This window comes from Anaerolineales bacterium (assembly GCA_015075625.1).
Taxonomy (GTDB): Bacteria; Chloroflexota; Anaerolineae; order Aggregatilineales; family UBA2796; genus UBA2796.
Genome location: JABTTZ010000003.1, coordinates 1 through 57,671 on the forward strand (window position 1 = coordinate 1; position 57,671 = coordinate 57,671).

A 57,671-nucleotide genomic window follows, 5' to 3' on the forward strand; every position below is an offset into this window, starting at 1 on the left:
ACCTTTGCACGCCAGGGGATCTATGTACGGCCAACCAGTATTCTGTGTGTGATCGATAAAAATGACAACATCCTGTACCAGTATGAAAATCGCTGCCCGCAGGGTTTCCCAACAGATCAGACCTATAACGCCTATGTGAGCGGCACCCCGGCTTTGGATCCGCGTATTGCGTTTATCATTAGCGATATTCTGGCGGATAACAACGCCCGCACCCCGGCAATGGGCGCAAACAGCCCGCTTAATACCGGGTCACTCCTGACCTCTGTTAAAACGGGGACAACCAATGATTTCCGCGATAACTGGACGATTGGATTTACGCATGATGTGGCGATTGGGGTCTGGTCCGGCAACAGTGATAATACACCGATGAACAATATTTCGGGCCTATCCGGTGCGGCGCCCATCTGGAATGACATTGTCAACAAAATATACCAGCGATTCGAGATGCCGCCGAGCGTGTTAAACCCGCCGCCGGGGGTATCGCAGCATCGTATCTGTGATATTCGGGGGCTCAGAGATCCTGCTCCTGCGGGATCATGTGGAGGGCGGAGTGAATGGCTGCTGGACAGCCCGCCGCTCATTCCTGACAGTCAGGGCAATCTTGTCCCCCTTCAGATGGACAGCACCCCATCTGTGCCACCCGAATACGGGCCGCGCCTGATCGAAGTTTCGCCGGATACCTATGAAGTTGATGTGCGCCGCCTTGATGGAAATCAGGCTAATCTTCTGGCAGCGCAAAATCCTGGGTTCGGGATCACACCGACTTACTGTATGGTCCCCGTCGAAGTTCTGGATGTGGTGATTGATGAACAGCGTCAGATTTTCATTGAGCCGCCACCGTTGGAGCAGGATCGCCGCAACGCCTATCAATATGCAGCCAACGCAGGGATTCCGATTTTGCCGCCATTTCCCTGTACAGGAGATACCCTGGCCGGGTTTGCGCCGGTTGCGCCCGGTGTGACCGCACAAATTGTATCTCCTACACCCGGACAAACGGTAAGTGGGAATATCCAGATTTACGGGGTCGTTAACTACCCGGATGGCTATTTCTTCGACTACTACAAAATTGAAGTGCGCGGTGGGCCTTTCCCTGATTGGACAACCATTGAAAATGTGCATCACAACGAAGTGCTGGAACCGGGTCTGTTAGAAACCTTCTATGCTGAATCTCTGCCGCCCGGCCCTTATGATATACGTCTGTATTTGCAGGGTGATCTGTTCGTTGAGCCCTATGTTGTTTCGATTAACCTGATACCACCGCAATGAACGAAAAGAACAACCGAAAAGCCGCCCTTGATCGTCAGATTCAACGGTTGGGACGGCATATTGACCGTCTCCAGCAGCGCAGCAATCGACTTTCGACGCTGCGCTTGCTTGTTTTTCTGATGGGTTTCGCTGCCAGTGTTGCCATTGGTCTGATGGATTTGCTCATTGGCTGGATGGTCGTTGTGACCTGGCTGGTGATTTTTGCCGTTGTGGTGCGTCTTCACAATCGACTCACCAATACCCTGACGCGCTACCAGCTTTTGCAGCAGCTAAAACAAACGCATGTGGCGCGAATTCAGCTAGATTGGGAGAAAATCCCGATGCTGGCGGTGGAAAACCCAGGCAGTAGCCATCCATTCGCTCTGGATTTAGATGTTTTTGGCAAAAATTCGCTGCATCAATTGATCGACACTTCGGTCTCCTATGAAGGCAGTTTGAGATTAATGAATTGGCTTCTGACCGTGGAACCAGATTACGCCCAGATTCAGCGCCGGCAAAACCTGCTTCGAGAATTGATCCCGATGAAACTGTTCCGCGAAAAGCTGATTTTGGCGGCAAGGCAGGTGGGGGAAAAACGCTGGCATGGGCAGCCGCTCATCAACTGGATGACCCAGGATGTCGAGAAGCCCATCTCCATGCATTTTCTGAGGCTGACCACCGGTCTGGCTGTGCTGCATGTAATCCTGTTTATCCTTTACAGTACGGAAATACTACCGCCAGGGGTGTGGCTCGCGGCTTTTGCGGTGTATGCCGCCGTGTATGGTTCTGGCTGGCGCAGCAACATGTTTGGGACAGCGAAATCGCTGCACGATTTGATCCGCCAGTTGAACGCTATATTCCGGCATGTAGAAGCCTATGATTTTCCGCATACACCCTATTTAAAGAGCTTGTGCCAGCCGTTTCGGGATCAGGAAACGCGGCCCTCTACGCTTTTAGAGCGTTTGAATCGTGTCTTAGCAGCGGCCAGCATTCAAGGCAACCCGATTTTCTGGCTGGCGCTGAACGTGATTTTGCCCTGGGATTTGTATGCTGCGTATGCGCTGCAAAAAATCCGTGCTGCGCTCAGGACCTCATTTGCGTGCTGGATGGACGCATTTTTTGAACTGGAAGCATTGTGTTCGCTGGCGAATTTTGCCTACCTCAATCCGGAATATACCTTTCCTTCCGTCGTAGATACTACTGAGGTGACCTTTAAAGGGGAACAACTTGGGCACCCGCTGATTTCATACACGGAGAAAATCTGCAACGATTTCTCGTTTTCCAGGTCAGGGGAAACCGTGATCATTACCGGGTCAAACATGGCGGGCAAGAGTTCATTTTTACGGACGCTTGGCTTGAATCTGTGTCTAGCCTACGCTGGCGGGGTGGTGAACGCTGCACATTTCCGCGTTTCGCTGTTCCGTCTGTTTACCTGCATTCGGGTCAGCGATTCGGTTACGGATGGGATTTCGTATTTTTATGCCGAGGTCAAGCGCCTGAAATCCCTGCTGGAAGCGCTTCGCGCAGATCATCCCTATCCTCTGTTTTTTCTGATTGACGAGATTTTCCGGGGAACTAACAATCGGGAACGGCTTATTGGAAGTCGTGCGTATATTAAAGCCCTGACAGGGCATCGAGGGGTAGGTGCGATCTCAACCCATGATCTTGAGCTGGTCAAGCTGGCAGATGATATCCCGGACGTGGTCAATAAACATTTTCGTGAACAGATCATGGATGGGCAGATGGTATTTGATTATTTGCTGCGCGATGGCCCCTGCCCAACCACAAATGCCTTGAAAATTATGGCGATGGAAGGGCTGCCTATCGGGGAAGAAGCGGTGCTTATTCCAAAATAAGCATTGACATGCCGGGCCGCTTTGCTATCATAGATTCACGCTCGTTGGAGCGATGGCCGAGTGGTTTAAGGCGGTAGTCTTGAAAACTACTGTGGGCGCAAGCTCACCGGGGGTTCGAATCCCTCTCGCTCCGCCTAACCGCGGCAGTTAACAATTGTATATGGGAAGGTGCCAGAGTGGACGATTGGGGCTGCCTGCTAAGCAGTTACACCCGTAAGGGTGTCGCAGGTTCGAATCCTGTCCTTCCCGCAGCTTAGGACGGTAAGCGAACCTTCCGTTCTGACGAAACCAGCAGCAGTCTTGCTGCTGGTTTTTGTTTTGCTATAACCCTGTCTTTCTTCTGCGTCGCCGCTGTCTCGTATCCAATTGCGAATATCCTGAAGATATGAGAACGGCGCACGCAGTTCCAGATTGATGATTCCCTCACAGTCAATCACGACCCGTGAGACGATGTGATGCAACAATTGTACTGACCCCCTGAGATTGGACACGCTGCTAAATGCAGTAGCATAGTCTATGAAAGGGAGGAGGCAGATAGGGAACGCTGCTAACCTCGCCAATTGAATTTCTTGAGCTATTAGCAATACTGAAAAAACGAGGAACAGCTATTGAGGATGTGAAGTATTCAAAATTATCCATCGGCCAAGGATTAAATCTTACAAAAGATTACTTTATCCAAGAAAGTGATGTAAAACAGTTAAATATATCATCGGAATCATTAATTCCATTTATAACCTCATCGGAAGGATCACCTTTTGAGGTTACACAGACCGATTACTCTTTTTGGTAGACCAACGGCAACTGTCAAAAGAGGAATTTAAGCAGTTAAGAGCAGCTAATTTCAAACCGTTTGACCGCAATGCAACTAGAAAAATTGAACCGATCTTGGTTCTTCCTCGTGGAATTGGCAGGCACTTTTGTGCCATAAACACAATATCTGCATTTAGCGCAAGCTATGTTGATATCTACGATGCGTGGGAGACCCCATCAGAAGAAGCGATGCTAAATTTGTGGTTATTCTTGAATTCTTCGGTAGCATGGCTAATTAGGGAAGTCGTTGGGCGAAAAAATCTTGGTGGCGGTATGTTGAAGGCAGAAGCCGTAGACTTAAAATCATTTCCCATCTATCTGAACTTTGGGCAATTATCCGACATTAGATCAATTTGTGATGAGTTACGAAAGCGTGAGGCTTTAGATACGGTTTCCGAAATTGAAACACCTGAACATAGACGGATTGATAAGATGGTTTTTGATTATCTCAATATTGAGTATAACCGTAGAATCGAGCTAATAGACTTGCTCAGAAAAAAGATTTTAGAACGTATCGAAAAATCGAAGACTTAAAATATGAAACACGAAGCCAAATTACTACCTCACCTTACGCACAGACCCTCACCCTCTAGCCCCTCTCCCGCGTAGCGGGAGAGGGGCTATTCGCTTTGGGAGGGGCGCTGCCCCTCCCTTACCCTTTTATGCAGGTACTCTCAGGGAAAATTACATTGCTTGCGTAAGGTGAGTTACTACTTGATAAAGCCATCAACCCCCTATTGCTCAGCGTCGATCACTTCAACAAAGCCTCTGATATGGGACGTGTTGAGGCGGTTTTGATTTTCCTTGACCACTCTTTTGAGATGCTGTTGAAAGCATCGCTTGTTGAGCGTGGGTCAAGAATCCGAGAAAAGCGGGCTAAAAACACGATTGGCTTCGCTCACCGCATCAGAAAGGCTCTCACAGAAAACGGTGTTCAATTTTTGACGGAGGATCAGGCACTCAATCTTCAAATCATCAATAACTATCGTGATGCGGCGCAACATTACCTACTCGATATTTCCGAGCAACTGCTTAGTGAGTAGCTAAAAATGCCAGTATATAATGGAAGCAAATAGTGAGTGAGGATAAAGCATGATGAATGTGCTTGAACGCGAGATTATCGAGAAATTTCACCAGCTAGACAAACCTACTCAGAGGCGGGTATGTGCGCTGATTGAGCAGATAACAGAGGAAATGCGTTCAACCGAAAAACAGAGGTCTTAGGTTGACTTCATCAATGCAACCTACAGCTCACTAGCTGATGACCCGTTGGATGAGATTGATAATACACATTTGCCGCCGCCAGCGCGTGATGAAGTCGAATGAGATACTTGCTTGACACGAATATATGCGTTCGTTATCTGAACGGGCAGACCGTGGCTATGCGGGTTTAGATGGTTGGCTGCTGGCACTCTGCAACTGGGTGTTGCAGGTGATCAAGCGCCCCAAAGCTACCTCAAGGTTCACTTTGCTACCCCGGCGTTGGGTTGTGGAGTGCACCTTCGCTTGGCTTGGTCGCTATCGTCGTTTGAGCAAGGATCATGAAACTCTGCCCACTTCCAGCAAAGCATGGATTTATATCGCTATGTGCTGTCTTATGCTGAAGCGTTTGGCAAATTTATGACTTTCCGTACACCCTCTTAGAGAATTCGATAGTTAAAACCCTACAACGCTGTCGTGATTTTCATACTCTTCATCGACATCCAGCGCCAACTTGTGAGATAATCTACTTTCGCTAAGCATGCTAGACGCGCAATCCCCCCGCCTCCCACAGAACCATGTAAAGACACACGGCACGCCCTGTCCGCATGGGGATATTCGGTGGCACGTCGCCCCTTGCCCCCCTTTCCCCATTCCAATGTACACTCTCCATTACCCTCATGTCTGCGTACCACCGAGGACGGCGTTATGACCTTGCCTGATGATGTTCTGACACGTGTTGCTGCGATGCTGCTGCCTCTGATGGGGGACACCCTACCCGCGAACGGAGACGACCTCCTGCGCAGCTTACCCCGCCTTGCCTATGCGATGCAGCGCCGCCGCACCGTAAAACCCGGCGAGGTGGCAAGCGCCCTCACGGTCATCCCCCGTGCGGAGGTCGTCCCGGCGATTCTCAGCGAACAACACCTCTCCCTGGCAGGCAAGGCAGCGATCTTGGAGACGGGGGAGGACGTCCGATTCACCAATCAACACCTTCAAGACTATTTCCTCGCTGTCTATATGATGGGTGAGATTGCGGCGGGACGGCTGCGGGCGGCGGATATTTGGAAACAAAGCGCTCCTGATGGGAGCATGGTGCGCACGCATTGGGAGGAGGCGACGATCCTCTTGGCGGGCTTGTACAGCGACGACTGCACACCCGTTTTAGAGTGGTTGAAGGACGCCAATCCCGAACTTGCCGCAGATTGTATCGTGAAAAGCGGGGCAGCCGTCCCACCAGCGACGCTGAATGCTCTCCACAGCGCATGGCTGCCGCGCCTGATCGATCCCAAGCGCGAACGCGATCCCCGTGCGCGGACGGCATTGGGGCGTGCGCTCAGTACAGCGGGTTTGGACAACCGTCCCGGCGTGTGTGATTTCGAGTGGGGGGCGGACTATTGGTGTCGTGTTCCGGCGGGCGAATTCACCAGGGGAAGTGGCGAAGATCCCGACAACCCGAACCGAATAGAGACGATATCCTACGACTATTGGATTGCCAAGTACCCTGTGACATGGGGACAGTTCACATTCTTCTTGGATGCTGCCGATGGCTACATGGAAGACCGCTGGTGGCAAGACCTGCACCCCGATGGGTTGAAACTGCGTGGCAAAAATGCCCTTCAACAATGGAAGATCGCCAACCACCCCGCCGAGACGGTGAATTGGTATGAGGCGATGGCATTTTGCTGTTGGCTGAATGCCCGTCCATCCGTCCTCCCCGCGCCATTAGGGGAAGGGGTGAACAGTGAGGACTACCTTCTACGCTTGCCCACCGAACAGGAATGGGAAAAAGCGGCGCGGGGGACGGATGGGCGTATCTATCTTTATGGCAATATCTTTGATAAAGCAAAAGGGAATGTCTATGAGACGGGGATTCGGCAGACCTCGGCAGTGGGTATTTTCCCCCATGGCGCGTCGCCTTATGGCGCCTTGGACATGAGCGGAAACGTCTGGGAGTGGTGTCTGAACGAGTATCAAACGGGCAATCTAGATGTCGGTTCGAGTGACCGAAAAGCCCTGCGCGGCGGGTCTTGGTGCGACGATCAAGACCGGGCGCATACCGCCTATCGGGTCAGCAATCGCCCGCTCAATCGACACAGCTACGTCGGTTTTCGGTTGGTGGTTGGGGTGCGCCGCCCTTCTCTCCGCGCCTGATCATGGGGCGTCCGAACGGGGCGGATGCGTAATCCCCTGCCCCCTCAGCCCACAGAGGGGAAAGGGGGAAAAGACAGGATGTAGGGACACAGCGTGCCGTGTCCGTATTTTGAGTCGCCCCTACGAAAACCGCCCCCCTACTCTGTCGCCACCGATTGATCGACCTGCAAACTGGCGGGGACGATCTTCACAAATTCTTTCTCCCACCGCGCTAACATTTCGTCAATCCGCGCTGCCGCCTCCGGTTGGTTGGCGTTAGCCAGCGCTTCGCGGTAGGCGCATAGCAAATCCATCAGGTTTTGCTCGTCGCCCCGGTCTGTGGGGAGGATTTTCACATTGGCGCCCTTCGCCAGCCGCCGCTTGATCGCCGCCATATCAAAGCCGAACTCTGGACGCAGCCGGAGATAGACCACGCCGCCTGTCATCCCGCTGCAAATCCATGGACCGGGGTCGCCCAAGACGAGTGCCCGCCCGGAGGTCATGTACTCAAAGGCGTACCCTTTCAGGTTGGCGCGGGTGGCGATGAAGCCCTGATCGTCACGGATTTTTTCCGCGATCTCCCCACCGATGATCAGATCAGCCCCCGAAAGGCGCACTCCGGCGCGGCTGTCGGCGTTTCCCTGAATGATGAACTGCCCACGCTGCGCCCCGTAAGCGAAACTCTTGCCAACGCTCCCGCCGACGCGCACGCCCTTGTGATTCATGCCCTTCAAGATGGCAACTTTCCCACCAAAGGCGCATTTCCCCAACCCGTCTTGGGTTGCCCCTTCGACAACGATGGTGACATCGCCGCCATGAAACGCCGCCAACCCGTTCCCCGGCACGGCGGAACTGTTGAAGTTGAGGGTGATTGACTCCGGGCGTTTTTGATCGCGGCGGAAGCTCACCCCATCGCGTGCGCCAAGCGTCAGCCCGTTGGCAAAGCCAAAACGCCGCACTAACGCCCCCACAAGGTGCGTCCCCAACGCCCGATCAATGCTGCTTGCCTCGGCGTCTTCGTAGGTGATCACGTCCTCGCCGGACTCAATTGCCTCGCTGACCATATCGGAGATGATCTCCGTCAGGTGGTTGCGCGGGCGGCGCAAGGCGCGCCCAATCGTCCGGCTAAAGTGCGGACGCTCCACGCTAGCGGCAACCGCCAGCAAGGGGGTCATGTCCAGTTGATCGGTCATTCGCGCTTGCAGCAGCAGATCGGCACGCCCGACAAGGTCTTGCAAGCGAGCAAAGCCCAACCGTGCGGTGATCTCCCGCGCCTCTGCCCCCACCGCCTCGAAAAGGTGGCGAAGCTGCCCAACGGCGTCCTCGTACACCTGCGGCTCAAACGCCTTCAAGCCGTGCGCAATCGCCTGCTCTTTCGTCTCAATCTGGGTGGTAATCCCCACATGACAGGTGTCCGTCTGGCACTTGCGGCAGATCGTACAGCCAATGGCGACCATCGCCATCGTCCCAAACCCGACGCGGTTTGCGCCGAGGAGGATCATCTTGACGACATCCGTCCCCGATTTCATCCCGCCATCGCACCAAATTTCCACCTTGTCCCGCAGACCTGCCTTCAGCAGGGCGGCGTGTGCCTCCACGACGCCGATCTCGGCGGGCAAGCCGACGTACTTTAGGCTGTGTTGGCGTGCCGCACCGGTGCCGCCATCGTAGCCCGTGATATTGATAATATCGGCGTTCGCCTTCGCCACGCCAACGGCAATCACCCCGATCCCCGGCACGACGGGGATTTTTACGGCAACTTTTACACGGGGGTTGCTCGTTTTCAGTTCCTCAATGAACTGGGCGAGATCTTCAATTGAGTAAATGTCGTGGTTGTTCGAGGGGGAGATCAAATCGACCCCGATGTTGGCATTCCGTGCCGCCGCCACCTTTGCGCTGACTTTCTTCCCCGGCAAATGCCCGCCCTCGCCGGGCTTTGCCCCCTGCCCAACCTTGATCTCCAAGAGGTACGACGAATTGATCAGTTCGGCGTTTACCCCAAATCGCCCGGAGGCGATCTGCTGCCCGCGATGGTGGGGGTACTTGCCGAGCATGTCTTTGATCTCGCCTCCCTCCCCATTCAGGCTGTACATGTCCAGTTGGAAAGCGGCTTCGGCATAAGCGCGGAAGGCGATCTCCCCTTGCGAGCCGAACGACATCGAGGAGATAATGAAGGGCAAGCTGTGGTGTCCCACCCCCAGTTCAACCTCATCGGCATCGACGCGGCTGTCGGGATCAAAGGCGAAATCGAGCGTGTGCCGAAGGGCGACGGGTGTCGTCCGTTCGATCTCGTTCAGGCGCTCCATGATCCCCGTGTAATCGACCTCCCCGCTGGCGACCTGCCCCGCCATTTTGTAAATGTGCGGGTAGATACGCGTCTCTTTGGGCAGCCGTGCGCCCTTGCTCTCCAAAATCTGCGTCCGGTTCTCCGATTCCCGTTGGAGCATTGCCCATGTCACGCCGCGTTCCGCCGTCCCCGCATAATTCACACAGCCCATGAGCTTGGCAACGGGCGTCGATAAGCCCATCGAGGCAAAGGTTTTCCCGTAGCCGCGTAGTTCGTGAACGCCCATTGTGGAAGTGATCTTCTGCAAGCCCTTTTCTAGTGCGGTAAAGAGACTCACGACGCGGTTGGCGCGGTCTTCCGGCGTCCCGCTGCGCATGACGGCGGTTTCGATCAGCATGTAAGGATTTACGGCATCTGCGCCAAGACTGACGGCGAGGATCACATCGTGCAGGTTGCGGATCGCGGCGCTGCGCAGGATGATTCCCGCTTTCCGGCGGCAATTCCGTCCGTTGGCATCGACCTTCAAGCGCAGCGCCCGATCCACGACGGCGAGGGCAAGGTGTGGGTCAAGCCAGCCGCACCCGTTCAGGAACATCCCCCCATCGTCAAGGGCGATCAACTGAGCGCCAGCTTCTAGGGCTGCCAGCGCCTCACCGGAAAGGCGCTCCAATGCGCTGTAGATCGTTTCTTCGGGGGCGCGGGCAGCGCTCAGGATCACGGCACGTTCGCCAAAGGCGGCGAGGACATCTTCGTAAAGCCATGTTCCGGCGCATCCGGCGGCTTTGGCATAATCGCCCGTGTCAAGGAGGGGATCACCGGCAATTTGCCCACCCGCCAAAACGGGCAACGCCAGTGGGATGGGCGCGGGTTCGTCCTCACCCTCGGCGCTGTTTAAAGACGGACGCGCCCCCAAAATTGCCTCGGTGCTGAAGTGTTCCGTCTCCCGCTCGCGGTCAATCGCCGGGTTGGTGACGACAGCGACGGCTTCCTTGAAATATTCGCTCAGGTTACGCGGTCCATCGTTGGAGAGCGCGGCAAGCGGTCCATCATAGCCTAGCGAGCCAATCGGATCGGCGGCTTTATCCGCCATCTCCACCGCAATATCCCGATCTGTCCGATACCAACCGACGGCTGCCCGCCATGCCTCGGCGCTGCCGGGGGCATCGGGCGGTATCCATGCCGGAGCGTTTGTCAGCGTGGGCGGCGTCTTGACGGGCTTCAACGCCCGAGCGCGGCGGAGGACTTCCCCGCGCACCTCTACATCGTTGAAAATACGCACTGTCGATCCGCGATGGATGGAGAGGGCGACCTTTTCACCGGGGGCAAGCGGGCGCGGATCGCGGACGTTCTGTTCCAACGGCACCACGCCTTGTTCAGAGCTAAAGAAGTAATCCTTTTCCGTCTCGCCAAACCACAGCGGGCGCAAGCCCATGGCGTCTACGCTGAACAAGCATTCATCGCCAAAGCGGGAGACGATGCCAGCGGGTCCTTGGGCAAAGGGACCCCACCCCATCCGGTAGCGGCGGTAGAGCGCCTGTGTCTCGGTGGGGAGGGCGAGCGCCTCGTGCGGGACGGGCGGAAAGGCGATCTCCATTGCCTCTAACAGGGTAAAGCCATAGGTGTGGATCAGCACTTCGAGCAGGCGGTTAAGGTCTTGGGAGTCCGATCCGTTGCGATCCAACTGTGTCCCAAGCATCCGCGCCTCTTGGCGCAGACGGGCAATTGTATTGATCTCGCCATTGTGACCGAGCAGCGAGAAAGGCTGCACGCGCTCAAAGGCGGTTTCGGTGTTCGTGCTATAACGGGAATGCCCAATAGTGATTGCCGATTGAAATTCGGGGTCGCGCAGGTCGGGATAATACTTGTAGAGCGTGTCCACATGCCCACGCACCTTGTAAACAACGCTGTGCGTGCTACAACTTACCACATGGATCACCAACTCGCGCTCGATGTGCATCTGGAAATCAAAGAGACGGGCATTCGCATCACGGGTATCCCGCCCGGGTGCAAAGCCCGCCATCTGCCAAAAGACAGGTTCTTGGGCGCGGGCGAGCGGACCCAACATTTCGGGGCGGGTTTGCCCCGCTTCGCTGTAGGTGATCTGCAAGATATGCAGTTTCGCCAATTCTTCAATCTTGGCGACGGTCTCTGCGGTGTTCTCCGGTGACAAAAAGAGGTGTAGCACGAAGAAATTTGGGTCGTTGGACAAATCGCCGGAATGCCCCTCCTCAATGAGCATCCGCCGCCAGATGATGCGCGGAATATCGGTCAGAACGCCACAGCCGTCGCCTTCCCCGGCGACCTCTCCCGTGCGGTGTCCCATCCGCGAGAGTGCGGCGAGGGTGCGTTTGACATTGCCGTGTGTCGGTTGTGCCGTCTTGCGGACATTAGCAATCAGGGCGCAGGCGTCACGTTCCATAAGGTATGGACGGTGGTTTTCTTCCGGTGGTGGCATAATCGGCATGGCGTTTACTCCCATCGTGTGGATGGTGGATGTACGAATTCAGGGTATATCTTGGTGAAACAAGGGAAAAAAAACATTAGGTGTCAGCGGACGCCAAAGCCCCATAGTGGGTTAATCTCACATAGGGCAGGTGTGGCTGAACAATAAATGAAGAATATCACAAGCGTAAACGAGGCGTATTCGGCACGATGCACATAAAATTTGGGATGGTTTAGTGCAATGTGCCTAGTGGGGGGTGAGGGGAAATTTAGAGAGAGATCATTCAGCGTCTCCTGTAACACCGATGATCAGCACAGGAACATCGATATCTGCCTCGCCGCGATGTTTCAAATCCCAAACAAATTGTTCAAAATAAGAGACACCACTAGACATTTCCGCTGCAAAATCACTCTGCGCTGCAAACTGGGCTTTATAGGCAGCATTTAGGTCACGTGGATTGTACAGCAAGCGCCCTGTCATCGTTTTTTCGAGGCTGATTTTGGTACGGTATTCGGCGCTACGAATTGCCCTAATGATCATTTTTATCTCATCAAATTCAGCCGAAAACCGCGTTTCGATCACCTCACGCCCACCCTTAAATGAAAACAAACCGCCGATTCTCATCCCTCCTCACCCCACTCTTTTGGCACTTGGGCAACCTTTTCGCGCCCTGTCGGTTCATGAATTGGCGTTCCAATAGCGCGAAGGCGTAGCTCACCACTGTAAAACGCAGCGATCCGCTCTTTTGCTAATCCTACATAGGCGGGTTCTTTTTCTGCCCCGATTGCCCGACGATTATGTTTGAGCGCGGCAATTAAAGATGATCCTACTCCAGCATAAGGATCAAACACGCGATCTCCCTCATTTGTCAACGCTAAGACGCATCGTTCGGCAAGTTCAACCGGAAATTGGCAAGGGTGAGGCGTTTTTTCAGAGTGGTTGGATTTCACATTGGGAATATCCCACATCCCCAATGCCCATTCATCCGCCATAATCTCCCACACATCTGAGGGGTTTTTTCCTTTGGGATTGCCAGAAGGCTTGCCGAGGTTGGGTCCCTTATAATGGCGTTTCCCTGGATATTTGGAGGGAACACGCACAGGATCAAGATTAAAAATGTAGTGATCTGATTTCGTAAACCATAAGAGTGTTTCGTAGCGCCCTGAAAAGCGCTTGGAGGCATGTAAACCATGCCCAAAATGCCACACAATTCGGTTGCGGAGCGCCAACCCTGCCCCTTTGAAGAGAGGGTAATAGAACATATCAAGGGGGAACACCTCTCCATCGTCTACGTAATTCCCTACTTGCCAACATAAGCTCCCATTTGGATGCAAGATGCGCACCAATTCGCGGATTGTCTCGGCTTGGGTCGCCAGATAGGACTCAATGGCGGTGCGCTTTTCATAGACCTTACCCAGATTGTAGGGCGGAGAAGTGATAATCAGGTTGACGCTTTGATCGGGTATGGTCGGCAGAAAACCGTTCACATCCCCTTCATAAAGGATGATCGCTGCCGTACTGTCATCGTGGTTGCTGATGGTATAAGGTGTAGGGAAAAGGGGGAGAGTATCCATATCCGATAATATATCATGAAAGAGGGACGGCTAAACCTTAGTCCGCCCATGTTGTCGTCATCGAGGGGTTGATGGCGCTGCCTTGTAGATAGGGGTAGGGTGGGGACGCCTCAGGAGGCGTCCCTACGAGGGTGCGGGCGGAATGGCGGGTAGCATATCAACACACCCCTAGTTAAAGCCGGGACACATCCCTAAAAACCATCATCCCAAGCGCGGAATCAAGAATCGAAAGGCATCGGGCAAGCGCCGCGCCCAGGCTGATTCATTGTGCAGCCCGCCTTCGTCCTCTACATACAGCAGATTTTCCCCATCGCGGTAGCCGTATGTTCGCAGAACTTTGGCAAGGCGCTGCACGCCCTGAAAGTAGCGCCTGTTTCCGTTCTTCCCACCGGTGATGAGATTCAAGGGCGAGGGGGCAAAAACATGCCCCTCTTTTGTCCCTACATCAAGATAAATCTTCCCGCCGCCGTGTGCCTTCGCCTCGATTGCCTCGTAAAGCCTTCCGCGCCCAAACCAATAGGCTGTGCTGAACGCCCCACACAAGCCAAACACTTCTTGGTGCATCAGGAATCCGTACAGGCTGATTAGCCCGCCCATCGATGAGCCAGCAATGCCCGTCGTCTCTTTTTCGGGAAGCGTTCGGAAATCGGCGTCAATGAGGGGTTTTAGAGTGTTGATGATGAAGCGCAGGTAATCATCGCCGCGCCCATCAGGAACGCCAGGGCGAGGTGATTGGTAGGGGTTCAATTCGACAATGCGCAGATCATTCATATGGGGAATACCGACGACAATCGTCTCAAGCCCTTCAGCAGAAAGTGCCGTCAGGGTTTCATCAACCCCCCACTCGCCAACATAGCTCGTCCGCGCATCAAAGAGATTCTGCCCATCGTGCATATAGATCACTGGGTAGCGCTTTGTCCCTGCCCCATACGAGGGCGGCAGCCAGACAAGAATATCCCGCGTGTTCCCTAATTCTGGGCTGTGAAACGCTTTGCACACGCGCAGGTCACCCGTGACCGTATGATCTTCTCTTGTCTCTTCATAGCGCAGCCAAAGGGTCATGGTTATGCCGTATCTCCCTGTAAGATGGTGTCGATCTGCGTTCGGATCAGGGCATCTTCTGCCCGCTGCTGCTCGGAAAATTCCACCATATATTGGCTGCGGCGCAGCCGCAGGGCAAGCGGCGCTACGGCACGAACATCGGCAATCGTCGCCTCCGTCCGCCCATCCGCCGCAGCATAGGCGCGGGCTGCCTCCAACATGACATACTCGGCGCGGTGGCTGTCAATATCAAGGCGACGGACGAGTTCCAAACCCAAATCAAGGGCGTCGGTGGTCAGTTCCACCTCTTTGAGCAGGTCACGTGCCACGCCAATTTCCTCACGGGCGTTCACCGTCGCCGCCGCCCAATCCTTGATGAACGTGCGCGGATTCGTCCGGTAGGCGCGAACACGCTGGTAGATCTCCAGGCGTTCCTCGCGGTTCATCAACCCCCGCACGACAACGCGCAGCCCAAAGCGATCCATCAACTGTGGGCGCAGCGCCCCTTCTTCGGGGTTCATCGAGCCGATCAGGACGAATCGCGAACGGTATGTTCCGGCAATCGCGCCCCGCCGCACGGTGTATGATCCCGCCGCTGCCGCATCCAAAATGGCGTCTACGATGGGGTCTTCAAGCAGATTTACCTCGTCCACGTAGAGAAGGTTTTGGTCGGCGCGGGCGAGAATTCCTCGCTCCAAGCGCACCTTTTGCTGTTGGACGGCGATGCGTTCATTCACCCCCCCAACCACATCGTCAATACGGGCATTCAGGGGCAGTTCCAACATCTGCACAGCCCCCCAGCGGGTGATCGACTCTTGCGCCCGAATTTTCTTTAAGCAGCTTGCGCAAATGCCCGCTGCTCCCTCCCGTGCGTAATCGTCGGGGAGGCAGCCTTGCCCTTCTTCGCAGGCGCTCACTTCAACATCGGGGAGAAGTGTCGTCAGGGCGCGGACGGCAGTCGTCTTACCTGTTCCTCGCGGTCCGATCAGTAAGACGCCGCTCACCGCCGGATTGATCACCGTCAGCAGCAGGGCGATGCGCATTTCGACCTGTCCGACCAGCGCCATAAAGGGAAAGGGGAGGTTATCTGCCAACCCTAAATCAGCCGATTTTCCTGAGAGAATCGCCCGCGCCCCGGATGTGCTTAACAGCCGCAGCAGCATCGAGGGAAGGTGTCCCTCCGGCGGGCGTTCTGGATCAATCGGGGGAAGGGCGTTTTCGCCTTGGGCGGGTAGGTCGGTCATGAAATGTCCCTTGATTCGGCGCTTAGGTGGGGATAATGCCGTGTCCCGCCAGCCATTTTACGGCGCGGGCAGTGATCCGCTCATCGCGGAACGCCAACCATGCCTTCAACAGCATTCGGTCTCGGCTCAGAATCGCCTTATAACGGCTTAATGTACCACCACCCGCGAAACACGCCTCTAGATTTTCTTGGATTTCTGTATCACTGACGTGATCGAGGAAGGCGGACATATCTTGAATATCACCGACGGGGTTTGTGCCGGGAATCAGGATATAACGCCCATCGGCGTCGGGATTGGTCATGCGTGCCACATCGCGGAAGGCATTTTGCAGCAGGTAGGGAATGTTTTGGGCAGACATGGCAGCATCCATGCCTTCCGGTGTGTGCGCTTCAGGGGTGGTCAGGGTCTCGGCAAAGTAATCAAACTGGCGCCGCACATCGCTGGTGATCAAGATGATCTCGCCCGTTTCGCCATCAAGGTAATGCTGCCCATGATCGGGTGACGTCTCGCAGGCAAGGCGCAAATAGGCAAGGTCGATGGGAAGCTGACGTTTTGGGTTAGATGCGTTCATCACAAAAAACTATAGCAACTCTTGGTCATGCTTGCCACGCGCTTATGATCACGGTGTCTTATGTAGGGGCTTGTCTACTTGCTATCTGTCGGTGTTTTCTCTTGTTCTAGAAGGTAAAAAACCAAATCATGCTCCACCGTTGGGGCGGTAAAGTGGGTGTGGATCATGGCGAGGATTTGTGAGCGGTGATCCGTCGCATGGTTTGCCAGATGGAGCAAAAGGGCGTAACGCGGATGGCGTTCAGCAATGCCACGATGGGGGAGATTCCAATCGATCACCGCATTGAGGGCTGTCTCGTCAAGGGCGTTGATGTAGGTCAACACATCGGCGCGTATCTGCTCGTAGTGTGCGCTTACCGCAGCTTTTGTAGAGAAGTCGCCATACTTAATCTGGTCGGGAAGGGGGGTGCCGGGTTGAAGGCGGGCAACCCACCGCCGCTCAGCGCTCATCAGATGGACAACATGGTTACGGATAGAGCCGATGGAATAGGGGAGGTCTTCGACAAACTGTGCATCCGTCAGGGAGAGAATACAGTCCCACACCTTGTCAAAAGCGGCATAGGTGTAGCCAAAGAGTAAGCGGATCGCTTCAGGAGTCATGGGCGTGGTCAATCCTCATACAGGGCAACGTGACAAACCTGAATCCAGCCTGACGAGGATAATACCCTAAACGGGTCGGGGCGGCTAGGGAAAGCCGCCCGACAAAAAACGCCTTGTGCTATGGTTGACTACTTCAGAGTAAGGGTGAAACGGGAGAGCGAGACGCCTTCTTTCGAGTACGTTCCCGATATGGTGGCATGGGTAAATTCGCCAAAGACGCCCCGCACGATGCCATAAAGCTGTTCTACTTGGGCAGCGGCTTCCGCTTGCCTCGCGGTGCGCGTCGCCTCGTAGTTGGGGGTGGGCTGCGGTGTGGTAGACATGGGCGGAAACGGCGTCATCGGCGGTATGCTGAATGACAAAAATGCGCTGGCGTAAGTGGTTGTGATCAAACTTAGCGCATCCCACCCGTTTTCCCCTATATAGAGGACTTGCGTTGGGTTAGCGACCATGACCTTTGCGGCGGCGGCATAGGTGGCTGAGCCATCTAGCCCCGGCACCCCGCTGAAGACACCCTCAACGGCTTTGCGCGTCCCCACGACAAAGACCTGATCATTGGCGGCGATGAGCAGTTCAACCGGCTCGGCAAGGGTGGGGGCGGTGAAGGTGAGAGTCACTGCCGGAATCGCACCATTGATCTGTTCACGGCTGACGGTCACGGGAGAATTCGGGGCGGGACGATCTGACGCCTTCACCAACAAATCGCCAATAACCTTTGCCATGTTCTTTGCTTTTTCGGGATCAGCGCTGGTATCGATCACGATCCCAACATTGAGCGCCTTCAGGGAGACGGGTTCTTGTTTCACACCCTGAAGGAGCATATTCGGGGCGGTGGAATCGTAGCTGAGGAAGATTGCCGTGTCCTTTTGCATCCACCCCATAATATCCGTTGCCAGATCAAGCCCTGTTGCCTCCCGCACGCTGTCGGTAAGCTGGCGCATCATCCGTTCGCGTTGGTCAGGGGGAAGTTGGCTTTCCAAGAGGGCAAGAGCCGCTTCATATAACTGATTGAGGTCAGCGATCTGTATCAACATGCCGGCATCTTGCGGGATATGTTTCAGGAAACTGGTCTGGACGGGCGTGGTGTAAGGGAGGACGAGTCCGGTGCGCTTCCCTATATCAAGGTCATAGGTTTGGGCGAAATCGAGCGCCAGCGTTTTGCCATCAGAAAGCAGCGTCCCCCCAATGGTGATCGCTTCCAAAGAGGCAATGATCGGCTGATCAAAGGGATTCCCCGCACCTGTGCCGCCCATCCCACCCATGCTCTGTTTTAAGGTGCTGAAGATCGTCCCCATATCAAGATAAGCATAGAGGTTGTACTCGGCTTCGGGGAGTTCGCCCGCGGCCCGTATGTAACGGCTTAAACTCGTCAGCGCCTCGCCCTTCCCAAGCGGGACAGCTACCTGAGCCTCACTCCCGAAGATGAGCGCCGTATCCCCTACAAGGATGTAGTAAGGGGTGTTTATCCGCACGACAAAGGCGGTGTAATCGCCCATCGTCAGGCGTTCTACAGAGGGAACATCCTTCAGAATCAGGGTGATAAATGCCTCCGCTTTGGCGCGGTCTGTCACCTCGGCAGCAAAGGTGAAGATCGTCGTCTGATCGACATTGCGCCCCATCAGCCGCGAGGCAGAAAGACCAATGGCAACCCGTGACCCTAGCCACGAGCGGACTTCTTTCTCGAAATCGAGGCGAAAGGCAGCGCCAAAGAGGTCATGCAGCCCCTTGCGCAAAAATGATTCGGGAAGTTGAACGCCGGGAATTTTCGCGGCGAGACGACTGATTAATGCCTCCAATGTGGCAAGATAGGCATCATCGGTGCGAATGCTGAGAAAGACATCGGTGTTGGCGGGCATGTAAGCCGCCAGTTTGTCCGCCTCACGGCTTTGGGCGGCGGTAGAGTTAAATGGTAGCGTGGTTAGGGTGAGGGCGGCAATGAGTAGGATCATAAACAAACGTCGAATCAAGGGCATCAGATCATTCTCCTCAGGGGTTTTCCTTACCCGTAAAGTATAGCCAAGCTAGGGTGGTAAATCACCATGACAAGCGTGGAAATGCTTTCAACACGAATCCTCACCCCGACACGGTGTGCCTTCGTTTTTAAGCCCCGGCGGGGTGGGTATGCCTAGCGCGGCAGCTTCCGCCCTGCGCCGTGCTTAGGCGATCTCCTCAAGGGCGCTTTCATCGATCTGATCATCAGCGTTCGTCGGGATAAAATAGCCCACTGTGCGCTGTGAGGGGCGAAGGTATTTTTGGGCAGCGCGGTGAACATCGTCAAGGGTGATTGTCAGCAAACGTTCCCCGGCGCGTTCGTGCCATTGAGGATCGCCTGCCACATGCTCAAAATACGCCATCTTGAACGCCTGATTGGTGATCGACTCTTTGTTATAGGCAAGTAGCGCCCGAATCTGTTTTCGAGCGCGATCTAGTTCGGCTTGGGTCAGTTCCCCACGAAGCGCCCCGTCAATAACGCCGTAGATCGCCGTCTCCACCTCCTCTAGAGTGCGCCCCTCGCGAGCGGTAGCGCTGAAGGAGTACATGTAAGGATCATGTGTTTCGTTCAGCCCCGTCCCCACGCTCACGGCGATCTCGGTTTTTACTAATGCCTGATACAATCGCGCTGTTCGCCCTCCTGCTGAGCCGCCACCCGGAATACTTGCCCCGTCCAAAATGGCGTCCAGCATAAGCAAATGCAGCCAATCGGGGTCGGTCACTGCCGGAGCGCGGTAGGCAATCATCAGGGCATGGGTGGGACCGGGGCGCTCCACACGAAGACGCCGTTCGCCTTGCTGTGGTGGCTCTGGGCGGGCAAAAAGGCTAGGACGTTCCCCACCGGGCAGCCCCTCGTAGAGTTCACGGATACGCGCCGCCATGGCTTCCGATTCAAAATCTCCGGCAATCCCGATAATGGCATTCGCTGGCGTGTAGTGCCGCCGATAGTGGTTGTAGAGATCGTCCCGCGTCATCGTCAGCAGGTCGTGCGTGTCACCAATGATCTTATGACGGTAGCCATGCACGCGGAACATTGCCCCGTGAACGTCCTCCGTGAGCCAAAACCAATGGCTGTTCTCGCTTCCGCGCCGCTCGGAAAGAATCACGGTGCGTTCTGATTCAACGTCCTCTGGATGGAAGGTGGCGTTCACCATCCGGTCTGCCTCAGCCCGCAGGGCAAGGTCGATGCGCTCGGCGGGCATGGTTTCATAGTAGGCGGTGTAATCATAGGATGTTTGGGCGTTCCATTCGCCCCCTTCGCGGTCAATAGCGGCGTCAAGGTACCCCGCCGGAAACTGCTCTGTCCCTTTGAACAGCATGTGTTCCACCCAGTGTGAGACGCCCGTTAAGCCAGTCGGTTCGTTCCGGCTGCCAATGCGGTAAAGAACCCAAAAACTGATCACGGGGGCGGTGTGCATCGGCTTCAGCAGCACCGTTAGCCCATTGCTGAGGATGATTTTTTGGAGGTCTGACATGAAAACGGCAATGCCTTGTAGGTTGTTAGGCGATTTGTTCATTGTAACAGGATCAGCCCTTGCCCTGTAGGGACATGCCGCAGCGCGTCCACCTAGCCACCCCTATCCCCCCTACCCCCTTTCGGCGTAGATAGGGAAAGGAGGAGAGATTCCCTTTCTCTATTTACGGGGTGGGGGTTAGGGCTTCCAAGCCCGGAAGAGGTGGCTACTCATAGCCCAACGTTAAACGTCGGGCGCTCACGGGCGGCGCTGGGCGCAATGCCTTGCGCCCCTACGGGGAGGCAGCGCTCACATGTCAAATCCGAATGTACGGGCGGGCGCTCAGCCCTTTTGTGGGTTTCCCCTCTTGACACGATCTCATCTTTGGTGTACATTATGATCAATAATTAGGTTAGCCTAAATTTCAATTTGAGGAAAGCCATGAGATACCGTATCGCCCTCACCCTTATCATCCTTATCAGTGTGGCGTTTTCGCCCACAGGCTATAGCCGTGCCGAGCGTGGGACGATGTTAAGGGTCGTCGCCACAACGACGCAAGCAGCTGACGCTGTGCGTATTTTGGCGGGGGATCGTGTCCACCTGACGGCGCTCATGGGGGCAGGCGTTGATCCGCATCTCTACAAGCCCACCGAGGCAGACATTGCAGCAATGAACCAAGCCGACCTCGTGATCTACAGCGGACTTCATCTGGAAGGGCAGTTTGATGAGGTGTTCAAGGCTCTCGGCGAGCGGGATATTCGCACCTACGCGGCGGCGACGCCTGTCTTGGAGGCGGGGTTCGTTATGGAGGTGGCAAGTGGCGCTCATGATCCCCACTTCTGGTTTGATCCGCTGAACTGGGCGATGGCAGTCGATGGAATCGCCGCCGTACTTGGCGAAAGCGACCCGCCCAACGCTGCCTTCTATCGGACAAATGCCGACGCTTACATTCGCCATTTGGAGGCGCTCTCGGCGTGGGGAGTGGAGGCAATGAGCGTCGTCCCCGCCGAACACCGTATTCTGGTCACCTCGCACGATGCCTTTCAGTACTTTGCTGCCGCTTTTGGGTGGAAAGTGGGTGCGATTCAAGGGATCAGCACAGTCACTGAGGCAAGCGTTGCCGATATTCAAAAGGTGGCAAAGGCAGTCATTGCCGCGCAGATTCCGGTAATTTTTGTCGAGTCCAGCGTTCCCAAGCGGACGGTGGAGGCAGTGGTTGAGGCATGTAAGGCGCAGGGCGTCTCCGTGCAAATGGGTATCCGCGAACTCTATTCGGATGCGATGGACGCGCCGGGGAAGTATGGTGGGACGTACATCGGGATGCTGACGCACAACATTTTGACCATCGTGAAATCGTTTGGGTACGATGTACCATCCTTCCCGCAGACGCTTCTGCCGCAGCCGCCTCCCGAATTACTGTAAGGCACGATCTCACGAAGGAAGTGATTTTAACCATGACGGCAACGACACCGCTGATTGCTTTTGAAACCCACGATCTCACCGTCGCTTATCCGAACCAAGAGCAGCCCGCCCTTTGGGGGGCAACACTGCGCATCCCAGAGGGCGTCCTCATGGCGATTGTCGGACCGAACGGCGCAGGCAAAAGCACCCTGATCAAAGCAGCGCTGAACATCCTCCACCCCACAGCGGGCGAGGCACGGTTTTACGGAAAACCCTACCGCGAGGCACGCAGCCTGGTTGGCTATGTCCCCCAGCGGGGGAGTGTCGATTGGGACTTCCCGACCACTGTCCTTGATGTGGCAATGATGGGTATTTATGGGCGGCTTGGCTGGCTGCGACGCCCGGGCAAAGCTGAACGCCAACAAGGGATGGACGCCCTGCAACAAGTGGGTATGGCAGAGTTTGCCGGACGGCAGATTGGACAGCTTTCCGGCGGACAGCAGCAACGGACGTTTTTGGCGCGGGCGCTTGTTCAGGATGCCTCAATTTACTTTATGGATGAGCCATTCGCGGCGGTGGATGCCGTCACTGAACGAGCGATTGTTGCCCTTCTGCGCGAACTGCGCTCACGCGGGCGAACGGTCATCGTCGTTCACCACGATCTGAGTACCGTGAAAGAGTACTTCGATTGGGTAACGCTTCTCAACGTTGAGGTCATCGCCAGCGGCGCGGTGGGAACAACCTTTACCGAGGCGAATCTGAACCATACCTATGGGGGGCGAGTTGTCATCGGTGGTGGAACATCGCCGCGCCCATTGGGCGGGGCAGGTTTGGCAGCTGCTACCTCATAAGGGGCAGCAAGGGATACGCCATTCAAAGGCAGATTGACGATGATTGAACTCGATTACACTCTCCTGATCGTTGCCCTCGGCGGGGCGCTTCTCGGCGCGTTGAGCGGTGTCCTCGGCACATTCGCCGTCCTGCGTGGGCAAGCCCTCCTCGGTGATATGCTCTCTCATGCGGCGCTGCCCGGGGTTTGCCTCGCGTTTTTGATTGCCGGACGCTCTCCTCTCGCCCTTTTACTTGGCGCGGGGATCGCCGCGTGGCTTGGGGCGCAGCTTGTCAGCGCGATCACCGATACAACGCGCATCAAAGCCGATGCCGCCATTGGGATCGTCCTTGCCTCGTTCTTCGCCTTAGGGATTGCCTTGCTGTCTTCTATTCAAAAACGCGATGATGCCGCCCAAGCCGGTTTGGATAAATTCATCTTTGGGCAGGCAGCGGCAATGTCCGCCAGCGATATTCTCCTGATCGTCCTTGCCGGCGGGGTGATTCTGCTCAGCATCATCGCCTTTTGGAAGGAATTCAAACTGATCACCTTTGATCCCGAATTCGCCGGGGCAAATGGCTATCCGGTGCGGTTCTTTAAGGCGCTTTTGGCAACGCTGATCGCGGCGGGCATCGTCTTAGGGCTGCAATTGGCGGGCGTCATTCTCATGGTAGGCTTGCTCGTCGCTCCAGCGGCGGCAGCACGGCAGTGGGTGAAATCGCTGGCAGGGATGGCCCTTTTAGCGGCGTGCTTTGGCGGATTTTCTGGCGCGGCGGGGGCATTTCTCAGCAGCATAGAGCGCGGCTTGCCAACAGGTCCACTGATCATCGTTGTGGCGTCGGCGTTGGTGGGGGTGTCGCTTTTGGTTGCCCCCGAACGGGGCATTCTTGCCGTAATGCGCGGGACAAGCCGAACAAAGGCGAGCTAACCGACTTGTCCACTGCACAGCTAGGGTATGTTGACAGTGTAATCCCAGTGATCTCGCCGCTAAAGGAGCGGGTTGAAAGCAGCCACCTCTTCGGGGTTTGAAAAGCCTGCCTCCACCCCGTAAACAGGGAGAGGGGAGAAATTCTGCGGGCGAGGGGGTGAAGGGGAAGCCCCCTCAAAACCTCTTTTCCCCCTCTCCCTGAGGGAGAGCGGGTACACGCCGAAGGCGGGTCGCAGGGGGATGAGGGCAAGAGCGTATCTATTGTTATAAAAAGCAAACATTCCAAATCTAAAACGTGGATTACAGTTGGCAAAGAGATGATCTCTATAAAATGAGGAGTCTTTCATGGCTAACCATAACGATGATCCGCAAGATCCACAACTGAAGACAACGGAAGGGTTGATTGTTAGCACCGTTAATGATATCCATATCCTAAATATCACAAACCTGCGCCGCGAGACGGTGGATGTGCTTTTAGATATTATTGCCCTTCAAAACAAAACGGCACGGGAGACGCACAGCCATCTGAGGCGGCTGTTCATTTTAAAGGGCATCTTCCCGACACCTTATTTTACAACACGAGTGCTGCGCGATCCGCAGAAATACCAAGCCCCGCCACATTCTTCCAACGCGGTGGTGACGAATGATGGGTTGATGTGGCGTGTGGTGCGCGGGTTGATCGGCAAATTGGATACGAGCGCTGACTCGACAACACACATGGTGGGCAACGAAGCGGAAGCCTACGCATGGTTGGATGCGCGACACAAAACATTAGGCACTTAGGGGGTTAGCCGCGTTTCAGCCGCTGCCCCCCTACAGGGATGATTTGGAGGGCAACACCGTGAACGCACTTGAGCGTTTGATCATTAATATTCTTCTGCGCTTTTTCAGCGCCGATCAGGTGAATACGTACTTTGCCGATCCGCGCAACACGGCGATCCTCGTTGGCTCGCTGGTGGCGGTGGCGGCGGCGGTGCTGGGCGTTCTGCTCTTGCTGCGCAAAATGACCCTCGTCAGCGATGCGATCAGTCACAGCGTCCTGTTTGGCATTGTCGTCGCTTTCCTCGTCATGATCGCCTTTGGCGCAGAGCCAGAATTATCCTCGCCATGGCTCATTGTGGGAGCAGCCCTCGCTGGTATTCTGACGGTGACGCTTACCGAGGCACTGGCGCGGACAAAACGGGTCAACGTGGAGACGGCGTTGGGGTTGGTCTTCCCCCTTCTGTTTGCCCTCGCCGTGATCATGGTGGGGCGCTACATCCCCAACGTCCATCTTGATGCTGATGCGGTGATGATCGGGGAAATTGGCGTGGCATGGGCGAACACAAACTCCCACTGTCTGACAGCCTGTGACTCCGTGACAATCACGGCGGAAGACCCTCGCGCCAGCGTTGGACGGCGCTGTGTGAACTGCACCCCCGGTGGGATCACCCCTCGCGACCCTCGCGCCGAATTCGAGACAACCTGCGCCAACTGTGGGACGTATAGCGCGGCGGAAGCCTGGCGTCTGCGCCTGATCGACACCTCGCCAACGCTTGTGTTCTTCCCCCGCGCCGTAATGCCTATCGGCATGGCAGCCTTAGCCAACTGTCTGTTCGTCCTCATCCTCTACAAGGAATTAAAACTGGCAACCTTTGACAGCGCGTTGGCGGCGGCATTAGGCTTTCGCCCCGGCACCTTGACCCTCACCCTGATGGGCTTGGTCAGCCTGACGGCGGTCACCGCCTTCAATGCGGTGGGGGCGGTGTTGGTGGTCGCCTTTTTCATCCTCCCTGCTGCCGCCACATACCTTTTGACGGATCGTTTATGGCGGATGGTTGTGTTCGCCCCGCTGTTTGGCATTGTCGGCGTTGTCCTCGGTTACGAGGCGGCGCGGGCGCTGAATCTCTCCATCTCCGCTTCGATGGTCGTCGCCCAATTTGCCCTGTTCCTTGTTGTGTGGTTCGTCTCGCCCCGCTATGGACTCATTGCCGAACGCCTCCGGCGGGAGGCGCGGCGACGTGGTATTAAGGCGCGGTTGGCGGCACGAGCAGCGGCGTCAGGGGAGTCAGTGGGGTGAGTGGTTCGCCGCCTGGGAGGGCGTAGCGGTAGACGACATTCGCCGCGCCCACAACGGCAATCTCATCGCCATCAGGACGGATTGCTGCCAGACGGGGAAGATCGCCATCGGGAAGGGCAATGGTGAGGTCGAATTCTGCCTCCCGCCCATCCCAAACCACAACGAGTCCGCTTTCGTCCATGCTGATTGCCTCGCCATCCTTAAAACCGACGGCGAGGATGCGCCGCGTGTGCTTGCGCAGAGAGCCTTCTGGGGCGCCGTTTGCCTGATAGGTGCGCACGATGCCATCGGCGCTCCCCGTGATGTACCGCTCGCCGTCTGTCTGCCACGCACCAGCATAGACACGAGCGATGTTTGTTTGCGGATTTGTATACCCTTCCCCTGTTGCCCCATTCCAGAGCAGGGCGCGGTTATCGGCGGCAATGGTCAGAATACGATCCCCGCCGGGCTGCCAAAACGCCCCCAACCCCCGCGCCTGATGCTTAAAATTATCGGCGAGGAGGTTTCCCGTAAGGGCATCATAGAGGCGCATCCGCCAATCATCGCCAATGGTTGCCACACGGTTCGCCCCGCCCCACGCCGCACCATTCACCGCCCCCACAGCCCCCCGCAAAACAAGAAGGCGAGTCTGGGTTGGAATATCCCACAGGCTGATGATCCCATCGTAACGGGCGAGGGCGATCCCCGTCCCCCCAAGCTGCCAGCCAATGGCGCTGATACCCCCCACATCAAGGATCGTTTCGTGGAGGGTGATCGGCGTGTTCAGATTCTCTCGATCATAGAGAACCGCCTCGTGAATCGTCCCTACGGCAAGATGCGTCCCATCGGGAGACCAAGCAAGGGAACGAATTTGGTTGGGGGGAATTTGCGCCCTTACCGGTGCAACGATCAGCACATTGATGACTGTGAGGGCAAGGGCGAATGTCAAACGAAGCAGTGGCATGGCTCTCTCTAGGTTCTGTTGACAGTGAGCGCCCGCCGCTAAAGCAGCGGGCTGAAAGTAGCCACCCCTTCGGGGCTTGGAAACCCTACCCCCCACCCCGTAAACAGAGAGGGAATCTCTCCCCCTTTCCCCGTAGGCAGGGAAAGGGGGTAGGGGGAATAGGGTGGCGCTACCCTCTTACCTTCCTTATCTTACATCCTGAAGGTCTTTCTCGCTTGTAATTGGGCGTTGATCACGAAAGGCATTCTATGAATCCCTATCCCTCCTAGCTCCTCACCGTTAACGGCGAGGGGAAACGCCTTTACCCCCTTTCCCCGCACACAGAGAAAGGGGATGAGTTTTTTGAAACAGGTTCTAAACTTCTTATGAAGGTCTCTTGCTTTTCTTTCCTTTGTGGGGTTAGCCTATCACGTCGCTTGGTTGTATTTGTGTGAAAGACCCCTACATGTGGCACATGGGATAGACTGTGAGCGCTCGTTTTTCTGATCGGTTTGATGTGGACTCTTTTGACCGCCTTACGGTGCGTCTTTCTTGCCGATAGCAAGCGGGCAATTCTCACCCGCCGCCCGCCTCCGCCGCCCGCCAGCGAAACGCCGATGATCACGGGGTTGTTGTCTATGAATTGGACTTGGAAAAACGGCAAGGTCGCCCGTTGATTGATGATCCCCTCTACAACAACCGCCTTGTCCGCCTTAGCCCACTAGGGGATCAGCTTGTGTTGCAGCGGAACGCGCTGCGGCGGGCGGGCAAGTTGAGGCTACTTGCCGAGGCGGGAACGCAGCCGAAATGAATACCGTAGGGAGTAAAAGGCATACCTCATGGACATTGCCACCCAACTTCAGTTATTTACGACGCGCTTCCTCGGCATTTTTATCGAGGCGGTGTCGTTTTTGCTGCTTGGCACGCTTGTTTCGGGGCTGATCGAGGTCTTTGTCCGCCAAGAGGATATGCTCCGTCTGCTGCCGCGCCGCCGCCTTCCAGCAATCTTGACCGGGGCGTGTTTGGGGTTTCTGTTTCCGGTGTGCGAGTGCGGCGTTGTTCCCGTTGCGCGGCGGCTTTACCAAAAAGGGCTGCCGCCCGCTGTGGGAATCACGTTTCTGCTTGCCGCACCGGTGATGAACCCGATTGTCCTCGCCAGCACGTTCAGCGCCTTTGGATGGGGAACGGTGCTTGTCGGGCGCTATGTGATCACGATGCTCATTGCCGTGAGTGTGGGCTTGCTGTTCAGCCTGCAAAGCAAGCCGCAGCGGATGCTTGCCCCCCAAGCCTATGCCACCTTAGCACGCGGCGGCGGGGGCGATCCGGCGGACGCGCCGACAAGCAGCCGCGAGTCACTTCTCGCGGCTTTGCTGCGGGCGTTACGCTTGGCGGGGGACGAGTTTTTCGATGTGGGGCGCTATTTGGTCATTGGCTGCGCCCTTGCTGCGGGGATGCAAATCTTCATCCCCCAAGAGACGCTGCGGACGATCAGCGCCGATCCGGTGGTCTCGGTGTTTGTCATGGCGCTACTGGCGTTTGTTCTTTCGGTGTGCAGCACAACAGATGCGATTATCGCGCTGAGTTTTGCCAACCCCGCGACAGGTTTCACGACGGGATCGATCCTAACCTTTTTGACCTTTGGTCCGATGGTAGACATCAAAAGTTTGCTGATGTACCTGAGCGTCTATAGGCGGCGGACGGTCATTTACATGGCGATGTTACCCCTTTTGATCGCCGTGTTCATCGGGATTTGGCTCAATTTGAATGTGCGGTTTTGAAGGGTAGAGGAGGAGGAATGGACTCTGTGGGAAGCACAGCCTCCCACCCACCCTTGTTTGAAAGGCATAGTTTGTGGTGGTACTTAAGCACCGCCACAGTGAACAGGCGGTATAGCGCATGATCCCGCCGCTAAAAGGCTTGCCCGGTAATAGTCCATCAGGAAGGTAACCACAGAAAGAGACAACCCTCATCCCCCTGCCCCCTTCTCCCTGTGGGAGAAGGGGGCATCACGTTTTCGAGAGGGCTTCCCCCTCACCTGCAAAATATCTCCCCTTTCCCTGTCTACGGGGAAAGACGACTGCTGCGCAGTAACCGGGGGATAGGGATTCTTTAGAAATTTTCTTGACGGACTACTAGATTGTGTTGACAGGGTAATTCCCGTAGGGACGCAAGGCATTGCGCCCATTGCCATCCGTGAGCGCCCGCCGCTAAAGCAGCGGGCTGAAAGCAGCCACCCCTTCGGGGCTTGAAAGGCAAGTTTGCACAGGTTGTGCGACCTTCTTCACCACAAACGGCTTTTGTGATGGTACTTAGATTAGACAGGAAAACGCCCTGCCCCTATTCTTTTTGCCGTCCCTTGCTATAGTCTATAGGGCTATAGACGTTTACAAAGATACCTAAAGGCAATGGCAGATCAACCAAACCCCGAATCGTCCCCATCGGGTAATCTTCAAGGCGTTTATGTGGATCGCCTTTTCACCGTGCGGGTGACGGTGGCAAGCCTCATTGTCGGCATCTTCGGTGCGGCGTTGGCGGCATGGGTGCTGCTCAGTTTTCTGCGTCCGGGGGAGGCAGACCCCAACCAGCCAGGCACGCCAGCATGGTCGGTAACACAGATTGTCTTGCCCCTGACGTTTATTGTCAGCGGGGGAATTCTGTTTTGGGCAGTGTTCAACCTCCCCGTGCGCATCGCCAAACGGCGAGGTGTGGTGCTTGACCCCGATATTTTCCCATGGACGGGGGCGGTTTTGGTTGGGGTTATTGTGGCGATTGGTTTTGTGATTGGGATGCTCACCGGAAGGATTTGAGAGGTGATCTCAGGACGGGCAACGACAGAAGGAACGCGGCGTTTCGCGGACCGACAAGGGGCGGCACGGGCAAGTAACTATCGCCAAGCCGTCGATGGCTTATGGCTTTCTTCGCTTGGCGTGGGGACATATCTGGGCGACCCTGATAACCTCACGGATGCGCACTATACAAGGGCATTTCAAGAAGCCTTAGAACGCGGGGGGAATGTCTTTGATACGGCGATCAATTACCGCTTTCAGCGCAGTGAGCGGGCGCTTGGGCTGTGGCTGGCGGAGGCGATCAGCATCGGAGAAATTCGCCGTGATGAGATAGTCATTGGCACGAAGGGGGGGTTTGTCCCTTACGACACAGAGATGCCCGCCGATCCACGCCGGTGGGTGGCAGAGCGATTTTTGGATACGAAACTGGCAAAACCACACGAATTTGCCGCCCGCTACCAACACTGCCTTGCGCCCGCTTATCTGGAAATGATGCTGACGTGGAGTCGTCGCAACTTGGGGCTGGAAACGATTGATATCTACTACATCCATAACCCCGAAACGCAGTCGATTGCGCTGAGTCAGGAAACCTTTGAGGCGCGGCTGCTGGATGCCTTTGAGACGCTGGAACTGGCGGTAGAGCGAGGGGACATTGGCAGCTATGGCTTGGCGACGTGGACGGCGTTTCGCGCCCTTCCCAACGACCCCGCCTACCTCTCCCTGACGGCGCTGGTCAGTTTGGCGACACAGGTTGCCGGGCAAAACCATAACCTGCGCTACCTGCAACTGCCTTACAACTTGTTTATGACCGAGGCTTTTGCCTTCGAGAACCAACAGGTGGGCGAGCGTTTCATGAGCGCCATTGACGCCGCCAACGATCTGGGACTGACGGTGGTGTGCAGCGCGTCGCTGATGCAAGGGCGCTTGGCGCTGCCGATGATGCCCGAACTGGTTGACCACCTCCCCGGCTTAGCAACAGACGCACAGCGAGCGATTCAGTTTGTCCGTTCCAGCCCGGGCGTCACAACAGCGTTGATCGGGATGAAATCGGATGTCCATGTGCGGGAAAACCTTGCCCTGACGGAGATTCCACTCGTTGATGGGGAGATTATTCGGGGCTTGTACGGACGAGAGTAGCAGGTAAAAATAATCCACCTGACATGTTCTACAAATGGAATATACTTTGTGCAATAGTTAGCGGCTTGCACGGACTGTACCCATGCTGCGTTATGTGTTGCTCGGCGCGTTGAGCTACCAACCGCTGACGGGCTACCAGTTGAAACAGTTTGTCGATTCTTCGGCAAAACACTTCTGGTATGCCCAAGTCAGCCAAATTTACCGAACCCTTGATGGGTTGGAAAAAGAAGGCTTTCTGCGTTCAGAAATTGAAACGCAAGAGGATCGCCCGGATCGCCGCCTATACCACCTGACGCCTGCCGGACGTGCCGACCTCTTGGCGTGGTTAGCACAGCCCATGACGGAGATTGAGACAGAGAAAGACACACTGCTGGTGCGGTTGTTTTTCTCGGCGCTGATCGACAAAACGACCCTGCTCACCCAACTTCGCCTCCAACGCACACTCCGCCAGCAGCAACTCACCCTCTACCAGACAGAGATTCTTGAACAAATTAGATTAGGCATGGAACGCCGCCCCGACTTGAAACGGGATGCGCTACTCTGGGATGCCGCCCCCTTGCCCTCGGAGAAAGAGGTGGAACTGGTGATCGGGATGCAACCGACCTCGGCGCTCATCCGACGCGGGCATTGTTTGCGGGTGGCGCATGCTGGCGCGGACAAGGATACCTTTGCCCGAATTCCGGCGGTGGGAACACCCCAATGGAAGGTGCGGCGGGCGTCCCAGATTCGGCTGCCGGTTGTCCCACGTTAGCTGCCGCAGATTATGGGATGAGCCAATCGAAATCATCCTGCGTCAGATCGTTTAGCGCATCATCATCGATAACCAGTTGGTCTGGGGTGTGTTCAGCCTGTGGTGGATCAAACGGGCGGGAGGGGTCGAGCCAGTCGTCAAAATCATCCTCCGCTGTGTCGGCTAGGACATCCTCAACTGCCGCTGTGTCGTCGGGTTCAGGCTGAAGCGGATCAGTGGGGTGGGAAGGTGGAACAAGCCAGTCAAGATCATCCTCATCAGCGCTTAACTCCGTTAAGCCATTATCAAGGGCGAATTTATCTAGGGTGTGTTCAGACTGCGGGGGATCAAAGGGACGGGAGGGGTCGAGCCAGTCATCAAAATCATCCTCCATCTCGCCGGCTAGGGCATCCCCAACGGCGAATTCGTTCGGGGTAAGTTCGCCTTGCATTAGATCAAGCGAGAGCGAGTCGAGCGCGAGCCAATCAAACGCATCTCCGGTCATGTCGATGATCGGATCATCGGTTGCTACCTGATCGAGGCGGCGATCTTGTGGGCGCTCTAGCGCGTGGTCAGGCTGTGGTGGCGGCGTGAGTATCCGATTTCCGTGCTTATCAATGTAGAATCGTTCATCGCTATGCTGCGCTAAGCCAAAAATCCCATTTCCGTAGTTACGGAACGACGATCCATAGAAAAGTACCCGATAGACTTGTCCTGAATTGAAGTGTGGCACACGTCCCAACCGCTGGACAATCGTGTCGTAGAGGATTCCGTAGTGGGCTGGATGCCCGATATTCTCCAGTACATTGGTAAGTAAATTTTTCATGGAATCAGGTAACGGGCGAGATGAGCGGCGGTTTTGCCCTCGTGCATCTTCTACATAACGCCTGATGAGTTGATCAACAAGGCGTCGTTCAGCACCACGTTCATCCTCATAATCTGCCGCAATGAGATCGTATTCGTGAAGACCGTGCGAAAGCTGTTGGGAAAGCCTTTCTAAAGCGCGAACCAGAGGGGCATTCTTGGGGGGATCAAAAGCACCCTTTATTCTGCTGTTTATTCTGCTGTGTTCTAACGCTCTGTAGAGTTTGGTTTTTAGTTTCACCTCAATTTGACGGATACGCTCACGGGTGACACCTAGCCTTTCCCCAACTTCTTCTAGGGTGAGCGCGGGATGATCGTTCAATCCAAAGCGCAAGCTGAGGATGCGTTGTGCGCGTTGATCCAGATGTCGCTGGCTAAGGCGTTGAAGTGCCTCCTTCAGCCAAGCGATATCGGCGAGGTCTTCTAAGGAGGCATCAACGATGAGATCAGGCAGAGGAATTTTGTTCCCACCCTGTTTATAGTTCGGAAGGCGGTCTCGCTCAAGGGAGAGGGGGGGGTCAAAGAGGGCGTAAAAAAGCTGGGCGAGTTTTTCGTTCGCTTGCGCCTGTTTTTTTTCGTTGCGGCGTTCCTTCGTCTCCGATTCTGGGTAATCATGATCGACGTTGGATGGTGTATTTTTCTTCTGCCCAAGAATCACCTGAATGTCAGCCATACTGGGGGATCGTCCATAGCGACTGCGAAAGGCAGTGACACTCTGATGGAGGATGCGAAATTTTTCAAAGAGGTGGATAGGAATACGGATTATTCCGTGTTGATCGGCAGTGGCGCGGGCAATCCGTTGGTGTATCCACGTTGCCGCATAGAGTTGAAAGTGAGCGCCAACATATTCTTTGAATGTCTCGGTTGCCCGCCACAACCCCCAAATGCCCTCTTGCACAAGGTCAAGGTAAGGCAGCCCCCGCCCAATGTAGCTGCGGGCGACCTTCACCACATACCGGAGCGTCCCCTCTACAAGGCGTTTTTGTGCCTCATCCGCCTCGACAAGGCGTTCACGGATATAAGCATCTGCCTGATCGTCGGCGGGAGTATCAAGGCGACGCAGGGCGGGCGGCAAGAGGGAGATGAGATAAAAACAACGCCACCCTTGCTCGATAAAGGCGGCTTGCCCCGCGTCGGAAAGATCGGTGTAGCGACCAAAGAGGTGTGACAATGCTGAGGGCGCAGCGTGTGTGGGCGTATTGAAGAAGGGGTCAATGTCGTTCGCCAGTACGCCTAAATCAAGGGAGGGTTGTCCAAACTGGGCGGCGGTTTGATTGATCTGCTGATAAGCGATTTTCGCTTGGTGGAGAACGGCGTTTGAATCGATTGCATCTGTCGGTTTCCGGTTAGATTCATCCGCTCCACGAATGACCATCTTCCATTGGACGCGCCGAATAAGGGGGGCGTAATCTTCACGTCCGCGAATGATGGGAATCGCGGCAAGGTCTTGGAAAAATAGTTTTAATAGATTGGGCATGAGGAGTTGAGGTGTAAAATGATATTTACACCACTATAACATGAAATGGTCGTGATTCGTGCGGCGGTTAGGTCGTTGGGCTGAAACCAACTAACCCTTCGGGGCTTGAAAGGTATCATCCTCTCGGGATGCGGATAGGGCATCCCTACCCTATGCCGAGAGGCAATCAGGTATCTTGCATTTGCAGACGGGCGGCGCTCATGCCGACAACGGCGATCAGGGCGGCGATGATCGCCATGAGAATATAGACCCTCACCCCTGTTCATCCGGCTCAGTGTGGATCGTCACCCGCCGTAGTTCCGGCAGCGAAGCGCGGATGTGAGTCTCCATTTCCTCAGCGATCAAATGTGCCTCTTGGACACTCATCGTCCCCGGTAGTTGGCAGGATACACTGAGCGCATAGCCTGCCATAACCGCCCGCACTTGGGCATCGGCAAAGCGGGCTGTGGGGTAGCGCTCTTGGGCAATCTGAAGGGCGCGATCTCGCAGAATAAGCGCCATCTCGCTTTGCATAATCGATCCGGCGTTCATCTCGGCGGGTTCGATGTGCGTCACCACGCGGACGATAGCGGGCAGATCAGCGCAGACGCGCTCCTCAAGGGCGCTCACTTTCTCATGCGCCTGACGGAGGGTGAGGGTAGGGGGAACTTCGACATGCATTTCAAGGATGCGCCCTTCGGCGCTGAGGATTTCGGTCACTTCGTGAATCGATAATCCCATCGCATCCGCCGCCGCCCGCGCTGCTAAGGCATGATCTTTCCCTTCGGGGCGGTTCGGTGTGAACTGCACTTGCACCTCAATAACACCAGTATTTTCTGCCCGGAGACGGCGCTCAATTTCTTCGGCAAGGGCGTTCGCCCGATCCGCTGTCGTAGAGGGATCAACGCGCACTTCGACATCGGCTTGCACGGCGTCGCCGGGACCACGACTCCGCGCCCGTGTGACACTTGTCACCCCCGGCACAGAAAGCGCCACGCGCTCGATCAGGGCGGGGTCAAGGGCAATCCGATCTGTAAGAATACCGGTGGTTTGTTTGAGGATCACGAACGCTGCCCGCCCAATGAGGACGACAATCAACAAGGCGATCACAGTATCCATCCAAGCGAAGCCAAATGCTGTCATTGCCAAACCGATGATCACCGAGAAGGAAATATAGATATCGACACGGGTCTGCGATGCATCTGCCAAGAGGACGGGCGAACGGAGGCGTTTTCCCTGTCTTGTCTCGTATAGGACAACGGTTAGATTCACCAGAATGGTAATCACCATCACCGCCACATTCAGGATGGACACCTCCACCTTACCCCCATGCAAGAGGCGATCCAGCGCCGAGGTGAGGATTTCCCACGCCGCCACAAGCAGCAGTCCACCAATGGTCAGCGTGGCGAGAGTCTCAAAACGGCGGTGACCGTAGGGATGATCAGCATCGGGCGGACGACCCGCCACCCGCGAGGCGGCAATCCCCACAAGGTTGCTGGCAGCGTCCATCGTGGAATGAAAACCGTCGGCAACCATCGCCAGAGTTCCCGTCAGCACGCCAATGACGATCTTTGCGCCGGCAACCCCCGCATTAGCAATCAAGACCAACCAAAGGGTGCGCTGCACATGACGAAACCGTTCGGCGTCGGGGAGAGAGACGAGCGGCGGCGCACTCATGATAGTTTTAAACCGGGGAGAGGGGCGCTTAGCGTCTTGGCGATGAACTGTGTCCGGTGGTGTTCTGTCGCCCCATAACGGCGCAAGGCGGCAATATGGTCTTTTGTCCCATAGCCGTGATTGCGATCCCACCCATACAGGCTGTGCATCTGATGAAGATCGGTCATGATCCGATCCCGCGTCACCTTTGCCACAATGGACGCGGCGGCAACAGCCGGGATAGATTCATCGGCGCGGATGCGGTTGATGTGTTTTGCTTTCAATGGTGGCGGGAGTTCAAGGCGCAAATTTCCATCGACAAGGTAGTGATCGACGGGGTGAAGGCTTACCCCGACGCGCCCAATAAGACGCTCAAAAGCGGTTCGATTTGCCCACCCAATGCCATGTGCGTTGATCGCCTCCACACTGATTTCGATGACCTCCACACAAAGGGCAGCCTCATAAATCACGGTGTAGAGCGCCTCACGCTGTTTCTGGCTCAATTTTTTGGAATCGCGCAGGATTGCCTTGCGAAACTGTTCGGCAAAGTCATAGCCCACCGGAAAAATCACGGCAGCGGCAAGCAGTGGTCCAGCAAAGGGTCCCCGCCCCGCCTCGTCCAGCCCGCAAATGCGTTCACCTATCAGCATAAGGCACGTTCTCGGTATAATGCGCCCGATCACTATCCCGTCATTTTAACACAGCAACCCTTATGCCCCGACTCGTCCTTGTCCATGATTGGTTGAATCAAGTTGGCGGTGCGGAAGATGTGCTGACCGAATTGGTGAGCATGTACCCCAACGCCCCGGTCTATACAAGCCTGTATGATCGGCAGCGAATGCCCTCTGCATGGCGCGAATGGACGATCAAAACGCTGTGGATGGATCGTCTCCCCGGCATCTATGCCCATCATCAACGGTATTTGCCGCTCTACCCACTGGCGTTTGGCGGCTTACACCTGCACGATTATGAAGTGATCCTCAGCAATAAGAGTGGGTTTTGTCATGGGGTGCGCGGCGGCAAAAATACGGTTCATGTGTGCTACTGTCTTGCCCCCACACGCTATGTCTGGCAGTTTGATGCCTATGTCGAACGGGAGCAGTTGGGGAAGGCGACGCGGGCGCTTTTGCGCCCCATCATCCGCGCCCTACGCCGTTGGGATTACGCGGCGGCGCAGCGGGTGACGCACTTCCTCGCCATTTCGACTGAGATTCAAGAGCGCATCCAGCGCTACTATGGGCGCTCCTCTACGATCCTTTTTCCGCCGGTGGATACGGAACGGTTCGCCAGCGCGAACGCCGAGGGAACGGGCGATTATTTCCTCGTCGTCTCTCGTCTGATTCCCTACAAACGCATCGATCTCGCTGTGGAGGCGTGCAGCCGTTTGGGGGTGCGCTTGTTGGTTGCTGGACGGGGGCGCGATCAGGAACGGTTGGCGGCAATGGCGGGACCAACAGTGGAATTTTTGGGCTATGTGCCGGATGCCGACCTTCCCGCGCTCATGGCGGGCTGCAAGGCGTTCCTCTTTCCCGGTTTGGAAGATTTTGGGATCACCCCTGTGCAGGCAAACGCCGCCGGACGCCCAGTGATCGCCTATCGCGGCGGCGGGACGTTGGATACGGTGATCCCCGGAGAAACGGGGGCGTTTTTCACTGAAACTACGGTTGAATCGCTCATGGGGGCGATTCAGCACTTCATCCCCTCCGCCTATGATTCCGAAACGTGCCGCACCCACGCCCGCCGTTTTGATCGCACTGTTTTTCGGGAGCAGTTGACGGCGTTTATGCGGGAAAAGGCGAATCTCGTTTGATCTGCCACAGAACGGTATACCCCTTAGCGTGACGTTCGGGTGTTTGTCCCCACGACTCTTGCAAAGACGTTTTGTATGGCGTGTACCATATCCTTCAGCAGAAACTGCTCTGCCACCCGCTGCTGCCCCGCTGCGCCCATCTGCGCCCGAAGATCATCGTCTATCAGCAGGCGGATGAGCGCCCCTGCCAAATCATCTACGCGAAGCGGATTTACCGTGAAGCCCGTCTCGCCATCCCCCACGATTTCCGGCACACCGCCAAAACAGGAGCCGACAACGGGCGTCCCCGCTGCCATGCTCTCCAACGCCATCATCCCCGCACTCTCGAAACAAATGGAAGGCATTACCGTGACATCCGCCATGCCGTAGCCGGCGGCTAAATCCGCCCCGCCCAACCATCCGCCCCTTAACAGGTGCGCCTTCAGGGTCGGCGCAACAGCGGGCAGCGGCGCATTGGAGAGGACAAGCAAGGTGACATTCGGGACACGTGCCGCCACAATGTCTAGCGCGGCGAGAAGGGGAGCGACTCCTTTTTCACGGCTTAACCGCCCGCCAAAGAGGATCACACGCCGCCCCCCCAAGCCGAACTGCGCCCGCAGCCCCTCCACCCGTGCCGGGTCGGGGGTGAATGCTGCCGGATCAATCCCGCTGTAAACGACTTCAAAGGGAGGAAACCCATTGACTGCCAACGCGCTGCTCATCGCCTTGCTAACGGCAATTCGCGCTTGCACGTCGCGCTCTAAAATCCGCCGGACACGCCTTGTTCGTAAAGGGTTATAGCGTCCGCGCATTCGCCGCAGATTGTAGAGAGGCGGCAAACGGTACGCCTTTGGGGTTAGCGGGCGTTCGGCGCATACGTCGGGCGTCACAAAATGGGTGAGCTTGCCATAGGCAAAGGGCATCACATCATGGGCGGTAAAGACGACAGGGATACCCATCTCGGCGGCGAGGGTCAACGCTGCATAGGAAAGATGATTGTGGATCACATGGGCATTCAGCACATCGGGCTGAATCTCGTGGAGAAGCTTTCGCAATGGGCGAAGAATCAGGGGATTACGCACCATCCGCCATGCCTGCCAACGTGCGGGGTAAGCCGAATGGAGGTGATAGGTGGGAATTCCCTCTCGTTCAGCCCGAAAAGCCGCCCCTTGTGTCGCCGCGATTACATGAACCGATTCACCTGCATCGCGCAGCCCACCCGCCAGAGTCCACGCCACGCGCTCGCCGCCGCCGGCGTGTTCGGGGGGAATACGATCACTCAGAAGGACAATCTTCATGGCGAGTCCTCTTTGTTGGGCAGTCTTTAGCGTGTGATTGGACTGCCGCTGACGAATTAGGACAAGGCAAAGCCATTGCGCTAGAAAGCCGATTGCAGCATAATCACAGGTGTTTATTGAGATTCACTGAGATGCATTGAGAATCACCAGCGAAACGCATCGATCATGGCACTTTCTCTTGAAAAGCAAGACCATTACCGCGAATTGTACCGCGCCCGCACTCCCGGTTGGCGACCCGCCACCGAACGTTATGAAACGGTTATCCGCGATCATCTCCGTCCGGGGCTGCGCGTTTTGGATGTTGGCTGCGGGCGTGGGGGCGTCTTGGAGCAGCTTGGTGAGCTTGTCGATTATCCAGTGGGGGTTGACCCTGACCTTGCCAGCCTACGGGAACACCGTCTTGCGACATTGCCGCGTGCTGCCGCCCTTAGTGATGCCCTTCCCTTTGCTCCAGAAAGTTTTGATATGATTCTCGCCAGTTGGGTGCTTGAACATCTTGACGATCCCTTGCGCACCTTGAACACCATTCGCCGGACGCTTACCCCCGGCGGCTTGTTCATCTTCCTAACCCCCAATGCCCGCAGCCTTGTAGCGCTCTTGAATCGCCTGTTTCGCCCGTTCCAAACCATCCTCGTTCCACGTCTCTATGGGCGGGCAGAGGCAGACACCTTCCCCGTCCGGTATCGGGCAAACACTAAAAGCGCTCTCCAGCATTGGGCGGGGCGGGCGGGCTTGCAGTGTGAACGTCTTTTCTTCATTGCCGACCCATCCTACCTTGCCTTCACACCGTTTCTCTATCGGGTGAGCCACGCCCTCGCCCAGTTTACCCCACCTGTTCATATCGTCGGCGTGTTCCGGCGGGAGGCAGCCTGAGATGACGACGATTAATACCCCACCGTTGACGGCGCTGCCTCCCCCCATCGAATACACCTATCAAACAGGGCTGACACTCTCCAAATTGGAAGCCATTCGTGCCGACCTCAGCGAACGGCTGACAACGATCACCACCCCCTTTGAGATTGCCACCGAATCAGGACGATTAGCAGGTGTTCTTTACGCACTGGGCGAGGCGGCAGGGGCGCTGGCAGCCGTAGAAACAGCGCTGCGGGCGGCAGAGGCGGCAAAGGAGACGGCGCTTGGTGGTTACCTTGCTTGTGTGGGTGGCGCAGCCGCCTGTTTTCAAGGGCAGTATCAACGGGGGGCAAATTATTTTGAAGAAGCCGAACAAGCCTTCGCCGCCAGCGGAGATAGCATTGGGGAGGCATTTCGCCGCCAAGCCTATGCCCGTGAATATGCCTCCGATCTAAGGCAGTTTTCCAAGACAACTGAATATCTCACCGTTGCTGTACAGGTACTCCGAGGGCGCGTCCCCCAAACGGTGATTATCGAAAATCTGCTCACCCAAGCGGCGTGTATGGTGCATCAGAACGAACTGCGCCGCACACGGGAGATTATTCAACAAGCCGAGGCGCTCATGAACGAGCAAAAAGCACACTGGTTTCGCCCCGAACTTGCTGTCATCAAAGCCGATATTGCTGTTCTAGAGGGAAACACCGAGGATGCCTTGAAACACTGTTACACCGGGTTAGGGGGCATTGGCGATAGCGGCGATTTACGGATGCTCTCGCCGCTTTACCTGTTGTTAGGGATCATCCTTGAGCGCGAGAAGAACCGTGAGAGCGATGTGCAAGATGCGCTAGATAGGGCAATCGCTACGGGGCGTGTCCGGGCGCGGCGGCTGCACCTTGCCCTTGCCCTCCGTCAAATGGGGATGCACATGCGGCGGCTGACGGCACGCAATACCGTTCGGGCAAAAGGGAGCGGCTTTCTGTTTGAGGCAGAACGAATGCTAGGCGAAATTCAGCTAAGTGAGCAGTTCCCCACCGCCCCCGCCGCGCCGCTTCCTCAGATTCTTTGATCATGAACGAAGCGCAAGCCATCATTGAACGGGTGCGGCGTATCGCCCCTACCCTCCAGCGGTTAGAAGTTGCCACCGATAAAACCCATCGGTTGATCGGTGCAGGGCAGCTTTTGCTTGCCCGTCTGACGGATTCCTTCGATCCCTATCTGCGGACGCCATGGCTGCCTATTGGGCGTGGCTCAAACGGCACCCTGATTATTGAACGTCCTACCCATCACCTTTATGCGCCCGGGCAAATCGTCAGCCTGTTGGGTCCGGTTGGCAAAGCGCTGCCCATCGGGGATACCGTGCGGGCGCTGTTGTTGATTGCCTACGAAACAACACCCGCTGCCTTGCTTATGGCGGCAGCGCAGGTCATTGAACGTGGCGGGGCGGTGGCGCTGGCGCTCATCGGGCGGGCGGCAGCCTACCCCGTCGAGGCGCTACCGCCGGAGATCGAAATCATTCGTGCTGCTGATGATGTGCGCTGGACAGAGCGAGATCGGATGATCACCTGGGCAGAACAGATCATTGCCGTTGCCCCACCCGTTTACGATCTCCCCGCCTACACACGCCTTTTTGATCATGTGAAACGTATTCGGATTGAACCCGCAGCAGACTACCTTTATGGCGTTTTTCATCACGCCATGCCGTGTGGGGTGGGGGCGTGCCAAGCCTGTTTGGTCGGTTTGAAGGGCGGGCGCGAGGCGCTGGCATGTGTTGATGGTCCTGCCTTTGATCTGACCGATGTCCGGTTGGAGGGGTGAGAAAACCAATGACAATCAGCATTTCCTCAGGAAAACTAACCCTCGAACTGGCAAGCCCGCTCATTGGTGGGTCAGGGGCGTTCGGGTTTGGGGGAGAATATGCCCACTTGGTCGATCTCGATTTGCTTGGGGCGGTGGTTACCAACCCGATTTCGCTGAATGCCCGCCGTGCGGCGCATGGCACACGGATCATTCCTCTAGATAGTGGTATTCTCGTTCATACTGGACTGCCGAACCCAGGCATTTACAAAGCGCAACGCCAGTATGGGGCGCGGTGGAAAAGCAGCCCCGTTCCCGTGATCGTCCACCTGATTGGAACAACCCCGGACGAGATAGCCGAATGTGCCACGTTCTTAGACCGTCAGGAGGCAGTGGGGGGTATTGAGTTAGGCTTGCCCGACAGCGCTACCCCACAAGAAGTACGTCGCTTGGTAACGGCGGCGCGGACGAAAACACAAGTCCCCATTTTGGTTCAACTCCCACTTGGGGGAGGGATTCAGGTGGCGATTGCGGCGGCAGAGGGTGGCGCAAATGCCCTAGTCGCTGCTGCACCCCCACGCGGAACAGCCCGCGATCCACTCAGTGGGCGCTTTATTGGAGGGCGTCTGTATGGACCCACCGTGAAAGCGCAAACACTGCGGGCAACAGGGCAAATTGCTGCCCAAATGCAGATACCCATCATTGGGGCAGGGGGTATCCACAGCGCTGATGATGCCCGTGATTTTTTGGCAGCGGGGGCGGTGGCAGTCCAAATCGATTCCGTTGTGTGGGTGCGCCCAGCATTGGTGGGTATGATCGCCCGTGCGCTCGGTGGTTTGGAGGCAACCCGTCCCGCCGGAGCGCTCAACGACGAATGGTCAACCGATGAGAGCATAAGCACACCGTCGATGCGTGCCTCCATCTTGCCCTCTGCCCCCTTGCCGCCCGATAGCCAGAGCAAGCCCTCAGCGTGAGTGGAGTTCAATCATTCCACCCACACTTCAACCCGTTCAGCATCATCGTGGTCGTCATATTCAAAGATTTTGCCGGTTTGCCCGCTGCGGATCGCCTCTAGCGCCCGTGTAAAATCGACCTCGCTATCGGTGGGAATGAACCGCGCTCCTAGCTTGATCCCAACATTGACAAGACTCATCGGAACGCTCACATTCACTTTCGTTTTGTTCGTTGCTTTATTCGTGACGCGCACACGCAACCAACGTGGATCGCGCCCTCGATCTTTGTCTTCTGCTTTCTTCGCCCCAACGTTCAAGGCTTGGAGCAGGCGTGATCCTTCATCGGGGCTGATCTTCCCATCACGGATCATATCGAGGATTTTCATCCGTTCTTCAGCGGTGGTCATCATATCTTCCTTCCTGTACAGGCATCTCCCAGCGCATTTGCAGCCATGTTTGGCGGCGCTCAAAGCCAAGATCGTCCAAGAGCGCGGTGGTCACTACGTCATCCGCCGGATGTTCGATGTTAATTGGGGCGCGGTATCCCTCTAGGCGTCGGAGGGCATAGTTCACCAGCGGTGCTTCGTACTGTCCTTGATAGCTAGGATGGACAATCAAAGTCAATTTTGCCGCACCGCCAAAGGATGTTAGGCAAGACAAGGAGGCAGCCACACCGCGCCCCGTTGGTTCACGGATGATCCAGTGTTCCTCACCCTTTCCGGCAAGATAACGCCCCAAGACATTTCCCAACGACGGGCGAAACACCTCTGGGAGGGTTGGTTGTAACCAGCCCATCCCGCCGCGCTCGTTGGGACGGACACGCTCTGCAATGGCATACTCGGCTTGCCAATCCCCGCGCCCGCGAAGGGTAATATCGGGCATCTCCATCAATTTAAGAGGGGGACGAAAGCGATTTGGGCGCTGCCAGCGGATGAATGTCCGTTTGACAGAGAAACCAAGCCGTTCGTAAAGCCTTCGGGCAGCGCCGTTTTCGGCATCCACCTGAAGAATGGCGTAATGCCCTTTCAGTTTGCCGATAAGCTCAAGCGAGGCTTTCATAAGCGTTTCAGCAATTCCCTGCCGGCGATAATCAGGGTGTGTGGCAACATTCGCCACAATATGCCCCTTTCCCATGCTGCGGGGAAGGGCTGCTTTGGAAACAGAGACATTGCCGACCAACACACCACGATCTAGGTAGACAAAGCCTTGTTCCAACCCCCCCGCCATCCGATCTACGCCTGCCAAGAGCCACAGAAGGGGACCGGATTGACTGATCATCCTCATTTCGCGGACGGCAGCACGCCCTGCCTCGTCCATCGTCGCCCCAAAACACAGTTCGATCAACTCTGCCACCGCACCGAGATCGCGCCGCAAATTGACGTGGCGCATCCCGGTGAATTCGCTGCTTTCCCTTCCCTCACCAACGATAGACGCTGCCACAGGCAACACTCCTCCCTACAGCCGTCCCTCCAAGGCGGCAAGGAGGCGTTCGGCTTCTTCCACTGTGATCTGTTTGCTCTCCACCATGCGCAAGATAGCCAAGCGCTCTTGGTCAGAAACGGGCTCCACCGGGCGGCGCGGCGGCGCAGGAGGTGCAGGCGGTGCCGGTGCTGCGGGTGGTACACCAAAGCCAAAGGAGAATCCCCGGCGCTTTGGTTTTTCCTTTTCTCGCTCGGTTCGGCGCTCTGCCCGTTCGCGGATTCGCTCGCCATGCTCACGGAGTCGTTCGCCATGCTCGCGCATCCGATCTGCTTGACGAGACATTGTTTCCTGAACCCGCGCCATCTGCGCTTTGATCTGTTCCGAGATCATCTCCTCCAGATTGTCTGGGATCATCCCTTCAAAGTCAAAATCGAATTCGGGTCCGAAGGAACGCCCTTGCACCAATTGAAACTCCCCGCCGATCTCCTCAATCTGGAAGCCAACGCCGTTTGTCTCAGCGTTGCCAAGCGTGATGGTCATTTGCCCGTTGCTCATGATGACCTTTGCCCCTGGCACTCTCACGCTTTTCTCTGTTTCACTCGGAATGATGAACCGCGCCCGTGTTCCGCCCCGGATTTTTGCTAGAACATCGCTGCCCACCGAACCGACATGGTAGGGGGTCATTTCGTCCAGCGCCATGTCAATAACCAGTTCCGACCCAACCTCACCGATCTGGAGGGGTCCGTTGCTATCGATAATGACACAATCGGAGCCGACAGCGGTGATCTGGAGTGGTCCTTGAATCTCTCGAAAGGTGGCATCGGATCCCACATTTTGAACGTTGACCGGACCCATGATGCGTTTCACTTGGGCATCTGAGCCAATATCTGCCAGTATCAAGGGACCGGCAACATCGCGGATTTTCAAATCCGAGCCGACGGACTCGGTGATGGTGACGGGTCCTGAAATGTCCTGAATAACGGCATCGGAGCCGATACTGCCAATGACCACCGGACCGGCAATATCACGAATCACCGCATCTGAGCCAACAGACTGAATCGTTAGGGGTCCGGCGACATCCGTCACCCGCAGATCGCTGCCAATCTCTTGGATCACAAGCGGTCCGCCAATATTGGAGATAATCGCATCGCCATCAACCTCAAGAACACTTACCGGCGCAGTCATGCCCGTTAAGTGGAGTTCGCCTTCCACCGCCCGAATGGTAAGCTTGACGTGCGGCGGGAGCATGAGCATTACATCGCCTTCGCCGTGAAGGGTGACGGCGCGCTGCTCCTCGTCGCTCTCTATCTGAACATCCTCGCCCACTGCTTTGAGTGTTGACCCGCCATATCCTTGGATGGTCAAATCACCTTCTACGCGCTCAATGATCACTTCCCCATTGGGGTGCAAATCGTGTTCAAAACTATCCTCATGCATGGTGAGGGGTCTCCTCCCTTCCTATACAACCGCAGTTGCGATACCATTCACTATTCGACATAGATGCGGACACGATCTCCATCGTGGTCATCGTCTACTTCAACCAGTGTTACCGAGTCTCCCCCCTCAACCCGCCTCAAGACCTCATCCCAATCCGTGTGGGGGAAATCAGGAAAAAAACGGGCGCCAAAGCGTACCCCCGCCGTGACCATACCCAGTGGCACTTTAATTTTGACCACCTCGTGCGCGTTCTTTTCCACCCGAATACGCAGGTAACGTCTTTTATTGGGTTCGTGTCGTTTTGCTTTTTCGTCGCCACCTGAGGCATGGTGGCGCGGGGCATCTTCGGCGGGTGGGGGCTGGTTCGGGGGGAGTTCATCCATGCCGGTTGTGCTGCTCCCCTGTGCATTTTGGATCAAGCGCGTCGCCTCATCAACGTTGATTTCCCCATTCGCTAAGCGCCCTAAAATGTCTGCTCGGTTCATGATCCGACTTCCTCTCCAAAACGGTATTGGTTATCTGCCTTCTTAGCCACGTAAAAGGGCTAAGGCATCGTCATAGGTGATCTCGCCCTTCTGAAGTTGATCGAGAACGCGCTTGCGTTCTTCCTCGGCGGGGGGAGGGGGTTCTTCCTCACTGACATCATAGCCAAGCGCCCCAATGACTTCCCGCAGCAGTTTGCGAATGGTAGGATACGATTTCCCCAACCGTTCTTCCACCGCTTTGATCTTCCCTTCGCAGACGAGGAAGATTTCAACAAACTCCAATTGTTCAGGGCTAAGCTGTGCCAACCGTCCAGCATAGAAATGCCCTTCAATGGTTGTGTCACACGCCCGGCAATGAAGGCGGGTGATTGCCAACGTCTCCCCACAGACTGGACAAATGCCTAAGACCGGATGCATAAACGCCCTTTCTCTTTCTGCCACCTATCAATTATTTTAAGATTAAAATTGAAAATGTCAATAGATCAATCAATTTGATTTATAAAAAGCACATAAGTATTCCGTGCAATCAAAGAGAGAGTTGCAAACTTACCTTAGGTAGGTGAGTTTGTTCACCCCATATTCATCGAAAGGGGTGTGTGAAGGGGGTGAGGTTGTCAGAGCGCATGTGAAGCCTGCTCGCTGAGATCAAGGGTTCGTCTTTCCCTGTTTTCAGCTCCGTCCTTTAAGGCATGTCTTGGAACGAGATTCTGTTGAGGTTTTTGGTTCAGAATCCCTAACCCCCCTGCCCCCTTTCCCTGTGTACGGGGAAGGGGGCAGGGGGGTTCTTTAGAAATTTCTGTGGTGAGGTATTAGATCATGACCAATCTGGTCTCATTAGAGTCTCACCTCACGTTCACGCCCACCTAAACCACCGCGATTACCCTTAAGATTAGTTCACCAGTAGAGAACATATGAGATTGAGTCCTGTAACCACTGGTGAGCGGCTGTGCGTTAACCTCGGAGGTGCGCGTCACTGTGGTTAGTGCCAGCATTCAGACGAACCGTCCGGTGTGTGTCCCCCCCTTCACACATCAGGCGGTTCGTTTGTTTGGGGGAATTAGCGCGATTTTCCCCTAATATCCTATTGCCACACCCTCACTGGTTGGAGGGCAACCCGCCTTTTTATGATAGATGGACGCGCTGTAGCACGTCCCTACTCGATTCAGACTCGTTCTGCCGCCTTCAAGGTGTTCTCTAGCAATAAGGCAATCGTCATCGGTCCGACGCCCCCCGGCACGGGCGTGATCGCCCCCGCCACAGAAAGTGCTTCCTCATAATCGACATCGCCGGCAATACGCGATCCGCTTTTTCGGGTAGGATCGGGGACGCTGGTTGTCCCCACGTCAATGACTACCGCGCCGGGTTTGATCCAACTGCCCTTGACCATCCCCGGACGCCCCACCGCCGCCACCAAAATATCTGCCGTGCGTGTTACAGTGGGCAGATCGCGGGTGCGGCTGTGGCAGATAGTGACCGTACAATCACGCCCCGTCAGCAGCAGTGCAACGGGCATTCCGACGATGTTTGAGCGCCCTAAAACAACCGCATTCGCCCCGCTGAAGGGAACTCCCGTCACTTCCAAAAGGCGGATCACACCAGCGGGTGTGGCGGGAACAAAGAGCGGCTCACGTCCTTTTTGCGCCAAACGTCCGATGTTCATCGGATGAAAACCATCCACATCTTTTGCCAGCCCTACAGCGGCAAGAACAGCTTCCTCATCAATATGATTAGGGAGTGGTAGTTGGACGAGTATCCCGTGAATGTCGGCGCGTTCGTTCAAGCCGCGCACGGCATCTTCCACTTGGGCTTGGCTGGCATCTTTCGGTAGGTCAATGCCAATGGAATCGATTCCCACCTCGGCACACGCTCGCCGCTTCATACTGACATAGGTGTGCGAGGCAGGGTTATCCCCAACGAGGACGGCGGCAAGACCGGGGCGAATCCCGCGTGCGGCATAGAGCGCATCCGTGCGCGTTTTAATCTGCTCCCGAAGGCGGGCGGCAATGGCTTTTCCGTCAATGATTGTGGCAGGCATGATGCACTATCTATCGTTTATTGCATGCAGTACCCTCACTGGTTGGACTGCAACCAGCCTTCTTCCAAGAAGGACGGGCGTCGTTTGTTTTCCCTTGATCACCACCGCCTGCCCATCGCCAAGTATATCGTGCTAAGCGGGGCTGTCAACCACTGAGGGGGCAATCTCGTTGAGAAAATGCTGTAGGTCGCAAGAAATCAGATTGTACCCTACGTCACCGCAGAGAGTTCGCGCTTCATGTCTTCCAACGCCTCACCCGATTCCCAACGGGGGGCAACCCGCGTAATAATCGCCTTTTGGATGATCCCCGCTTCGTCAACAAGGAACAACCCGCTTTTTTGGACGAGGGAGAGAATCGCCTTATTCAGTGAGAAGGCATCATAGGCATCACCGCTGCTATCGTGAAGAACAATAATCTCCGGGGCGATACTTAGGGAGCGGACAAGGCGCTCCGCCTCCTGACGTGAGCCAGGTCCGATCACGATCAATTGGACACCCAACCCCTGAAAGGCAGCTACGGCTTCGCCCATCTTCCGCACAAACAAGCGGCAGGAAGGGCAGTTGAACGACCGCATAAAAAAGATGAGCAGTTTTTTCTGCCCTTTGAAGGTTGCTAGGGGCAGTTGTTCCCCTGTAATGGTAGAAAGCGTGATTTCTGGAGCGTCAATATTTGGTTGGATCAGATCGCTGATGGTCATAGGACTGCTCTCATTGGTTCGTCTTTTGTTGCCGTCTCTCCCTACGTTTACGCTAACGAGCGCAGCGATGGATGTATGCTCATGGTTTGGTGCAGAACAGCAGATGAAGCGCCTATCTCACAGACGCTCTCTTTTGGGCAATGCTTTCCAATGCCCATTGCGCATGTGGGGGCAAAAGAGGGTTGGGATCGTGGAGCAAGCCTCGTAGGAGAGGGACGGCAGATTCATCGCCCCAGTTGCCCGCCGCCACGCACGCATTACGAAGAAACCGATCCCGCCCGAGGCGGGCAATAGGGGTTTTCCCATACTGCCTGTCAAAGGCACGCGCATCTAACGCCAAAACATCCAGCAAAAGCGGGGCAACGCGCTCTACCGAGGGCGGTTGAAAAAAAGGCTCGTTCGTAGGCTGGGCAAAACGGTTGAAGGGACACACGTCCTGACAGACATCGCAGCCCATGATCCAGTTTCCCATCTGCGGGCGTAAGGCGGGGTCGATCTCGCCCTTATGCTCAATGGTGAGGTAGCTGATGCAGCGGCGGGCATCAAGAACATACGGTTTGGGGAAAGCATCCGTTGGGCAGGCAGTGTGGCAGCGGTTGCATGTGCCGCACAGCGTTTCACGATGGGGCGCATCATAGCGATCCATTGGGGCATCGGTCAGGATCATACCGAGAAAGAAGTAGCTCCCCCGCCGAGGGTGAATCAGCATTGTGTTTTTGCCAATAAAGCCAAGACCCGCCTGCTGAGCGTGACTTCGTTCGAGGATTGCCCCTGTATCGACATAGATTTTGTAATGGTGGGGGGCAATTTGATCGGCTACCCATGCGGCAAGGGACTCAAGGCGAGGGGTGAGTACATCGTGGTAATCAACACCCCACGCATAAGCAGCGATCCGCCCTCGCGAAGGATCAAGCAGAATCGCCTTAGGGATATTGAGAGCGTGATAATCGAACCCGACGACGATGAGCGAGCGAACTTCGGGCAGAATGACGGTTAAATCACGGCGTCGGGCAAGACGATCCGGGCGGCTGAGGTAGCCCTAGGTCCCCTAAAACCCCGCCTCGAACCTGCGATGTTCGGATTTAAGGTGGGGGGTGGGTTGGGCGGGGGTGATACCCACCAGATTAAAGCCTAAGGCGCGGGCATGAGCAGTGATCGCGGCGCTGTCCATGCGGCGTCAGGGGCGGGGGGTATTCGTCGGCGGGAAGGCTAAGCCGCCTACTGAGGTAGGCGCTTGGGGTGGCTGTGTGCTGCGTGCCGCGCCTGTTGGGGTGAGCGTTGGTCCGCCGCCAAGCGCCACCGCCGCCCGCCACTGTGCCTCATTGTCTGGGTAGTAATAGTGCGGTCCATCCCAATAGGTGGGGAAGATGAACCCATATTTGAACAGATAGCCTCGCAGCGGCTCAATGGAGATCATTTGCCGGCGCGTGCCGGGGACATGATCGCGGCGGGTGAGGTAGAGATCAACGGCGCGTCCACTGGCGTGCTGACTCCAGCGATCATCGCCGCGATAGGCGGAGGCAAAAAAGACAACCAAACCCTGATCGGTGAGGTAGGTTTGCACCTCTGGATCATCTAGGAAGGCGGTGAGGGGGGCGATGAGGTCGGGGTGAATCCCTTCCCATTTGCCATAATAGGCATCCATCACGGCGAAATCGCCTGGCGGACGCCACAGGGTGTCCAACGTTGGCACGAACCCCCGCGCATAGTAGGTATAACCAACGTGATTGCGATCAATGCAGACATACTGCATCACCGGACAATCCAACGTCCAGCCCGCCCGCGTTCCGCTTTGGAACGCCCCCCCCTTATCTTTGGGAAGGGAATACGGGCATTGGCAGACAAGTCCCTCCCCGCCACATTCGGCGCTATGCCTGCACCACTGCCCCAATGTGGGGGTGGCAAAGGGCGTTTTGCCGTCTTGGGCAGTGGCACGTACTGGCGCAAGGATCATCATAAGCGCGGCAAGAACGAGCAGTGCGCCGCTGCTGGCAATCAGAATAGGCGAAAAGGGCAATCGATGGGGCATAGAGATACAATCCAACCTCGTAGCAATATTATGTACAATGCCATGTTCTCAGGGGGTTGTCAACACGAGTTTGGTGCTGTTTTTGAATTTGCGTAGGGTTTGGTTGATCCTACTGTTGTGGGATTCGCGTCGGGGTTGTGGCGCGTCTCAGCGCACAGAGCGAGGCGGACAATGCCAGCCCTAAACTAAGCGCGGCATCGGCACGGACGCCCCACCACAGGGGAACAACGTCCCCTCGGAACATCTCTAGTCCGGTTAAACCGAAGGCGATGAGGGCAAGGGGTATCCACACCCGCAGCCCCCGCCCCACCTTTAGCAGCCGTAACCCGCCGTAGAGCGCCCCCCCGCTTAGGGTCAGGGCAATGCCCATCGCCGGAATATTCAAACGGGGGGCGATGATCCCGAACACATCGGGGGTTTCTGCGGTGAAGAACGATGGCAGATCAGCAAGGGAGCGCACCTCCATACCGTAGGCACAAAAGCCGGAAAGACACCCCGCCCAACCGATCAGAATGATGAGCAAAAAGACGGGCATCAGGGGTTCAAGCAAGGCAGATAAATCGATGCGCCGCCGCCCCGCCCAAAACGCCCCAACGAAAAATGCCGCCACCAGCGCCATATGCCAATCGATTCCATCGAGAGCAAGGCGTTCCCCTGGGTGTGACTCAAAATAATTCCAATTGAGCAGCACATGCCCGACACGCCCCCCGACCACCCCGCCGATGATCATCCAAGCCAACGCATCAAGGCGCGTAAAGGGAGGCATTGCTATACCTAAATCTCCAATCCTATCGCCGCAACCGGCATGTTAACCAATGATTCTATCGAAAAAAACAGTGATTCTAAACGAGAATGAAACTGTTTATGATCCTGTCTCGCACAGATCGGCGTGTTATAATCCCGCCCAATTCTGTCCCAAAGAGACTCAAAAAAACAAGCCGCTCACCAAGCGAAGGGGGGCAAATTTCGCCCATGACCGTGAAACCCGCCACCACCGGAGGGCGCCCCAGCCCATACAAAACTGCTATCCTCACGGATCGGCGGACAGCGCTGCGTCTGTTTGTCGTCATCGGAGCGATTGTGATCCTGATGGGCTTGATCGGGGTGATCACCATCGCTCCGGCACAAACGATCACCCAGACCATCCAAAGTCAATATTCCGAACAGCAGCGCCTTTTGGCAGGCTCACTCGCCCGGAGTTTGGAAAATTACTTCAACGGCTTGGCGAACGAACTGATCAACCTTTCGACGCGCCCGGCAGTGCAATCCATGACAGGGTTGCGAGCAGAGGCGCAGCGTATTGTGAACGAGGTGGGCGAGCGCAACAAAGGGGCGCTCAAAGCAATCGTCCGCATGGACTCCAATGGTGTTCCGCGTTACGCCTACCCCGAAGCGTACAGCCTTTTGGTGGAAGCAGATCGCCCCCTGCCCTGGACAATCACCCCCGCCGACGCCGAAAAATTCATTGAGGGGCGGGGCGTGCAGTTCGCCCGCCGTTCGATTGGCATTGACGGGGCAACCTATCTATTGGTCATGCCCATTGTGGCGGGCTTGAATCGCACCGAACTGATCGCTTTTGAGCTTGATCTTGATACTTACCTGAACACGAACATTGGATCGGCAGACATTGGGACATCGGGGCAGATTTGGATTTTTGACCGCTTTGGGGCGCTCATCTACGACTTCCGCGATCTGCCCGCCTTCACGGGTGGGACAGCGCAGTTCCTCAGCGTGACGGATGCCACGTTGATCCGCGAATTTCCGACGGAAGATCGGCTCTCCATCATTGTTCCCGTGTATACCGCCTTCACTGAAGATCGCAGCGGTGTTGCCTCGCTTGTCCTCATCCTCAGCCGGACGTTGACCGAAGCTAACCTTGTCGTTCAAGACTCGTTGAACTCGTTGTTCTTGTTCAGCCTCGGCGTGATTACCTTTGTCGTTTTGTTCGGCGTCCTTGTGGGGATATACCTCCTGCGTGAATCTGCCCGCCGCCGCCGAGAGGAAGCCCGCCGTTCGACGGCAAACACATTGCTTGACCTCTCCCGTTCGATGAATTCGAGTCTTGAATTGAACACCGTTTTGGGTCATATTTTGGAAAACCTTGAAACGGTTTTACCCCACGACAACGCCTCCATTCTGCTTTTGAATGAAAACAAAGAGAGCGTCCAGATCGTCGCTGAAACGGGTGTCGATATGATCGATAACCAGCGCCAAAACCTCACGCTGAAGGAAATTGGGGCGGGGAAACTCGTCCTCGATTCCTCGCAGCCAGTGATTATCAACGATACGCTCCATGATTCCCGCTGGACACCGCTGCCAGGCAGCCCAATCAAGGCATGGCTCGGCGTGCCGTTAAAAGTCCGCGATGAGATGGTGGGTGTCCTGAACATCAACAGCCAAGAGATAGATCGGTTCACCCGTGATGATCAGGGCGTTGCCCAAGCCTTTGCCGACCAAGCCGGGGTTGCCATTCAGAACGCCCGCGCTCATGAACTTCAATTGCGGGCATACCAGCAAGAATTAGAAACCGCCCGCGCCATTCAAAATAGCTTGTTGCCACAAGATCGCCCCCCGATTGACGATATCCAATGGGCGGTGCGTTCGATTCCGGCGCGGCAGGTGAGCGGTGACTACTACCAGTATTTCATCCTCCCCGATGGGCGCTTCTCATTGGCGGTGGGCGATGTCAGTGGGAAAGGCATTCCGGCGGCGCTGCTCATGGCGGTCATTATGACAACGCTGCGCGATGAAATTTTGCGAAATTCCTCCCCTGCCGACCTGATGAGCGAGTTAAACACCCGCCTTCTGCCCCGTTTTAAGCAAAACAGGATGAACAGTGCCCTGATCCTGTCCATCTATGATCCCTACACCCAACTCATTGAGATCGCCAGCGGCGGGATGCTCTCCCCCTATGTGCGGAGTGCGGGCAGTTGGGCAGAGATCGAAGTGAGCGGCTACCCCTTAGGGGCAGCATCGACGGCATCGTATAGTCCAAAGGTGGTCAAACTTTCCCCCGGCGCGATGATTATCTACCTGACCGACGGCGTGATCGAAGCGCAAAACCGCCAGCGCCAAATCTTTGGCTACGATAAATTCGAGCGGTTGTTGAACGATTTGCCCCTTTCAGCAACGGCGGATGATGTGGCGGACGCCATACTCAAAGCAGTGCGCGAACACCTTGACGGGCTGGACGCGCAAGACGACATAACAATTGTGATTATGAAGGCACTCGAAATTCAAGGGGAGAAAGTCTTGCCATGACACGCCATACACACTCTAAACCGATTCGGACGCTGGCTGTTATTTTGGTAACAGTCTGCGCCGTTATGTTGAGCGCTTGCCAGCCCTCCGCCCAACCAACGGCACAGCCGACAGTCACCCCCCGCAGTGATTACAAACTTGGCTTGGTAACAAACGAAGGGGGGACGATCAATGATGGGACGTTCAACGAACTCGCGCATAAGGGTGCCGCACTGGTCAGCCGCGATTTCGGGATTGATTTTGCTTACCGCCAAAGCCAAGAGGCGAAAGATTATGCCACCTTCATTGAGGCAATGATTGCCGAAGGGCGTAATATCATCATCACCGTTGGCTACCAAATGACAGAGGCGACTCTTGCTGCTGCCGAGGCAAACCCGAAGGTCTTTTTCATTGGGGTTGATTACACCACCGACAAAGACCTAAAAAACTTCATTGGGCTGCAATTTCGCGAAGATCAGGGTGGCTTTCTTGCCGGCGCGCTGGCGGGCATGATGACAACATCGAACGTGGTAGGCGTTGTTGGCGGGATTCAGATTCCGCCGGTAGAACGCTTTGTAAACGGCTTTACGAATGGCGCGAAATACGTCAACCCAGCGGTAAAAGTGCTTTCCGTCTACACGACCAGTTTTGCTGACGTGAAACAAGGGCAAGATGAGGCGGATAAGATGACGAAAGAGGGCGCGGACGTTCTCTTTGGGGCGGGCGGGCTGACGGGTTCGACGGCGATTGTGCGGGCAGCGGCAAGCGGCGCCTATGTGATCGGCGTTGATCAGGATGAATATCGCACCACCTTTGGCGGCGGGAAACTCTCTAACGCCGATAAAATCCTGACCAGTGCCTCAAAGGGTGTTGATACGGGCGTTTACGCAGCGGTGGAGAGCATCCTCAAAGGGACGATGACGCCCGGGACGGTACTGCTTTCGGCGGCAAACTGCGGGATCACCTACGCGCCCTTCCATAACACCGAGGCAGCCGTTCCCGCAGAGGTAAAAACCCGTTTGGAGAACATTTGGCGGGCATTAGCCGGAGGGACATTGGAAACAGGGGCGAATGACGCCGCGGCAAAAGCGCCGGAACCGTTGGCGGCGGGTGCTCAACCAGAGGTGAAAGCCGACGCCCCTGCTATGTCAAGCTGTGTGAAGAACTGATAGGCGTCTTTTCCCTGACCAATGCATGTTGGGAAAACCCCTTATAAGATGGGGGATTGATATTAGAACACGTCTGCAATGTTCAGAAAATGTGTCTGATGATATAGTGTGCATAGGAATGCCACAGAGGAGTGGGCGGCGTTATGGGACAATCGATCTATGAACCCGTGAATGGCAAAGTGGAGATTTTCCTGCCAAGTACGCTTGGCTATGAAAAAGTGGCGCGAAACGCCGCCGCCGCTGTTGCCGAGGAAATGGGCTTTAGTGAAGACCGCATCGAAGACCTTAAAACGGCTGTCGCTGAGGTGTGCATGAATGCCATTGAACATGGCAATAAAGAGGACAAAACAACCTCTGTCACCGTCCTTTTGGAGGCGGGTCCAAACCAACTTGAGGTTAGCGTCAAAGATGAAGGGCTAACACCCATGCCCGCCGAGTTCCCCAAACCCGGGCGTCCAGGTGAAGACAATCGCGGGTGGGGGATGTTCTTCATTCAGCAATTGATGGATAAGGTTGAAGTGTCGCGCTTGCCGGTAGGCGGCAATCAAGTACGAATGGTCATTTACCTTGAGCCTGAGGGTGGCGAGGGCGGTGAAGGCGACGGCAAAAGCGACACAAAGAAGGAGTAGCGCGAATGACTGGAGAAGTTGGGCTACGTCACGAAGAAAATACGGGCTTTATGGATTTTCCGCGGGATGTCACTGCGCAAACCCGTGAAGCCGCCTACGAAACCTACAACAAGCTCGCTTTTGCTAAAGTAAAGGCGCTTGGGCTGAACTTCGCCGGGACAGATTACCTTAACAGCGCGGGGATCGGCTTGATCATCAGTTTGGTGGAGGATGCCGTTGAAGCCGGGCGGGTGGTCTATGCCTATGGACTGAACTCGCACAACCGGAAATTATTCCGTATGGTTGGATTGACAGAGCGCCTGATTCTTGTCGCGGATGAAAACGAAGCCCGCGAAAAAGCAAAGGAGCGCACTGCCGGGCAAACCTCACCATAGCGCTTACCACAGCCGTTCGAGGACACGAGGCACAAGAGAACTCATGGCTCATATCTTGATTATTGAAGACACGGAAGAACTCCGCGAGATGATGACGACGCTTGTCCAACGGATGGGGCATGAGGTAAGTGTCGCCCAGGATGGGTTGGAAGGGGTCCGAGCGGCAAAGACAAGCCGTCCCGATTTGATCATCCTTGACCTGATGATGCCCGTTGCCTCTGGTGATTTAACGCTTGGCTACCTTCGCAGCACCGACACCTTTAAACATGTTCCGGTGATCGTTGTCTCTGCCCACCCTAGCGCAAAGGCAATTGCCGACAAATTGCAAGCCCATTGCATCGAGAAGCCCTTCGGTTTTCCCGAGCTAAAAGCGCTGATTGATCGTTTACTATCCGAATCGGAAGAAATGAAGCCAAAAGACCAATGACAGCACCTACCAATGAATTAATCACCGGCGCAGAGAATGTCCTTTGGGACTTAAGCGACCTCTACGCCGGCATTGAGGACCCGCTCATCAGCCGTGACCTTGAGAGCGCCGAAAAAGACGCCGAGGCGTTTGCCGCTCAATACCGAGGGAAAATTGCCTCGCTTTCAGCCGCAGAGCTTGCCGAGGCAATGGCAGCATTGGCGAAAATTGAAGAACGCAGTGATCGGGTTGGGTCGTTTGCCCAATTGATCTGGTCAACGGATGTCAGCAATGCCACTTACGGGGCGCTTGTCCAACGCAGCCGCGAGGCGGAGTCGCGCATTTCGCAAATCCTGCTCTTTTTCAGTTTGGAATGGAAGGCAATCCCCGACGAAACGCGGGTTGACCTGAATGATCCCCGTCTTGCTCTGTACCACCACGCCCTTGCCAAACTGCTTGTTTACCGCCCCCATACCCTGAGTGAGCCGGAAGAAAAAATCCTCACTGAAAAAGCCGTTACCGGACGCGATGCGTGGGTGCGCTTTTTTGGTGAGACGGTTGACCCTGTGGAATACAATTTTGAGGGGCAGAACGTTCCGCAGTCGGTGGTGCTGCGGGGGCTGTACAACCCAGAGCGGGCATATCGCCAGCGGGCAGCCGATTCCGTGACGGCGGGCTTAAAGACAATCCTTCGTCCGGTCACCTACATCATGAACACGCTGCTCCAAGAGAAATCGTCCACAGACCGCCTGCGCAGTTTCCCCACATGGATCAGCAGCCGCAACCTGAGCAACGAAGCGCCGGATGGGGCGGTAGAGGCGCTGATCAGCGCGGTGACTTCGCGCTATGACATCGTGGCGCGGTATTACACTCTGAAGAAAAAGCTGCTTGGCTACGACGAATTGTTTGATTATGATCGCTACGCGCCGCTGCCCGGATCGGGATCGACCTACACCTGGGAGGGAGCGCGGGAACTGATTCTGAATGCTTTTGGGACGTTTCACCCCCAAATGGCAACCATCGCCAGCGAATTCTTTGACCATCGCTGGATTCATGCGCCAATCAAGCCGGGCAAGCGCGGTGGGGCGTATGCCGCGCCGACCATTGCCAGCCATCACCCCTACATTTTCGTCAATTTCGCTGGCATGAGCCGTGATGTGGCGACCCTAGCGCACGAGTTGGGGCATGGCATTCATATGTACCTCTCGCGTCCACGCGGTCACTTTGGGGCGCATACTCCGCTGACGACGGCGGAAATGGCGTCTGTTTTTGCCGAGATGGTGGTCTTTAGCGATCTGCTCCAACGGGAGACAGACCCCCGCGCCCGCTTGGGAATGCTTGCCGGAAAAATCGAAGATTCCTTTGCCACTGTCTTTCGGCAAATCGCCATGAACCGCTTTGAAGACCGCATCCATACCGAACGACGGACAAAAGGCGAACTGACGACGGCACAAATCAGCGCCGCATGGATGGACACCCAGAAGGCGATGTTTCAGGGCAGTGTGACGCTTCGCGAGGATTACAGCGCATGGTGGGCATATGTTGGGCATTTCATCCACACACCCGGATATGTCTATGCCTATGCCTTTGGGGAACTGCTCGTCTTGGCGCTGTTCAATAAGTACAAGTCTGAGGGGAGCAGCTTTGCCCCGAAATACCTTGAAGTTTTGGCGGCGGGCGGGTCGGATGCGCCAGAGCGCATTTTGGCGAAGGTCGGCGTTGATCTGAACGATCCGGCATTTTGGGCAGAGGGCGTCAAGGCGCTCGATGATCTGGTGAGCGAGGCGGAACGTCTGGCGAACGCCTAACTCAACAACCTCATTTGTTCTCCCCTCATGCTCCCT

General features: G+C 55.9%; 51 protein-coding genes, 2 tRNA genes and 1 pseudogene. 30 read left to right on the forward strand and 24 right to left on the reverse strand.

The features are described from left to right. Positions 1-48: 48 nt before the first annotated feature. From HS103_14170 to HS103_14205, 8 genes and pseudogenes are all read left to right on the forward strand, one after another. A complete protein-coding gene (locus tag HS103_14170; GenBank protein ID MBE7513947.1) occupies positions 49-1,266 on the forward strand; it encodes a hypothetical protein in 1,218 nt (405 codons plus the stop codon). Further along, on the forward strand, positions 1,263-3,101 hold the full coding sequence (locus HS103_14175; protein MBE7513948.1) for a hypothetical protein: 1,839 nt from the start codon (positions 1,263-1,265) through the stop codon (positions 3,099-3,101). Before HS103_14170 ends, HS103_14175 begins: the two co-directional genes overlap by 4 nt. 46 nt (positions 3,102-3,147) lie before the next feature. Then, positions 3,148-3,234, forward strand: a tRNA-Ser gene (locus HS103_14180). 29 nt (positions 3,235-3,263) lie between these two features. After that, positions 3,264-3,350 (forward strand) — tRNA-Ser (locus HS103_14185). Between the two features lie 534 nt (positions 3,351-3,884). After that, positions 3,885-4,445: a hypothetical protein gene (locus HS103_14190; GenBank protein MBE7513949.1), complete on the forward strand. Its 561-nt coding sequence runs from the start codon at positions 3,885-3,887 to the stop codon at positions 4,443-4,445. A 239-nt stretch (positions 4,446-4,684) separates the two neighbouring features. After that, on the forward strand, positions 4,685-4,954 hold the full coding sequence (locus HS103_14195) for a hypothetical protein (protein ID MBE7513950.1): 270 nt from the start codon (positions 4,685-4,687) through the stop codon (positions 4,952-4,954). 419 nt (positions 4,955-5,373) lie between these two features. Next, a pseudogene (locus tag HS103_14200) lies at positions 5,374-5,535 on the forward strand (transposase). A gap of 284 nt (positions 5,536-5,819) precedes the next feature. Continuing rightward, entirely contained in the window at positions 5,820-7,265 is a 1,446-nt protein-coding gene (locus HS103_14205; GenBank protein MBE7513951.1) for an SUMF1/EgtB/PvdO family nonheme iron enzyme, read from the forward strand. Positions 7,266-7,402: 137 nt separating this feature from the next. On the opposite strand, the gene HS103_14210 is transcribed toward HS103_14205, so the two are convergent. The 9 genes from HS103_14210 to HS103_14250 all read right to left on the reverse strand — a co-directional run bounded on the left by HS103_14210 (position 7,403) and on the right by HS103_14250 (position 20,470). Beyond that, positions 7,403-11,986, reverse strand: coding sequence for an alpha-hydroxy-acid oxidizing protein (locus HS103_14210; GenBank protein ID MBE7513952.1), 4,584 nt, complete (start codon positions 11,984-11,986; stop codon positions 7,403-7,405). A gap of 267 nt (positions 11,987-12,253) precedes the next feature. Then, positions 12,254-12,598 carry a hypothetical protein gene (locus tag HS103_14215; protein MBE7513953.1) on the reverse strand — a complete coding sequence of 115 codons (345 nt, stop codon included), beginning with the start codon at positions 12,596-12,598 and terminating at the stop codon, positions 12,254-12,256. Next, a complete protein-coding gene (locus HS103_14220) occupies positions 12,595-13,548 on the reverse strand; it encodes a site-specific DNA-methyltransferase (protein ID MBE7513954.1) in 954 nt (317 codons plus the stop codon). The genes HS103_14215 and HS103_14220 overlap by 4 nt, the downstream gene beginning before the upstream one ends. Before the next feature lie 201 nt (positions 13,549-13,749). Next, the gene (locus HS103_14225; protein MBE7513955.1) at positions 13,750-14,610 is read right to left on the reverse strand and encodes an alpha/beta hydrolase; all 861 of its coding nucleotides are present in this window, start codon (positions 14,608-14,610) and stop codon (positions 13,750-13,752) included. A gap of 2 nt (positions 14,611-14,612) precedes the next feature. Further along, entirely contained in the window at positions 14,613-15,683 is a 1,071-nt protein-coding gene (locus tag HS103_14230; GenBank protein MBE7513956.1) for a magnesium chelatase, read from the reverse strand. A gap of 172 nt (positions 15,684-15,855) precedes the next feature. Further along, the gene (locus HS103_14235) at positions 15,856-16,407 is read right to left on the reverse strand and encodes a hypothetical protein (GenBank protein ID MBE7513957.1); all 552 of its coding nucleotides are present in this window, start codon (positions 16,405-16,407) and stop codon (positions 15,856-15,858) included. 71 nt (positions 16,408-16,478) lie between these two features. Continuing rightward, complete coding sequence (locus HS103_14240) at positions 16,479-17,003, reverse strand: DinB family protein (protein ID MBE7513958.1); 525 nt, start codon at positions 17,001-17,003, stop codon at positions 16,479-16,481. 128 nt (positions 17,004-17,131) lie between these two features. After that, complete coding sequence (locus HS103_14245; protein ID MBE7513959.1) at positions 17,132-18,976, reverse strand: DUF3352 domain-containing protein; 1,845 nt, start codon at positions 18,974-18,976, stop codon at positions 17,132-17,134. Between the two features lie 183 nt (positions 18,977-19,159). Then, positions 19,160-20,470 carry an insulinase family protein gene (locus tag HS103_14250; GenBank protein ID MBE7513960.1) on the reverse strand — a complete coding sequence of 437 codons (1,311 nt, stop codon included), beginning with the start codon at positions 20,468-20,470 and terminating at the stop codon, positions 19,160-19,162. 420 nt (positions 20,471-20,890) lie between these two features. Here HS103_14250 and HS103_14255 point away from each other — a divergent pair, with 420 nt between their 5' ends. The 5 genes from HS103_14255 to HS103_14275 all read left to right on the forward strand — a co-directional run bounded on the left by HS103_14255 (position 20,891) and on the right by HS103_14275 (position 25,666). Next, positions 20,891-21,871, forward strand: coding sequence for a zinc ABC transporter substrate-binding protein (locus tag HS103_14255; GenBank protein ID MBE7513961.1), 981 nt, complete (start codon positions 20,891-20,893; stop codon positions 21,869-21,871). A gap of 32 nt (positions 21,872-21,903) precedes the next feature. Next, positions 21,904-22,701, forward strand: coding sequence for a metal ABC transporter ATP-binding protein (locus HS103_14260; protein ID MBE7513962.1), 798 nt, complete (start codon positions 21,904-21,906; stop codon positions 22,699-22,701). Between the two features lie 39 nt (positions 22,702-22,740). Further along, on the forward strand, positions 22,741-23,607 hold the full coding sequence (locus tag HS103_14265) for a metal ABC transporter permease (protein ID MBE7513963.1): 867 nt from the start codon (positions 22,741-22,743) through the stop codon (positions 23,605-23,607). Between the two features lie 345 nt (positions 23,608-23,952). Next, positions 23,953-24,390, forward strand: a complete 438-nt coding sequence (locus HS103_14270) for a hypothetical protein (protein MBE7513964.1) — start codon at positions 23,953-23,955, stop codon at positions 24,388-24,390. Positions 24,391-24,448: 58 nt separating this feature from the next. Beyond that, a complete protein-coding gene (locus HS103_14275; GenBank protein MBE7513965.1) occupies positions 24,449-25,666 on the forward strand; it encodes a metal ABC transporter permease in 1,218 nt (405 codons plus the stop codon). On the opposite strand, the gene HS103_14280 is transcribed toward HS103_14275, so the two are convergent. Then, positions 25,614-26,609 (reverse strand): hypothetical protein, encoded by a 996-nt coding sequence (locus HS103_14280; GenBank protein MBE7513966.1) that lies wholly within the window; start codon positions 26,607-26,609, stop codon positions 25,614-25,616. The genes HS103_14275 and HS103_14280 overlap by 53 nt on opposite strands. A gap of 506 nt (positions 26,610-27,115) precedes the next feature. On the opposite strand from HS103_14280, the gene HS103_14285 reads away from it, so the two are divergent. From HS103_14285 to HS103_14310, 6 genes are all read left to right on the forward strand, one after another. Next, entirely contained in the window at positions 27,116-27,265 is a 150-nt protein-coding gene (locus HS103_14285; GenBank protein MBE7513967.1) for a hypothetical protein, read from the forward strand. Beyond that, positions 27,262-27,399 (forward strand): hypothetical protein, encoded by a 138-nt coding sequence (locus tag HS103_14290; GenBank protein ID MBE7513968.1) that lies wholly within the window; start codon positions 27,262-27,264, stop codon positions 27,397-27,399. Before HS103_14285 ends, HS103_14290 begins: the two co-directional genes overlap by 4 nt. Before the next feature lie 28 nt (positions 27,400-27,427). Further along, complete coding sequence (locus HS103_14295) at positions 27,428-28,366, forward strand: permease (GenBank protein MBE7513969.1); 939 nt, start codon at positions 27,428-27,430, stop codon at positions 28,364-28,366. 627 nt (positions 28,367-28,993) lie between these two features. Beyond that, a complete protein-coding gene (locus HS103_14300; protein MBE7513970.1) occupies positions 28,994-29,395 on the forward strand; it encodes a hypothetical protein in 402 nt (133 codons plus the stop codon). A gap of 3 nt (positions 29,396-29,398) precedes the next feature. Then, complete coding sequence (locus HS103_14305) at positions 29,399-30,511, forward strand: aldo/keto reductase (GenBank protein ID MBE7513971.1); 1,113 nt, start codon at positions 29,399-29,401, stop codon at positions 30,509-30,511. 82 nt (positions 30,512-30,593) lie between these two features. Beyond that, positions 30,594-31,262: a helix-turn-helix transcriptional regulator gene (locus tag HS103_14310; GenBank protein ID MBE7513972.1), complete on the forward strand. Its 669-nt coding sequence runs from the start codon at positions 30,594-30,596 to the stop codon at positions 31,260-31,262. A 10-nt stretch (positions 31,263-31,272) separates the two neighbouring features. On the opposite strand, the gene HS103_14315 is transcribed toward HS103_14310, so the two are convergent. The 3 genes from HS103_14315 to HS103_14325 all read right to left on the reverse strand — a co-directional run bounded on the left by HS103_14315 (position 31,273) and on the right by HS103_14325 (position 35,867). Next, entirely contained in the window at positions 31,273-33,582 is a 2,310-nt protein-coding gene (locus tag HS103_14315) for a sigma-70 family RNA polymerase sigma factor (GenBank protein MBE7513973.1), read from the reverse strand. Positions 33,583-33,834: 252 nt separating this feature from the next. Then, positions 33,835-35,238, reverse strand: a complete 1,404-nt coding sequence (locus HS103_14320; protein MBE7513974.1) for a cation diffusion facilitator family transporter — start codon at positions 35,236-35,238, stop codon at positions 33,835-33,837. Further along, positions 35,235-35,867, reverse strand: coding sequence for a ribonuclease HII (locus HS103_14325; protein ID MBE7513975.1), 633 nt, complete (start codon positions 35,865-35,867; stop codon positions 35,235-35,237). Before HS103_14325 ends, HS103_14320 begins: the two co-directional genes overlap by 4 nt. 62 nt (positions 35,868-35,929) lie before the next feature. Here HS103_14325 and HS103_14330 point away from each other — a divergent pair, with 62 nt between their 5' ends. After that, positions 35,930-37,027: a glycosyltransferase gene (locus tag HS103_14330; GenBank protein MBE7513976.1), complete on the forward strand. Its 1,098-nt coding sequence runs from the start codon at positions 35,930-35,932 to the stop codon at positions 37,025-37,027. A gap of 23 nt (positions 37,028-37,050) precedes the next feature. Here the strand turns inward: HS103_14330 and HS103_14335 are convergent, their stop codons facing one another. Beyond that, positions 37,051-38,304 carry a glycosyltransferase family 4 protein gene (locus HS103_14335; GenBank protein ID MBE7513977.1) on the reverse strand — a complete coding sequence of 418 codons (1,254 nt, stop codon included), beginning with the start codon at positions 38,302-38,304 and terminating at the stop codon, positions 37,051-37,053. Positions 38,305-38,469: 165 nt separating this feature from the next. Here HS103_14335 and HS103_14340 point away from each other — a divergent pair, with 165 nt between their 5' ends. From HS103_14340 to HS103_14355, 4 genes are read left to right on the forward strand one after another with little or no spacing between them, the layout of a single operon-like run. Continuing rightward, positions 38,470-39,177, forward strand: coding sequence for a class I SAM-dependent methyltransferase (locus HS103_14340; GenBank protein ID MBE7513978.1), 708 nt, complete (start codon positions 38,470-38,472; stop codon positions 39,175-39,177). Position 39,178: 1 nt separating this feature from the next. After that, positions 39,179-40,222, forward strand: a complete 1,044-nt coding sequence (locus tag HS103_14345) for a hypothetical protein (GenBank protein MBE7513979.1) — start codon at positions 39,179-39,181, stop codon at positions 40,220-40,222. Positions 40,223-40,224: 2 nt separating this feature from the next. After that, positions 40,225-40,971, forward strand: a complete 747-nt coding sequence (locus tag HS103_14350) for a hypothetical protein (GenBank protein MBE7513980.1) — start codon at positions 40,225-40,227, stop codon at positions 40,969-40,971. Positions 40,972-40,979: 8 nt separating this feature from the next. Further along, positions 40,980-41,924 carry a hypothetical protein gene (locus tag HS103_14355; GenBank protein ID MBE7513981.1) on the forward strand — a complete coding sequence of 315 codons (945 nt, stop codon included), beginning with the start codon at positions 40,980-40,982 and terminating at the stop codon, positions 41,922-41,924. Between the two features lie 11 nt (positions 41,925-41,935). Here the strand turns inward: HS103_14355 and HS103_14360 are convergent, their stop codons facing one another. The 10 genes from HS103_14360 to HS103_14405 form a co-directional block, all read right to left on the reverse strand. Next, complete coding sequence (locus tag HS103_14360) at positions 41,936-42,313, reverse strand: hypothetical protein (protein MBE7513982.1); 378 nt, start codon at positions 42,311-42,313, stop codon at positions 41,936-41,938. Continuing rightward, a complete protein-coding gene (locus tag HS103_14365; protein MBE7513983.1) occupies positions 42,297-43,343 on the reverse strand; it encodes a GNAT family N-acetyltransferase in 1,047 nt (348 codons plus the stop codon). Before HS103_14365 ends, HS103_14360 begins: the two co-directional genes overlap by 17 nt. Before the next feature lie 15 nt (positions 43,344-43,358). Continuing rightward, the gene (locus HS103_14370; protein MBE7513984.1) at positions 43,359-44,762 is read right to left on the reverse strand and encodes a hypothetical protein; all 1,404 of its coding nucleotides are present in this window, start codon (positions 44,760-44,762) and stop codon (positions 43,359-43,361) included. Between the two features lie 50 nt (positions 44,763-44,812). Further along, the gene (locus HS103_14375; GenBank protein MBE7513985.1) at positions 44,813-45,247 is read right to left on the reverse strand and encodes a hypothetical protein; all 435 of its coding nucleotides are present in this window, start codon (positions 45,245-45,247) and stop codon (positions 44,813-44,815) included. Between the two features lie 42 nt (positions 45,248-45,289). Beyond that, on the reverse strand, positions 45,290-45,664 hold the full coding sequence (locus HS103_14380) for a DUF2089 domain-containing protein (GenBank protein MBE7513986.1): 375 nt from the start codon (positions 45,662-45,664) through the stop codon (positions 45,290-45,292). 745 nt (positions 45,665-46,409) lie between these two features. Then, the gene (locus tag HS103_14385; protein MBE7513987.1) at positions 46,410-47,282 is read right to left on the reverse strand and encodes a bifunctional 5,10-methylenetetrahydrofolate dehydrogenase/5,10-methenyltetrahydrofolate cyclohydrolase; all 873 of its coding nucleotides are present in this window, start codon (positions 47,280-47,282) and stop codon (positions 46,410-46,412) included. Positions 47,283-47,491: 209 nt separating this feature from the next. Then, the gene (locus HS103_14390; GenBank protein ID MBE7513988.1) at positions 47,492-47,980 is read right to left on the reverse strand and encodes a redoxin domain-containing protein; all 489 of its coding nucleotides are present in this window, start codon (positions 47,978-47,980) and stop codon (positions 47,492-47,494) included. Positions 47,981-48,092: 112 nt separating this feature from the next. Further along, a complete protein-coding gene (gene queG, locus HS103_14395; protein ID MBE7513989.1) occupies positions 48,093-48,968 on the reverse strand; it encodes a tRNA epoxyqueuosine(34) reductase QueG in 876 nt (291 codons plus the stop codon). 189 nt (positions 48,969-49,157) lie between these two features. Beyond that, positions 49,158-50,009 (reverse strand): hypothetical protein, encoded by an 852-nt coding sequence (locus tag HS103_14400; protein MBE7513990.1) that lies wholly within the window; start codon positions 50,007-50,009, stop codon positions 49,158-49,160. Positions 50,010-50,118: 109 nt separating this feature from the next. Beyond that, the gene (locus tag HS103_14405) at positions 50,119-50,775 is read right to left on the reverse strand and encodes a prolipoprotein diacylglyceryl transferase (protein ID MBE7513991.1); all 657 of its coding nucleotides are present in this window, start codon (positions 50,773-50,775) and stop codon (positions 50,119-50,121) included. A gap of 206 nt (positions 50,776-50,981) precedes the next feature. Between HS103_14405 and HS103_14410 the strand changes: the two genes are divergently transcribed. The 6 genes from HS103_14410 (at position 50,982) to HS103_14435 (ending at position 57,635) form a co-directional block, all read left to right on the forward strand. Beyond that, on the forward strand, positions 50,982-53,270 hold the full coding sequence (locus HS103_14410; protein ID MBE7513992.1) for a SpoIIE family protein phosphatase: 2,289 nt from the start codon (positions 50,982-50,984) through the stop codon (positions 53,268-53,270). Continuing rightward, positions 53,267-54,418, forward strand: coding sequence for a BMP family ABC transporter substrate-binding protein (locus HS103_14415; GenBank protein ID MBE7513993.1), 1,152 nt, complete (start codon positions 53,267-53,269; stop codon positions 54,416-54,418). The genes HS103_14410 and HS103_14415 overlap by 4 nt, the downstream gene beginning before the upstream one ends. A gap of 143 nt (positions 54,419-54,561) precedes the next feature. Next, complete coding sequence (locus HS103_14420) at positions 54,562-55,047, forward strand: ATP-binding protein (GenBank protein MBE7513994.1); 486 nt, start codon at positions 54,562-54,564, stop codon at positions 55,045-55,047. 5 nt (positions 55,048-55,052) lie between these two features. Then, positions 55,053-55,421 carry an STAS domain-containing protein gene (locus HS103_14425; protein MBE7513995.1) on the forward strand — a complete coding sequence of 123 codons (369 nt, stop codon included), beginning with the start codon at positions 55,053-55,055 and terminating at the stop codon, positions 55,419-55,421. Between the two features lie 43 nt (positions 55,422-55,464). Then, on the forward strand, positions 55,465-55,848 hold the full coding sequence (locus tag HS103_14430; protein MBE7513996.1) for a response regulator transcription factor: 384 nt from the start codon (positions 55,465-55,467) through the stop codon (positions 55,846-55,848). Further along, on the forward strand, positions 55,845-57,635 hold the full coding sequence (locus tag HS103_14435) for a M3 family oligoendopeptidase (protein MBE7513997.1): 1,791 nt from the start codon (positions 55,845-55,847) through the stop codon (positions 57,633-57,635). The genes HS103_14430 and HS103_14435 overlap by 4 nt, the downstream gene beginning before the upstream one ends. Positions 57,636-57,671: the final 36 nt, after the last annotated feature.

Excerpts from the sequence above, each read along its gene's own strand:
- HS103_14175 (MBE7513948.1), top strand. The coding sequence starts at position 1,263 with ATGAACGAAAAGAACAACCGAAAAGCCGCCCTTGATCGTCAGATTCAA.
- HS103_14195 (MBE7513950.1), top strand. The coding sequence starts at position 4,685 with ATGGGACGTGTTGAGGCGGTTTTGATTTTCCTTGACCACTCTTTTGAG.
- HS103_14205 (MBE7513951.1), top strand. The coding sequence starts at position 5,820 with ATGACCTTGCCTGATGATGTTCTGACACGTGTTGCTGCGATGCTGCTG.
- HS103_14210 (MBE7513952.1), bottom strand. The coding sequence starts at position 11,986 with ATGCCACCACCGGAAGAAAACCACCGTCCATACCTTATGGAACGTGAC.
- HS103_14215 (MBE7513953.1), bottom strand. The coding sequence starts at position 12,598 with ATGAGAATCGGCGGTTTGTTTTCATTTAAGGGTGGGCGTGAGGTGATC.
- HS103_14220 (MBE7513954.1), bottom strand. The coding sequence starts at position 13,548 with ATGGATACTCTCCCCCTTTTCCCTACACCTTATACCATCAGCAACCAC.
- HS103_14225 (MBE7513955.1), bottom strand. The coding sequence starts at position 14,610 with ATGACCCTTTGGCTGCGCTATGAAGAGACAAGAGAAGATCATACGGTC.
- HS103_14240 (MBE7513958.1), bottom strand. The coding sequence starts at position 17,003 with ATGACTCCTGAAGCGATCCGCTTACTCTTTGGCTACACCTATGCCGCT.
- HS103_14245 (MBE7513959.1), bottom strand. The coding sequence starts at position 18,976 with ATGCCCTTGATTCGACGTTTGTTTATGATCCTACTCATTGCCGCCCTC.
- HS103_14250 (MBE7513960.1), bottom strand. The coding sequence starts at position 20,470 with ATGTCAGACCTCCAAAAAATCATCCTCAGCAATGGGCTAACGGTGCTG.
- HS103_14255 (MBE7513961.1), top strand. The coding sequence starts at position 20,891 with ATGAGATACCGTATCGCCCTCACCCTTATCATCCTTATCAGTGTGGCG.
- HS103_14260 (MBE7513962.1), top strand. The coding sequence starts at position 21,904 with ATGACGGCAACGACACCGCTGATTGCTTTTGAAACCCACGATCTCACC.
- HS103_14265 (MBE7513963.1), top strand. The coding sequence starts at position 22,741 with ATGATTGAACTCGATTACACTCTCCTGATCGTTGCCCTCGGCGGGGCG.
- HS103_14270 (MBE7513964.1), top strand. The coding sequence starts at position 23,953 with ATGGCTAACCATAACGATGATCCGCAAGATCCACAACTGAAGACAACG.
- HS103_14280 (MBE7513966.1), bottom strand. The coding sequence starts at position 26,609 with ATGCCACTGCTTCGTTTGACATTCGCCCTTGCCCTCACAGTCATCAAT.
- HS103_14295 (MBE7513969.1), top strand. The coding sequence starts at position 27,428 with ATGGACATTGCCACCCAACTTCAGTTATTTACGACGCGCTTCCTCGGC.
- HS103_14300 (MBE7513970.1), top strand. The coding sequence starts at position 28,994 with ATGGCAGATCAACCAAACCCCGAATCGTCCCCATCGGGTAATCTTCAA.
- HS103_14310 (MBE7513972.1), top strand. The coding sequence starts at position 30,594 with ATGCTGCGTTATGTGTTGCTCGGCGCGTTGAGCTACCAACCGCTGACG.
- HS103_14315 (MBE7513973.1), bottom strand. The coding sequence starts at position 33,582 with ATGCCCAATCTATTAAAACTATTTTTCCAAGACCTTGCCGCGATTCCC.
- HS103_14320 (MBE7513974.1), bottom strand. The coding sequence starts at position 35,238 with ATGAGTGCGCCGCCGCTCGTCTCTCTCCCCGACGCCGAACGGTTTCGT.
- HS103_14325 (MBE7513975.1), bottom strand. The coding sequence starts at position 35,867 with ATGCTGATAGGTGAACGCATTTGCGGGCTGGACGAGGCGGGGCGGGGA.
- HS103_14330 (MBE7513976.1), top strand. The coding sequence starts at position 35,930 with ATGCCCCGACTCGTCCTTGTCCATGATTGGTTGAATCAAGTTGGCGGT.
- HS103_14335 (MBE7513977.1), bottom strand. The coding sequence starts at position 38,304 with ATGAAGATTGTCCTTCTGAGTGATCGTATTCCCCCCGAACACGCCGGC.
- HS103_14340 (MBE7513978.1), top strand. The coding sequence starts at position 38,470 with ATGGCACTTTCTCTTGAAAAGCAAGACCATTACCGCGAATTGTACCGC.
- HS103_14345 (MBE7513979.1), top strand. The coding sequence starts at position 39,179 with ATGACGACGATTAATACCCCACCGTTGACGGCGCTGCCTCCCCCCATC.
- HS103_14350 (MBE7513980.1), top strand. The coding sequence starts at position 40,225 with ATGAACGAAGCGCAAGCCATCATTGAACGGGTGCGGCGTATCGCCCCT.
- HS103_14355 (MBE7513981.1), top strand. The coding sequence starts at position 40,980 with ATGACAATCAGCATTTCCTCAGGAAAACTAACCCTCGAACTGGCAAGC.
- HS103_14360 (MBE7513982.1), bottom strand. The coding sequence starts at position 42,313 with ATGATGACCACCGCTGAAGAACGGATGAAAATCCTCGATATGATCCGT.
- HS103_14370 (MBE7513984.1), bottom strand. The coding sequence starts at position 44,762 with ATGCATGAGGATAGTTTTGAACACGATTTGCACCCCAATGGGGAAGTG.
- HS103_14375 (MBE7513985.1), bottom strand. The coding sequence starts at position 45,247 with ATGAACCGAGCAGACATTTTAGGGCGCTTAGCGAATGGGGAAATCAAC.
- HS103_14380 (MBE7513986.1), bottom strand. The coding sequence starts at position 45,664 with ATGCATCCGGTCTTAGGCATTTGTCCAGTCTGTGGGGAGACGTTGGCA.
- HS103_14385 (MBE7513987.1), bottom strand. The coding sequence starts at position 47,282 with ATGCCTGCCACAATCATTGACGGAAAAGCCATTGCCGCCCGCCTTCGG.
- HS103_14390 (MBE7513988.1), bottom strand. The coding sequence starts at position 47,980 with ATGACCATCAGCGATCTGATCCAACCAAATATTGACGCTCCAGAAATC.
- HS103_14400 (MBE7513990.1), bottom strand. The coding sequence starts at position 50,009 with ATGCCCCATCGATTGCCCTTTTCGCCTATTCTGATTGCCAGCAGCGGC.
- HS103_14405 (MBE7513991.1), bottom strand. The coding sequence starts at position 50,775 with ATGCCTCCCTTTACGCGCCTTGATGCGTTGGCTTGGATGATCATCGGC.
- HS103_14410 (MBE7513992.1), top strand. The coding sequence starts at position 50,982 with ATGACCGTGAAACCCGCCACCACCGGAGGGCGCCCCAGCCCATACAAA.
- HS103_14415 (MBE7513993.1), top strand. The coding sequence starts at position 53,267 with ATGACACGCCATACACACTCTAAACCGATTCGGACGCTGGCTGTTATT.
- HS103_14420 (MBE7513994.1), top strand. The coding sequence starts at position 54,562 with ATGGGACAATCGATCTATGAACCCGTGAATGGCAAAGTGGAGATTTTC.
- HS103_14425 (MBE7513995.1), top strand. The coding sequence starts at position 55,053 with ATGACTGGAGAAGTTGGGCTACGTCACGAAGAAAATACGGGCTTTATG.
- HS103_14430 (MBE7513996.1), top strand. The coding sequence starts at position 55,465 with ATGGCTCATATCTTGATTATTGAAGACACGGAAGAACTCCGCGAGATG.
- HS103_14435 (MBE7513997.1), top strand. The coding sequence starts at position 55,845 with ATGACAGCACCTACCAATGAATTAATCACCGGCGCAGAGAATGTCCTT.